General features: G+C 67.2%; 49 protein-coding genes and 1 tRNA gene (1 of these 50 running past the window's edge). 35 read left to right on the plus strand and 15 right to left on the minus strand.

The window, feature by feature from the left end:
- Positions 1–1,718 (minus strand): DUF5979 domain-containing protein (locus tag BKH20_RS01420; protein WP_256692973.1); only part of this gene is annotated, 1,718 nt, incomplete at its 3' end.
- A 559-nt stretch (positions 1,719–2,277) separates the two neighbouring features.
- Here BKH20_RS01420 and acnA point away from each other — a divergent pair.
- The 4 genes from acnA (at position 2,278) to BKH20_RS01440 (ending at position 8,233) form a co-directional block, all read left to right on the plus strand.
- Positions 2,278–4,950, plus strand: coding sequence for an aconitate hydratase AcnA (acnA, locus tag BKH20_RS01425; RefSeq protein WP_075389649.1), 2,673 nt, complete (start codon positions 2,278–2,280; stop codon positions 4,948–4,950).
- Between the two features lie 152 nt (positions 4,951–5,102).
- The gene (locus tag BKH20_RS01430) at positions 5,103–6,014 is read left to right on the plus strand and encodes an alpha/beta fold hydrolase (protein ID WP_081381553.1); all 912 of its coding nucleotides are present in this window, start codon (positions 5,103–5,105) and stop codon (positions 6,012–6,014) included.
- On the plus strand, positions 5,996–6,610 hold the full coding sequence (locus tag BKH20_RS01435; protein ID WP_075389651.1) for a TetR/AcrR family transcriptional regulator: 615 nt from the start codon (positions 5,996–5,998) through the stop codon (positions 6,608–6,610). The genes BKH20_RS01430 and BKH20_RS01435 overlap by 19 nt, the downstream gene beginning before the upstream one ends.
- Before the next feature lie 171 nt (positions 6,611–6,781).
- A complete protein-coding gene (locus BKH20_RS01440; RefSeq protein ID WP_075389652.1) occupies positions 6,782–8,233 on the plus strand; it encodes a dihydrolipoyl dehydrogenase family protein in 1,452 nt (483 codons plus the stop codon).
- 43 nt (positions 8,234–8,276) lie between these two features.
- Here the strand turns inward: BKH20_RS01440 and BKH20_RS01445 are convergent, their stop codons facing one another.
- Together BKH20_RS01445 and BKH20_RS01450 are read right to left on the minus strand one after the other, a co-directional pair.
- Positions 8,277–8,870, minus strand: a complete 594-nt coding sequence (locus tag BKH20_RS01445; RefSeq protein WP_070661862.1) for a YbaK/EbsC family protein — start codon at positions 8,868–8,870, stop codon at positions 8,277–8,279.
- A 6-nt stretch (positions 8,871–8,876) separates the two neighbouring features.
- Positions 8,877–9,530, minus strand: a complete 654-nt coding sequence (locus BKH20_RS01450) for a GNAT family N-acetyltransferase (RefSeq protein ID WP_075389653.1) — start codon at positions 9,528–9,530, stop codon at positions 8,877–8,879.
- 607 nt (positions 9,531–10,137) lie between these two features.
- Here BKH20_RS01450 and BKH20_RS13915 point away from each other — a divergent pair.
- Genes BKH20_RS13915 through BKH20_RS01470 form a run of 5 tightly spaced genes read left to right on the plus strand, consistent with a single transcriptional unit; the run spans position 10,138 to position 14,152 of the window.
- On the plus strand, positions 10,138–11,130 hold the full coding sequence (locus BKH20_RS13915; protein WP_143224925.1) for a hypothetical protein: 993 nt from the start codon (positions 10,138–10,140) through the stop codon (positions 11,128–11,130).
- Positions 11,117–12,112 carry an ABC transporter ATP-binding protein gene (locus tag BKH20_RS01455; RefSeq protein ID WP_075389744.1) on the plus strand — a complete coding sequence of 332 codons (996 nt, stop codon included), beginning with the start codon at positions 11,117–11,119 and terminating at the stop codon, positions 12,110–12,112. Before BKH20_RS13915 ends, BKH20_RS01455 begins: the two co-directional genes overlap by 14 nt.
- A 14-nt stretch (positions 12,113–12,126) precedes the next feature.
- Positions 12,127–12,867, plus strand: a complete 741-nt coding sequence (locus BKH20_RS01460) for an ABC transporter permease (protein ID WP_256692974.1) — start codon at positions 12,127–12,129, stop codon at positions 12,865–12,867.
- Positions 12,867–13,649: an ABC transporter permease gene (locus tag BKH20_RS01465; RefSeq protein ID WP_075389655.1), complete on the plus strand. Its 783-nt coding sequence runs from the start codon at positions 12,867–12,869 to the stop codon at positions 13,647–13,649. Before BKH20_RS01460 ends, BKH20_RS01465 begins: the two co-directional genes overlap by 1 nt.
- Positions 13,650–13,693: 44 nt before the next feature.
- A complete protein-coding gene (locus tag BKH20_RS01470; RefSeq protein WP_075389656.1) occupies positions 13,694–14,152 on the plus strand; it encodes a tRNA (cytidine(34)-2'-O)-methyltransferase in 459 nt (152 codons plus the stop codon).
- Between the two features lie 24 nt (positions 14,153–14,176).
- Here the strand turns inward: BKH20_RS01470 and BKH20_RS01475 are convergent, their stop codons facing one another.
- Positions 14,177–15,040, minus strand: coding sequence for an SDR family oxidoreductase (locus BKH20_RS01475; protein ID WP_070661846.1), 864 nt, complete (start codon positions 15,038–15,040; stop codon positions 14,177–14,179).
- The gene (locus BKH20_RS01480; protein ID WP_070661842.1) at positions 15,037–15,612 is read right to left on the minus strand and encodes a YbhB/YbcL family Raf kinase inhibitor-like protein; all 576 of its coding nucleotides are present in this window, start codon (positions 15,610–15,612) and stop codon (positions 15,037–15,039) included. The genes BKH20_RS01475 and BKH20_RS01480 overlap by 4 nt, the downstream gene beginning before the upstream one ends.
- Positions 15,613–15,845: 233 nt before the next feature.
- Here BKH20_RS01480 and BKH20_RS01485 point away from each other — a divergent pair, with 233 nt between their 5' ends.
- Complete coding sequence (locus BKH20_RS01485; RefSeq protein WP_070661839.1) at positions 15,846–16,742, plus strand: hypothetical protein; 897 nt, start codon at positions 15,846–15,848, stop codon at positions 16,740–16,742.
- The gene (locus tag BKH20_RS01490) at positions 16,739–18,439 is read left to right on the plus strand and encodes a DNA polymerase Y family protein (protein WP_075389657.1); all 1,701 of its coding nucleotides are present in this window, start codon (positions 16,739–16,741) and stop codon (positions 18,437–18,439) included. Before BKH20_RS01485 ends, BKH20_RS01490 begins: the two co-directional genes overlap by 4 nt.
- On the opposite strand, the gene BKH20_RS01495 is transcribed toward BKH20_RS01490, so the two are convergent.
- Entirely contained in the window at positions 18,404–19,147 is a 744-nt protein-coding gene (locus BKH20_RS01495; protein WP_075389658.1) for a phosphatase PAP2 family protein, read from the minus strand. The two genes, BKH20_RS01490 and BKH20_RS01495, sit on opposite strands and share 36 nt — an antisense overlap.
- 147 nt (positions 19,148–19,294) lie before the next feature.
- Between BKH20_RS01495 and BKH20_RS01500 the strand changes: the two genes are divergently transcribed.
- The 5 genes from BKH20_RS01500 to BKH20_RS01520 all read left to right on the plus strand — a co-directional run bounded on the left by BKH20_RS01500 (position 19,295) and on the right by BKH20_RS01520 (position 27,837).
- A complete protein-coding gene (locus tag BKH20_RS01500) occupies positions 19,295–19,942 on the plus strand; it encodes a thymidine kinase (RefSeq protein ID WP_060957983.1) in 648 nt (215 codons plus the stop codon).
- 132 nt (positions 19,943–20,074) lie between these two features.
- Positions 20,075–20,773, plus strand: a complete 699-nt coding sequence (locus BKH20_RS01505; RefSeq protein WP_075389659.1) for a SatD family protein — start codon at positions 20,075–20,077, stop codon at positions 20,771–20,773.
- On the plus strand, positions 20,770–21,576 hold the full coding sequence (locus BKH20_RS01510) for a hypothetical protein (protein WP_075389660.1): 807 nt from the start codon (positions 20,770–20,772) through the stop codon (positions 21,574–21,576). Before BKH20_RS01505 ends, BKH20_RS01510 begins: the two co-directional genes overlap by 4 nt.
- 439 nt (positions 21,577–22,015) lie before the next feature.
- Positions 22,016–24,415 (plus strand): HNH endonuclease, encoded by a 2,400-nt coding sequence (locus BKH20_RS01515; RefSeq protein WP_075389661.1) that lies wholly within the window; start codon positions 22,016–22,018, stop codon positions 24,413–24,415.
- A 23-nt stretch (positions 24,416–24,438) separates the two neighbouring features.
- Positions 24,439–27,837, plus strand: coding sequence for an error-prone DNA polymerase (locus tag BKH20_RS01520; protein ID WP_075389662.1), 3,399 nt, complete (start codon positions 24,439–24,441; stop codon positions 27,835–27,837).
- A gap of 12 nt (positions 27,838–27,849) precedes the next feature.
- Here the strand turns inward: BKH20_RS01520 and BKH20_RS01525 are convergent, their stop codons facing one another.
- The gene (locus tag BKH20_RS01525) at positions 27,850–29,307 is read right to left on the minus strand and encodes an AI-2E family transporter (protein WP_070658996.1); all 1,458 of its coding nucleotides are present in this window, start codon (positions 29,305–29,307) and stop codon (positions 27,850–27,852) included.
- A 69-nt stretch (positions 29,308–29,376) separates the two neighbouring features.
- On the opposite strand from BKH20_RS01525, the gene BKH20_RS01530 reads away from it, so the two are divergent.
- The gene (locus BKH20_RS01530; protein WP_075389663.1) at positions 29,377–30,288 is read left to right on the plus strand and encodes a D-hexose-6-phosphate mutarotase; all 912 of its coding nucleotides are present in this window, start codon (positions 29,377–29,379) and stop codon (positions 30,286–30,288) included.
- 113 nt (positions 30,289–30,401) lie between these two features.
- Positions 30,402–30,492: transfer RNA gene (locus BKH20_RS01535), tRNA-Leu, on the plus strand.
- Positions 30,493–30,557: 65 nt separating this feature from the next.
- Here the strand turns inward: BKH20_RS01535 and BKH20_RS01540 are convergent.
- Positions 30,558–31,121 (minus strand): DUF805 domain-containing protein, encoded by a 564-nt coding sequence (locus BKH20_RS01540; RefSeq protein ID WP_075389664.1) that lies wholly within the window; start codon positions 31,119–31,121, stop codon positions 30,558–30,560.
- Between the two features lie 209 nt (positions 31,122–31,330).
- Here BKH20_RS01540 and BKH20_RS01545 point away from each other — a divergent pair, with 209 nt between their 5' ends.
- Positions 31,331–32,596 carry an MFS transporter gene (locus BKH20_RS01545; protein WP_075389665.1) on the plus strand — a complete coding sequence of 422 codons (1,266 nt, stop codon included), beginning with the start codon at positions 31,331–31,333 and terminating at the stop codon, positions 32,594–32,596.
- On the opposite strand, the gene BKH20_RS01550 is transcribed toward BKH20_RS01545, so the two are convergent.
- Positions 32,578–33,639 (minus strand): hypothetical protein, encoded by a 1,062-nt coding sequence (locus BKH20_RS01550; protein ID WP_256692975.1) that lies wholly within the window; start codon positions 33,637–33,639, stop codon positions 32,578–32,580. The genes BKH20_RS01545 and BKH20_RS01550 overlap by 19 nt on opposite strands.
- Before the next feature lie 407 nt (positions 33,640–34,046).
- On the opposite strand from BKH20_RS01550, the gene BKH20_RS01555 reads away from it, so the two are divergent.
- The 3 genes from BKH20_RS01555 to BKH20_RS01565 are packed head-to-tail and all read left to right on the plus strand — an operon-like array spanning position 34,047 to position 37,292.
- Positions 34,047–35,186: a bifunctional GNAT family N-acetyltransferase/nucleoside triphosphate pyrophosphohydrolase family protein gene (locus BKH20_RS01555; protein WP_075389667.1), complete on the plus strand. Its 1,140-nt coding sequence runs from the start codon at positions 34,047–34,049 to the stop codon at positions 35,184–35,186.
- Between the two features lie 55 nt (positions 35,187–35,241).
- Positions 35,242–36,747 carry an MFS transporter gene (locus BKH20_RS01560; RefSeq protein WP_081381554.1) on the plus strand — a complete coding sequence of 502 codons (1,506 nt, stop codon included), beginning with the start codon at positions 35,242–35,244 and terminating at the stop codon, positions 36,745–36,747.
- The gene (locus tag BKH20_RS01565; protein ID WP_075389669.1) at positions 36,744–37,292 is read left to right on the plus strand and encodes a TetR/AcrR family transcriptional regulator; all 549 of its coding nucleotides are present in this window, start codon (positions 36,744–36,746) and stop codon (positions 37,290–37,292) included. Before BKH20_RS01560 ends, BKH20_RS01565 begins: the two co-directional genes overlap by 4 nt.
- A 9-nt stretch (positions 37,293–37,301) precedes the next feature.
- Here the strand turns inward: BKH20_RS01565 and BKH20_RS01570 are convergent, their stop codons facing one another.
- Entirely contained in the window at positions 37,302–39,044 is a 1,743-nt protein-coding gene (locus BKH20_RS01570) for a pyruvate dehydrogenase (RefSeq protein ID WP_075389670.1), read from the minus strand.
- 124 nt (positions 39,045–39,168) lie between these two features.
- Between BKH20_RS01570 and BKH20_RS01575 the strand changes: the two genes are divergently transcribed.
- From BKH20_RS01575 to BKH20_RS01605, 7 genes are all read left to right on the plus strand, one after another.
- Positions 39,169–41,220, plus strand: coding sequence for a M3 family metallopeptidase (locus tag BKH20_RS01575; protein ID WP_075389745.1), 2,052 nt, complete (start codon positions 39,169–39,171; stop codon positions 41,218–41,220).
- Positions 41,221–41,269: 49 nt separating this feature from the next.
- Positions 41,270–42,370, plus strand: a complete 1,101-nt coding sequence (locus BKH20_RS01580; protein WP_075389671.1) for an NAD(P)/FAD-dependent oxidoreductase — start codon at positions 41,270–41,272, stop codon at positions 42,368–42,370.
- Between the two features lie 82 nt (positions 42,371–42,452).
- Complete coding sequence (locus BKH20_RS01585; RefSeq protein ID WP_010615133.1) at positions 42,453–42,776, plus strand: hypothetical protein; 324 nt, start codon at positions 42,453–42,455, stop codon at positions 42,774–42,776.
- 188 nt (positions 42,777–42,964) lie between these two features.
- Entirely contained in the window at positions 42,965–44,056 is a 1,092-nt protein-coding gene (locus tag BKH20_RS01590) for a siderophore ABC transporter substrate-binding protein (RefSeq protein WP_081381555.1), read from the plus strand.
- Complete coding sequence (locus tag BKH20_RS01595) at positions 44,053–45,075, plus strand: ABC transporter permease (protein ID WP_081381556.1); 1,023 nt, start codon at positions 44,053–44,055, stop codon at positions 45,073–45,075. Before BKH20_RS01590 ends, BKH20_RS01595 begins: the two co-directional genes overlap by 4 nt.
- The gene (locus BKH20_RS01600; protein ID WP_075253781.1) at positions 45,068–46,051 is read left to right on the plus strand and encodes an iron chelate uptake ABC transporter family permease subunit; all 984 of its coding nucleotides are present in this window, start codon (positions 45,068–45,070) and stop codon (positions 46,049–46,051) included. Before BKH20_RS01595 ends, BKH20_RS01600 begins: the two co-directional genes overlap by 8 nt.
- On the plus strand, positions 46,048–46,806 hold the full coding sequence (locus tag BKH20_RS01605) for an iron ABC transporter ATP-binding protein (protein WP_075389672.1): 759 nt from the start codon (positions 46,048–46,050) through the stop codon (positions 46,804–46,806). The genes BKH20_RS01600 and BKH20_RS01605 overlap by 4 nt, the downstream gene beginning before the upstream one ends.
- A 38-nt stretch (positions 46,807–46,844) precedes the next feature.
- On the opposite strand, the gene BKH20_RS01610 is transcribed toward BKH20_RS01605, so the two are convergent.
- The 5 genes from BKH20_RS01610 to BKH20_RS14200 form a co-directional block, all read right to left on the minus strand.
- Complete coding sequence (locus BKH20_RS01610) at positions 46,845–47,825, minus strand: aldo/keto reductase (protein ID WP_075389673.1); 981 nt, start codon at positions 47,823–47,825, stop codon at positions 46,845–46,847.
- Between the two features lie 23 nt (positions 47,826–47,848).
- On the minus strand, positions 47,849–48,070 hold the full coding sequence (locus BKH20_RS01615; protein ID WP_075389674.1) for a sulfurtransferase TusA family protein: 222 nt from the start codon (positions 48,068–48,070) through the stop codon (positions 47,849–47,851).
- An 80-nt stretch (positions 48,071–48,150) separates the two neighbouring features.
- Positions 48,151–49,236 carry a YeeE/YedE family protein gene (locus BKH20_RS01620; protein ID WP_075389675.1) on the minus strand — a complete coding sequence of 362 codons (1,086 nt, stop codon included), beginning with the start codon at positions 49,234–49,236 and terminating at the stop codon, positions 48,151–48,153.
- A gap of 386 nt (positions 49,237–49,622) precedes the next feature.
- Complete coding sequence (locus BKH20_RS01625; protein ID WP_256692976.1) at positions 49,623–50,552, minus strand: RecB family exonuclease; 930 nt, start codon at positions 50,550–50,552, stop codon at positions 49,623–49,625.
- 10 nt (positions 50,553–50,562) lie between these two features.
- Positions 50,563–50,709: a hypothetical protein gene (locus tag BKH20_RS14200; protein WP_178388534.1), complete on the minus strand. Its 147-nt coding sequence runs from the start codon at positions 50,707–50,709 to the stop codon at positions 50,563–50,565.
- Here BKH20_RS14200 and BKH20_RS01630 point away from each other — a divergent pair.
- The 6 genes from BKH20_RS01630 to arc all read left to right on the plus strand — a co-directional run.
- Complete coding sequence (locus BKH20_RS01630) at positions 50,708–51,829, plus strand: CBS domain-containing protein (protein WP_075389749.1); 1,122 nt, start codon at positions 50,708–50,710, stop codon at positions 51,827–51,829. The genes BKH20_RS14200 and BKH20_RS01630 overlap by 2 nt on opposite strands.
- A gap of 47 nt (positions 51,830–51,876) precedes the next feature.
- Complete coding sequence (locus BKH20_RS01635; protein WP_075389676.1) at positions 51,877–52,779, plus strand: class I SAM-dependent methyltransferase; 903 nt, start codon at positions 51,877–51,879, stop codon at positions 52,777–52,779.
- 350 nt (positions 52,780–53,129) lie between these two features.
- On the plus strand, positions 53,130–54,269 hold the full coding sequence (locus BKH20_RS01640) for a Dyp-type peroxidase (protein ID WP_075389677.1): 1,140 nt from the start codon (positions 53,130–53,132) through the stop codon (positions 54,267–54,269).
- On the plus strand, positions 54,266–55,060 hold the full coding sequence (locus BKH20_RS01645) for a family 1 encapsulin nanocompartment shell protein (RefSeq protein ID WP_070659011.1): 795 nt from the start codon (positions 54,266–54,268) through the stop codon (positions 55,058–55,060). The genes BKH20_RS01640 and BKH20_RS01645 overlap by 4 nt, the downstream gene beginning before the upstream one ends.
- A 30-nt stretch (positions 55,061–55,090) precedes the next feature.
- Positions 55,091–56,182, plus strand: coding sequence for a tRNA (adenine-N1)-methyltransferase (locus BKH20_RS01650; RefSeq protein WP_075389678.1), 1,092 nt, complete (start codon positions 55,091–55,093; stop codon positions 56,180–56,182).
- Positions 56,175–56,978 carry the 5' portion of a proteasome ATPase gene (gene arc / locus BKH20_RS01655; protein WP_075389679.1) on the plus strand. The gene runs 891 nt beyond the window's last position, so 804 of the gene's 1,695 nt are visible here — the first part of the coding sequence; the start codon lies at positions 56,175–56,177; its stop codon lies beyond the right edge, outside the window. Before BKH20_RS01650 ends, arc begins: the two co-directional genes overlap by 8 nt.

Raw genomic sequence — 56,978 nt, forward strand, 5'->3', positions numbered from 1 at the left:
GGCGTGGGCTCCTCGGTGGGAGTGGGCGTCGGCGTGGGCTTCGGGACCTCCGTGTAGGTGTTGGTCACCGTGACAAGGGTGGCGCTGGAAGCACCCTCCTTGATCGTGAAGGTTCCGTTGTCGATCTTGGTGTCGACTGTGTAACCCTCGCGCTCAGCGCCGCCGTCAGCCTGCTTTTCCTTCTCGGTGACGTCGCATGTGGTACCCACCGGTACCGACGGGCCATCGACAGGCGTGCCGTCGCCCTTCACGTCAAGGGTCCCCTTGGAGCCGTTCTCACACGCGTAGGTGATCTGGAACGTCTCTTTGGAGAAAGCGCCCTTGTTGCTTCCCTCGACCTTCTTCACGACGGAGAAGGAACCGGTCTTCTGAATGACCTCGTTGTACAGGCCCACAGCCTGCACGGAGGAATCGACCGAGAACGTCGCGGTGTCCGGCGTCTCACTACCGTTGACGGAGAAGGTCTTGCCTCCCCAGCCAAGGGCCTCAGGAAGGGCCGCGGCGGATGTGTCCTCTGTCAGCGTGATCTTGGTGCCCTTGGGGAACTCGCGCAGGGTGTCCCCAGCCTGCTGCTGGCCCGCGGCCACCTCGACGGTGTAGGGGTTCGACGCCGGCTTCTTGGACCAGGTCGGGTAGTCCGCCTCAGTCGTACCGTTGGGGAGCTCGTAGGCGACGTTCACACGGATCTTGATGTCCGCAGGGACGTCGTTCTGGTGAGCGCCGGTGACGTACTTCTTGACCCCGAAGGATCCGAAGCCCTGAGTCAGCTGCACGTCGTAGGAGATCGGGTCCTTGTAGGCCATCTGTGCGGACACCGTGGTGTTCTTACCGCCGTTCAGGGTGGCGCTGTTGGTGTAGACCTTGCCCGGGACGATCTTGCCGCTCTCGGCCAGGGACTGGTAGACGATCTCGTAGTTCGCGTTCTTGGCGAAGTTGCCGTCCGTACGGGACAGGGTGATGGACGCAGTGGTCCCGTCGGCGCCGATGGTCGGCTTCAGGGTGAACTTCCCGTGGTCGGTGTTCATGGCTGTGCCATCGGCCTTGGCGACGTCGAAGTAGCCGTCGGCGCCACCGCCGAACTCCTCGGGGTTGACCCGCACGTACCAGGAGCCGAGATCCGAGTTGAGCTTCTGCCCGCCCCCGGAGACGTCGTTGAAGGTGACGGTGTTGACGCTACCCTCCTCCGCATTCAGGTGCTTGGCGATGGTTGCACCACTGAACTGGATGTGCCAGGTCAGACTGTTGGACTCGCGCTTGAGGGAGTTGGCGTACTTGCCAAGGTCCTTCTCAACCCAGGCGATCGGTAGAATCCGCTCGTTGTTGGGGTGGAAGACCTCGACCTCGGTGCCGTTGGCGTCGAAGGTGGTCTTGTTGTCCTGGGTCACCTTCTGGGCCACGATCATCTGGTTGCCCGATCCCTTGAGCTCGGAGGCTGCGCTGATCGCGGCGTTGAAGGTGCAGGTGAGGGTCTCGGTGGTCGTGACGCAGTCGCCCACCTTGGTGCCGTTCCCGAGAACAAGATCGTCGTGTCGACCGATCTCACGGAACCGGTACTCCGCCGGAAGGCCGATGCTGAAGGACTCGTCCGGCTGCGGATTCGCGTCAGAGGCGTCCCAGGCGAACTTCATGCGAACCGGGTCCTCGAGATGCGCAGGCTTGCCCGGAAATTCCGTTCCATCCTTGTCTGCGAGGATGAGAGGACTGAAGGAGACCTTCACTCCGGTATTCTGGTTCGCGCTCGCATGAGGTGCTAATAGCGCGACAAAGCTACCCAGTGCGACCAGCAGTACGCCGGCGAGCAGAGTCGCCACGTACTTGCGATGCACAGAGAGGTGCTGTAGGTGCATTCGTTATCTCCATCTTCATGGGGTGAAAATCCTGCGTTTTGGGGAATTACAGGAATCCGTGGAGATACTATGGTGCTACCTCTAATAATGAGAGCGTAGTTTGCGTTTTGTAACCTTTATGTTGCTGTATTGGTATATTTGGCGATTGGATGCTCGGGTGTGCGCAGCCTCCTTGGTTCCGTGCGTCCGACGACGGCCTCCGTCCCCCTTGTGTGCGTCAGGCCTTGCCTAATTGCTGTGTCGGTATCCACGTCGGCCTTCGAGTTTGGCCAGCCTTCCCTACGTATTGACAACGGATGACACGCCGTGGACTACGGTCCACACCGGAGCATCCGCGCAGCCCTCCGCCTGGCTGTCGCCACGCGTCCGCGTGACAGGCCTGAGGCGGTGCAGGAGGCCGGAACGGTACGACAACTGGAAGTGAGCCCCGGTGACCAGCCTCAACACCTTCGCCTCGCGCAGCACCCTCGACGTCGACGGCCGCGACTACGAGATTTACCGCCTCGACGCCGTCCCCGGCCTGGAGCGCCTGCCCTATAGCCTCAAGGTGCTGGCCGAGAACCTGCTGCGCACCGAGGACGGCGCCAACATCACCGCCGATCACGTGCGAGCCCTGGCCGCCTGGGACCCCGCCGCCGAGCCCGACACGGAGATCCAGTTCACCCCGGCCCGCGTCGTCATGCAGGACTTCACCGGTGTGCCCTGCATCGTCGACCTGGCCACCATGCGTGAGGCGGTCGCCGACCTCGGTGGCGACCCCGAGGTCATCAACCCCCTCAACCCCGCCGAGATGGTCATCGACCACTCCGTCCAGATCGACTCCTTCGGCCTGCCCGGATCCCTGGAGCGCAACAAGGAGCGCGAGTACGAGCGCAACGCCGAGCGCTACCAGTTCCTGCGCTGGGGGCAGGGGGCGCTGTCCAACTTCCGCGTCGTCCCGCCGGGCACCGGCATCGTCCACCAGGTCAACATCGAGTATCTGGCCCGCATCGTCTTCACCCACGAGGCCGACGGCGTCACCCAGGCCTACCCCGACACCTGCGTGGGCACCGACTCCCACACCACCATGGTCAACGGCCTGGGTGTCCTGGGCTGGGGCGTTGGCGGCATCGAGGCTGAGGCCGCCATGCTGGGCCAGCCCGTCTCCATGCTCATCCCCAAGGTCGTGGGCTTCAAGCTCTCCGGTGCCATCCCCGCCGGCGCCACCGCCACTGACGTGGTCCTGACCATCACCGAGATGCTGCGCGCCCACGGCGTGGTGGGCAAGTTCGTCGAGTTCTACGGCGAGGGCGTCGCCGAGGTGCCGCTGGCCAACCGCGCCACCATCGGCAACATGAGTCCCGAGTTCGGCTCCACCGCCGCGATCTTCCCGATCGACGAGGTCACCCTGGACTACCTGCGCCTGACCGGCCGCTCCGAGGAGCGCGTGCGTCTCGTGGAGGCCTACACCAAGGCCCAGGGCATGTGGCACGATCCGTCCCGCGAGCCCGTCTACTCCGAGTACCTCGAGCTGGACCTGTCCACCGTGGTGCCCTCGATCGCCGGCCCCAAGCGCCCCCAGGACCGCATTGTCCTGTCACGGGCCAAGGAGTCCTTCCAGGAGATCCTGCCCACCTACGCCTCCCAGCCCTCCAAGCCGACGCCGGTGACCCTGGCCAACGGCACCACCACCGAGCTCGACCACGGGCACGTCGCCATCGCCTCGATCACCTCGTGCACCAACACCTCCAACCCCTCGGTGATGATGGCCGCCGGGCTGCTGGCCCGTAACGCCGTCGCCCGGGGCCTGCGCTCCAAGCCCTGGGTGAAGACCTCCACCGCTCCGGGCAGCCAGGTCGTCACCGACTACTACGAGAAGGCCGGGCTGTGGCCCGCCCTCAACGAGCTGGGCTTCAACGTCGTCGGCTACGGCTGCGCCACCTGCATCGGCAACTCCGGACCCCTGCCGGCCGAGGTCTCCCAGGCGGTCAACGACGCCGACCTCGCCGTCGTCTCGGTGCTCTCAGGCAACCGCAACTTCGAGGGGCGCATCAACCCCGACGTCAAGATGAACTACCTGGCCTCCCCGCCCCTGGTCATCGCCTACGCCCTGGCCGGGACCATGGACATCGACTTCGCCACCGAGCCCCTGGGTCAGGACCCCGAGGGTCGCGACGTCTTCCTGTCAGACATCTGGCCCGACCCCACCGAGGTCCAGGCCGTCATCGACGCCACCATCGACCGTGAGATGTACACGCGCGACTACGCCGACGTCTTCGCCGGTGACGAGCGCTGGCAGGGCCTGGACACCCCCGAGGGGGACACCTTCGCCTGGGACGAGGAGTCCACCTACGTGCGCAAGGCCCCCTTCTTCGAGGGACTGTCCATGGAGCTGACCCCGGTCACCGACATCAAGGACGCCCGGGTGCTCGCCCTGCTGGGAGACTCGGTGACCACCGACCACATCTCCCCGGCCGGCGCCATCAAGGCCGACTCCCCGGCCGGGCGCTACCTGGCCGAGCACGGCGTGGCCCGCGCGGACTTCAACTCCTACGGCTCGCGCCGCGGCAACCACGAGGTCATGATCCGCGGCACCTTCGCCAACATCCGACTGCGCAACCGGCTGCTCGACGGCGTCGAGGGCGGCTACACCCGCAACTTCCTCACCGGCGAGCAGGAGTCGATCTTCGACGCCTCCCAGGCCTACCAGGCCGCCGGCATCCCGCTGGTGGTCCTGGGCGGCAAGGAGTACGGCTCGGGCTCCTCACGCGACTGGGCGGCCAAGGGCACGGCACTGCTGGGAGTCAAGGCCGTCATCGCCGAGTCCTTCGAGCGCATCCACCGCTCCAACCTCATCGGCATGGGCGTGGTGCCCCTCCAGTTCCCGGCCGGACAGAGCGCCGAGTCGCTCGGCCTGGACGGCACCGAGACCTTCTCCATCACGGGCCTGACCGCGCTCAACGAGGGCACCACCCCGCGCACCGTCGCGGTCGCGGCGCAGAAGGCCGACGGCTCGGTGACCTCCTTCGACGCCGTCGTGCGCATCGACACCCCCGGCGAGGCCGACTACTTCCGCCACGGCGGCATCCTGCAGTACGTGCTGCGCCAGCTCGCCAGCTCCTGAGACCTCATGCGTTGACAAGGCGGGGCGATCGCAGATCAGCGATCGCCCCGCCTTGCTGTTGATGGGCGCGATGGCGAGAGCCTCCTTGGCCTGAGAGCAGGTCTGGAAGGGGCTGCTTGCCCCCAGAGATTATAGACACTAACTTGATAGCTATGAGTATTAACCAACTTGAGGTGTCGGGCGGAACCATCGCTTACGAGGTGCACGAGCCTGTCGGTACAAGTGCCGGATCGGATGCAACGAGCCGGCCGCTTGTCGTCTGCTCGCCGGCCATGGGGGACGTGCGGGACGTCTACGTGCCGTTGGCGCAGTCCCTGAATGAGGCGGGGTTTCGTGTCGTCACCGCGGATCTGCGCGGTCACGGGGATAGCTCGGCGACCTTCACTGCCTATGGCGACGAGGCCACCGCAGTCGATCTCATTGCCCTGATCGAGGCCATCGACGCCGGTCCCGCCATCCTTGTGGGGGCCTCCATGTCCGGAGCCGCTGCGGTGATCGCCGCTGGGCGTCGCCCTGACCTGGTGTGCGGGCTTGTCCTCGTCTGTCCCTTCCTACGTGGGCCGCAGAGTCGAGTCAGGACACTCGTGCAGCGCGCCGTGCTTGGGGCTGCGCTGATGCGCCCTTGGGGGCCTGCTGTGTGGAACAGCTACTCCGCCAGATTGTGGCCCGGTCTGCCTGATTCCCAGCAGCGGGCCGCGCGTCTGACGGGCCTGCTGCGCCGTCCGGGGCGCTGGCGCGCCTTCTGGGCGACGACTCGTACCGATCACCGCGTTGTTTCCCCGTGGCTGGACAAGGTGGACTGTCCCGCCCTCGTGGTCATGGGGAAGGAGGATCCAGATTGGAAGGAGCCTGCGGCTGAGGCCGCCTGGGTAGCAGGCGCTGTTGGTGGAGGTGGGGGAGAGGTTGTCATCGTTCCCGGTGCGGGGCACGCCCCGATGCTGGAACGCCCCGGCCTCGTTGGGCCACAGGTGGTCGACTTCGCCCGGCGTATGATCGCCGGCAATGCTGAGGCAAGGCCGGCGGGGGGAGAGGTGAGGAGTGCACGATGCCACGAGCAGGACTGAGCGCCGAACGTGTGGTGGAACGGGCCGCGCAGTTCGTTGACGAGCACGGCCTTGAGGAACTGTCCCTGAGCCGGCTGGCTGCCGATCTGGGAGTCGCGCCGCCGAGCCTGTACAAGCATGTCTCCGGTATGAGCGACCTGGTCCGAGGAGTCTCCGTGCGGGCGGTGGATGAGCTCGCCGACCGTCTGGCGGCCTCCGTCATGGGGTTGGCCGGGCCTGATGCCCTGCGAGCCCTTGCCGACGCTTACCGAGGCTTCGCCCACGCGCACCCCGGGCTCTATCCGATGACCCAGGTCCCTGCCGAGGCCTCGGACAGGAGTCTGAGTCCGCTACGGTCATCCGCTGCGCAACGCACGGTTGCCATCGTCACCGCGGCGCTGGCCGGCTACCGCATCCCCGAGGATCGGATCATCGACGCTGTGCGAATGACCCGGGCGTCACTCCACGGCTTCGTGGATATCGAGGTCCACGGTGGCTTCGCCATGGATGCGCCCATTGACGTGAGTTTCGCCACGCTCGTCGACTCCCTGGACTCCGCCCTGGTCGCTCTCGGCGAGCAGGAGGGCGACCAGGTATCAGTGAGGACGAAAGGATAAGTCGCCTCAATGGTCGGTTGGGAGAGGCGACAGCTGCGTGAGGCTCCCCCGGGTGCTGTCGGCGATCCGCCGAGGACGCCTGCCATCGCCCCGGAATAGCGGCCTTGCGCTTCCCGTTGCCCTGGCGTTCAGATCACGCCGAGCGGCAACCGCCGAAGGAGATGCGCACCCATGACCCAGTCCACCGTCAACAGCGACGCCACCAACCAGACAGACGTCCCGGTCGAGGAGGTCGACCTTCTCGTCGTCGGAGGCGGCAAGGCCGGCAAGTCCCTGGCGATGCTGCGCGCCAAGGCCGGCGACAAGGTCGTCATGGTGGAGCGGGACAAGGTGGGCGGCACCTGCATCAACGTCGCCTGCATCCCCACCAAGACCCTCATCTCCGCCGCCCGCGTCCTCCATGAGGTCCAGGGCTCGCAGGCCTACGGCGTCATCCTGCCCGAGCAGGACGGCGGCGCCGACGCCCTGGCCCAGGCCCGCATCGAGCTGGCCGCCTTCCGCGCCCGCAAGGAGACCGTCGTGGGTGGCATGGTGGCCGCCCACGAGAAGATGTTCCCCGCCTCCGGCATGGACTTCGTCAAGGGCACCGCCCGCTTCGTGGGGGAGCGCACCGTCGAGATCGCCCTGAATGACGGCGGCCTGCGGCGCGTCCGCGGCGCCAAGGTCCTCATCAACACCGGCACCACGCCGTCGGTCCCCCCGATCGAGGGCCTGGCCGACGTGCGCTACTGGACCAGTGAGGACCTGCTCACCCTGCCCGAGCTGCCCAGTAGCCTCATCGTCCTGGGCGGCGGGGTCATCGGCGTCGAGATGGCCTCCCTCATGGGGCTCCTCGGTGTCCCGGTCACCATCGTCCACGCCGGGGAGCACATCCTGGACCGCGAGGACGAGGACGTCGCCGCTGAGGTGACCGCAGGCCTGGAGGCCCTGGGAGTCACGGTCCTGACCGGTGCGCGCGCCTCGAAGGTCGCCGCCGCGGCCGACGGGAAGGGCGTCGTCGTCACCACCGCCGACGGGCACGAGGTGAGCGGCTCCCACCTGCTCGTCGCCCTGGGACGCACCCCCGTCACCGCCGGCCTCGGCCTGGAGGCCGTGGGCGTGGAGCTGACCGAGCGCGGCTTCGTGCGCGTCGACGACCACCTGCGCACCACCGCCGAGAACGTCTACGCCGCCGGTGACGTGGCCGGAACGCCCCAGTTCACCCACGCCTCCTGGAACGACTTCCGCGTCCTGCGCGACCTCTTCGCCGGCAAGGAGGCCTCCACCACCGGGCGCCTCATCCCGTGGGCCGTCTTCACCACGCCCGAGCTCGGGCACGTGGGTTTGAGCGAGGCCGAGGCCCGCGAGGCCGGCTACGAGGTGCGCGTCGCCAAGACCCCGGCGGCGGCCGTCCCGCGCGCCAAGACCCTGGGCCGCACCGAGGGATTCTTCAAGGTCATCATCGACGCCCGCACCGACCTCATCCTGGGGGCCGCCATCATCGGCGCCGAGGCCAGCGAGGTCGTCACCAGCATCCAGATGGCGATGCTGGGTGACCTGACGTGGCAGCAGGTGCGCGACGCCGTCATCACCCACCCCACCATGAGCGAGGGACTCAACATCGTCCTGGACTCCCTGGGCTGAGGGCCTGAGGACTGGCCCCGCCTGAACGGTGAGACAGACCCGCTCAGGCGGGGCGTACCCCCAGGTTCTCGACGCGCTCGGCCCCCGGCAGCGCCACCAGCAGCGCCCCGGGCACCAGGAGCTTGGAGTGGCGCACGCCCGAGCCGATGAGCACCGTGGCTCGGTCCGCCACGGCGCCGTCGATGAAGAGGCGCCAGTCCTCGGGCAGGCCGACCGGGGTGATCCCGCCGTACTCCATGCCGCTCATCTCCACGGCCCGCTCCACCGGCAGGAACGAGGCCTTGCGCACGTCAATGCGCTTCTTGACGACGTGGTTGACGTCGGCGAAGTCGGTGGCACGCACGACGCAGGCGGCGATGCGCTCCTGGCCGGTGCGCTTACCGGCCACGAGTACGCAGTTCCCGGTCGCCTCAGGATCCAGGGAGTAGTGCGCGTTGAGGGCGTCGGTGTCGGAGTGGGACGGGTTAATGGGCACCACCTGTGCCTGACGCGCCAGGCCCGCGCCCTCGGGCGAGGCCGCCTCCAGCGCCCGCAGCGCGGCGGCCACGGGCTCAGCGAGCAGGTCGGTACGCTCCAGCGCCGGCTGCCAGCCGATCTCCGCGGCGAAGACCTCAGCCGGGTCACGCAGCTCAGTCATTCCTTCTCATCCTTTCGACGACGTCGAGCGCCTCTCGATGCGTTCCACCAGACGGGTCCTGACCCCGGGCCATTGCTGCGGGGTGATGGAGAACATGGCCGTGTCGCGTGGGCGCCCCTCCTCGCCGGGTGCCAGGGAGGGCTGCCAGGCGTGCAGGACCCCCTCGAAGGTCGCCCCCAGGGCCGCGATCGCGCCGCGAGCCACCTGGTTACGCGCGTCGGTCTTGATGTCCACGCGGTCCACGCCCCACTCCTCAAAAGCCTGCGTGAACAGCAGGAGCTTGGCGGCCGGGTTGATGGCGGTGCCGCGAACAGTGGGGGAGAGCCAGGAGGAGCCGACCTCGACGGCGAAGAGCCTCCCGTCCGGCATCCACCGGGGCGTCAAGTAGGCGGTATGCCCGACGACGCGGCCGGTAGCGAGCTCCACCTGGGCGAACGGTGCGTAGGTGCCCGTGTCCCGACGGGCCAGGCTACGAGCCACGTAGTCCCCGACCGTCCCCGGTGTCGGCACCGTGGCGAAGGGGCTGGTCGCGGCACCCTCGGCGGCCAGCTGCAGTCCCGGCACGTGCTCGGGTGTCAGCGGCTCCAGATGCACGATGCCACCGGCCAGTACGCCACAGGTGAGGACGGGGGAAGGGGCATGCGACTCGGTAGTACTCATGCCTCAAGCATGGCAGCCGGAGCACGGACGTCGTCGGGATGCCTCAGCATGTGGTCTCATTGTCCTCGTGCTGTACGTCATCTTCGAATCTTGACTACACGTCAAGTGTTGAGAATCGTACTTTTGATACGTAAAGTATATCATATGGTGGGATAAATTACTGTGTTACGATACTTTTCACTATAGTCGACGTCGTCACTTGGGTTGCATATGGCGTGATCTTGACCTATCTCCGAGTGGCTTCGTTTGCGTGAGGGGAAGGGGGTGAATTTACGTATGAGGAAGGCTGAAGAAATCGTCAACAAGCTCGAGGATGACAAGGCGCGAGTGTTTGCTGGCATGATGATGGGATGGAATCACTGCGCGCAGTCGCCGCAGTGATGTTGGATGACGCACGCCTTCATGCACATGAATGACCGCCGAAAACGTCGGAGATGCGGGGTAGAGTATGAGAATTTCGAACATTCACGATCATTTAAATGAGTTAAATTCTTGTTTGAGTGGTCGTCCCGTATCTCCGGCGTTCCCTGAGAGGTTACGCGTGCTATGGAGCGTACTCGACAATAAAGCAGTCCAGTTGGAGAGGTCTGTAGGCGCCCCCTATTATGTGACAGATATGGGTGTCAGACTATTTAGTGACCCAAGTGTGTTTTACGGCGCACACCTAAATCATGCAAACATCGAACCGATTTCGAGATCTGCTCTTGAAGAATTTGTGTATCGATCTGATATTGCTGATTTAAAGCATAAAATTGATGCAGTCATTCTATTCTTTGGCGACTATGAGGCTGTATGTTGTGTGCTCAGTAAACGCTCCGCGGAGATACTTCGATCTGATGACTATGAATTGTTGATATACTGTGGGGTGGTTTATGGTGCATGTGGTTACGGAGAAGCGATAACATATTTTGATGCGGCTGAACGCGTCGCACATACTCCAACAAGAGCTTACGCTGCGGCGCACCGTTCGGCTGCGTTTGAGGTAAAGAAACTTTCGACGCCCGATAAGGGGCTACAACGTTTGAGTGTTGCTGGTGAACGGTATGTGTGTTCGAATAATTTTCGACGAAAATTAGATCAGGCGTTGATGTATAATCTTATGGCTCTTGGGTATCTTAAACTGAAGGATCCTCAATCTGTGAAGTTCATGGAAAAAGCGCGCGAGTGCGTGGATTCATCATGCGTAAGTCGCGAGCATTTTGATGCAGACACATGGTCAATGGCGGGAAGATATCGAAGTCAGATAGCAATCAATCAAGCGCAACTACGAGTGGCATCAGGTAGACCTCGCGACGCTTTGGAGATTCTGAAGAAAAATATTGAATTCATTTACAAAGAATCGTACGACTATTTTCCTGAAGCATTGGCTGAATGTTGCTATGTTATGTACCTAAATGGGGAGTATGATGCTGCGCTTGAGGTTGGGCAAGATGCATTTTGGCGATTTCAACAAATTGGGTCTTTAAGTGCCATGAAGTCGGTTCGTGAAATTATAGTCTCATGTTATTTTAAACTAGGGTCAAAATATAAGGCTGAGAGAGTGGCTGAAATTATTGATCGTGATCCTTTGGGAGTGGAAGGGCTCCATGGTATTACTTAATGAGGATTTGCTGCTGCGCGCCTCCCACCTGGTTCGCTCCTTCGGGAGAAAGGATAAAACCTTCGTCGCCGTGGAGGATGTGTCCCTGGACGTCGGGGCGGGGCAGGTCCATGGTCTGCTGGGGCCCAACGGTGCCGGTAAGACGACGACGGTGCGGATGTGCGCCACGCTGCTGGCTCCGACGTCGGGTGAGGTCTGGGTCGATGGCATCGACGCGGTGCGCCATCCGGAGCGGGCCAGGTCCCGGCTGGGCCTGGTCCTGGGTGGTGAGCTGGGGTTCTACCCGCGGGCTACGGCACGCGACAACCTGCTGTTCTTCGCAGACATTCAGGGCCTTGACGCCCGACGGCGACACAGCGCGGTCATGGACGCCCTGGAGCGTGTGGGGCTGGCCGAGGCGGCGTCCCGCAAGACGGGCGAGCTGTCTCGAGGGATGCGGCAGCGTCTGCACCTGGCCCGGGCGCTGCTCGGGTCGCCGGCTCTCCTGCTGCTGGATGAGCCCACCACCGGCTTGGACCCGGACGTGGCGCTGCAGGTACGCGATCTGGTGCGTGAGCTGGCGCAGCGGGGAACGGGAGTGCTATTGACCTCGCACTCGATGCCGGAGGTCGAGGAGCTGGCCGACATCATCTCGGTGATCGGGGCGGGCCGGATCGTCGTGCGCGGCGGCGTGGGGGACGTGTCCGCCTTGGCCGGGGTGAGTGCCACCACGACTTTCACGTTACCGGCCCGCCACGGGGGCGCCGTCGAGGCGCTTCGCAGCGGTCTGGGTTCGCCGGCGACGGTGAAACAGCGCGCCTCCTCGGCCCGGTGGGCCGTGACGGTCTACTGGGCTACCGAGGCTGCCGGCACTACCGACGCCGACGAGCGGGTTCGCCAGGTCCTAGGCAAGGCCGGTGCGGGTGCGCCGTCGGACCTGCTGACGCGGCCGGCGTCCCTGGAGGAGGCCTATCTGGCCCTGGCCGACAGGCTCGCCCGATGAGGCGTCAGCTGAGGATGACGGCTTTTCACGTCCGCCAGTTCGTGTCGGTTCCCTACTTCATCCAGCTCATGGTCATGACCACGACTGCCACCACGCTGGTGCAGTTCTTGGCGGCCTCGGCCTGGGGTGGGATCACCCCGACGCAGGGCTGGGTGCGCGGGGGCGTCGTCGGGATGTGGACGACGACGACCTGCGCGGCGGGGATCATCGGTTTTGAACGGCACAAGGGCACGCTCGTCCATCTGGTCATGGCTCCGGTGGGGGCGCTTAGGTCGTTGGCGGCCGTGGTGTGCGCGGCGGCGTCCTTCGGGCTGGCGGCCTTCCCTGTGGCGTGGTGCACGTGGGCACTGCTGTCGGCGTCGGTGTCCTTCACAGGCCCGGAGTGGGGGATCTGGGTGCGCCTGGCTCTGGGCGCCGTCATGCTGCTGGCTGGGTGCCTGGCCCTCAGCTTGGTCATCGCGGCGCTGTTCGTGCTCACCCCCAACGCGATTCAGTACGAGGGGCTGCTGCTGGTACCGGTATTCGTCGCCTCTGGCATCGTGTTCACCTCGACGACGCCGCCCGTCTGGCTGGCTGTGGCGAGTCGGTTCCTGCCGTTGTCGGTGCCCTTCGAGCTGCTGCTGGGCCGGGCGACGTCGGCAGTGGTGCTGGGCGCTTGGCTGGTGTGCACAGCCGCGTGGCTGGGGCTTGCCGCCTTCCTCGGCCGGCGGGCGCTGCGGCTGGCGACACGGACCGGCACCCTGGAGGTGGTCTGATGCGCGCCCGGGCTCTGGCCTTCGCCCACCGGTTCTCCTCAGGGGTGCGTGTCTCGTGGGCCTCGTCGACGGCCTTCGCGACCCTGGGCACGGCCGTGGTCACGCTGCTGGTGCTGCCGCTGCTGGACGTACTCTTCGATGTCCTCATGGGCTCGGACCTCTCCGCGCCAGACCTGGTGCGCACCGGATACGCAGCGGCCCTGGTGGCACTGGCTGTCTCGGTGGCCTCCGGAGTGGTGGGCACCGTGGCCACGGACCGGATGCTGGGCGTCTTCCAGGAGGTCCATACCCGCAGGCGCCTCGACGTCGCCTACTGGCTGTCCGTCGCCGTCGTGCCGGCGCTCCTGGCCGCCTCGACCGCCATCGTCGCGATCGGCGTCGTCTTCGCGCTCTCACCGCTGCACGACGTTGGAGCGCTGGGGCGTGTCATCACACTGGCAGCACCGACCATCGTGTGCGGGCTGCTCATGGGGATCATGGCCGCCGGTGTCGGAGTCAACCTGCCCGATCCCTATCTGGGTGCCACGATCATCGCCACGTTCCTGCCGCTGCTGACCGGCGTCATCGTACCGCTCGAGCAGTGCCCTACCTGGTTGCAGGCTCTGGCCCACCTGGTTCCGCTCAGCGGCACCGTGACGGTCCTAGACGCACCGGCAGCCGCCGTTCCGGCCCTGCTGGGCCGCGACCTCGCGGTCGCCGCCGTATGGGCCGGGATCGGGCTGGCCGTCACCCGTCGTGCCGTCACCCGACTCCGTCAGGGCCAACGCACCGACATCATCTGAGTCTGAGGAGGAGGTCTCCCTCAGCATGTGGTCTCATTGTCCCCGTGCTGCACGTCATCTTCTTTGAGCCGCGCATCCCGGGCAACACCGGGGCGGCGATCCGCCTGAGCGCCAACACCGGCTCCATGCTCCACCTCGTGGCCCCCCTGTTCGACATGGACGACGCCAAGCTGCGTCGCGCCGGCCTGGACTACCACGACCTGGCCAACACGCGCGTCCACGCCACCTGGCAGGAGTGCCTGGATCAGATCCCCGGGCGTATCTTCGCCTTCACCTCCCACACCGAGCGCCTCTACACTCAGGTCGACTGGAGCGGCGACGACGCCCTCCTCTTCGGCCCCGAGCCCACCGGTCTGCCCCAGGAGATCCTCGACCACCCGCGGGTGAGTGCCCACCTGCGCATCCCCATGGTAGAGGGCAACCGCTCCCTCAACCTGGCCAACTCCGCCGCCATCGGCCTGTACGAGGCCTGGCGGTCCCTGGGCTTCGTCGGCGGAGCCTGAGATCCTGTCCCAGGCCCCGCCGCTTCAGAGCATCCCGGCGGGGCGGATCGCCAGGTCCTCCACGACCGCGTCCATCGGGGTGTTGACGGCCAGGCGCACGGCCGCGGCCACCGACTGCGGCGCCATATGGTCCGCAGCCCGGTATGCGGGGGTGGCCATGATCCCCTCGGTGCGCAGGCGCGCTGCATTGAAGGCGTGCAGACGCTCCTGCATGGGGGTGTCCACCCGACCCGGGTAGATCGAGGTGACCCGCACCTTGCCCGCCTCCTCCTGGCGCAGCGTGTCAGCCAGGGACTTCAGCCCCGCCTTGGAGGCGGAGTAGAGGGCATTGCCCGAACGTGGGTTCACTCCGGCACCGGAGTTGATGAACACCGTCAACCCACGCGCCTCCCGCAGCGCCGGCAGCAGCAGGCTTGTCAGGTACGCCGTCGCCACCAGGTTGAGGTTCAGAACCGCCCGCCAGCGCGTGGGCGTGATCTTGTCAACGGTGCCGGGTGCCTCCATGCCGGCGCTGTGCACCAGCACGTCGAGGCTCTCGATATCGATCCGGCTGACCAGCCTGGCCAGGGCCGTGTCGTCGGTCAGGTCGACCGGGCAGATGAGAACGGCCGTCTGGGACTCCTCCTCCAGTGCGAGCGCCAGCTCCTCCAGGTCATTGACGGAGCGGGCCAGGAGGATGAGGTTGTGGTCCCGGGCCAGGTCCCTGGCCACAGCCAGTCCGATCCCGGAGGTCGCCCCGGTGATCAGGGCGATGGGGCGGCGCTGGTGACGGCCGGAACCGGCGCGCGTGAAACCATGGGCGGGGGTGAAGGGGACGGACTCCCCCTGACGGCGACGCCGGCCCGCCTTGGAGGACGAGGCGTCGACCTGGGCGATCTGTGGGCTCACTGGCCGTCCCTGAGGAAGGCGGCGGCCCCGGGCTCCCCGGGCACGGAGTAGGTGGCGGTGAGCGTGGCCCGAGCGATGCAGTGCGGCACCAGGGTGAAGGCCGCCATGGCGGGACTTGCCTCGTCATCCAGTCCCAGAGTGTCCACGTCCAGGGCGGAGACGGTGAAGACGTAGCGGTGGTCGCCGTCGCCCGCCGGCGGGTAGGGGCCGAACCAGGCATGGTCGCCCGAGTCCCCGGCCAGGTGGAAGGCGGCGCCGTCGAGCTGAAGGTCGCTGGCCCCCGCACCCCGCTCCAGCGAGGTGACCGAGGCGTCCAGATCCACGATGGTCCAGTGCCACCAGCCCGACATGGTCGGAGCATCCGGGTCGAAGCAGGACACGACGAAGGACTGTGTCTGCTCGGGAAAACCCGACCAGCTCAAGGCGGGGGAGATGTTGTCATGGATGCCGGTGAAGATGTCCGGGATCCGCCCCTGCTCGGTCAGGTCCGCAGAGGTCAGCGTGAAGGAGGGAACCGAGGGCAGGAGGCCGGTAGGGGCCGGCGGGCGAGGGCGAGTGAGGTCGGCTGTCATAGGTGTACCTCCAGGCAGGTGATGGATAGGGAAGGTGGCCTTCCATGAGGGCACAGCCCCAACTGTAGACGCCCCTGCACAGACCCGTCCCTGTGGAAATCCTGTGGGGGAGCTCCGTGGGCTCGTCGCGCAGGACCCTGAGACCCTCTTGTTGCCTACGCCCCCGATTGATGTCGCAGCGCAGCGCTATCCTGAAACCCGCCCATCGAACATACGTACAGAGAGGGGGTGTCATGGGAACCTCGACCACGCGCGCGCCAGCGGAGGCCCAGAACCGCCTCAACCGGGCCCGCCTCGCCCTGAGACTGGCCGAGGAACGTACCGGACTGCGCGACTCGGCAGCCCTGACGGTGCAGCGCGCCCTGTCCTCGGCGTCAACCAGCGCCCTGCTGAGCGCATCAGCCGATTCGCCTCCAGCCGCATCCCCCGCATTCCCCACGGCGCTCTCGGCCTGGCAGGACTCCGGCGTCCTCACCCTCCACGGATCCACTACCCTCCTCCTGGCCGCCCTCGCCCTGCGCCAGGGCGCCACCGGCTGGTGCGGCATCATCGGGGGAGACGAGCTGGGCTGGTGCGCAGCCACCGAGATCGGCCTCGACCTCAACCGGGTCCTCACCGTTCCAGCGCCCCTCCTCGACGACACCTCCATCCTGACGGTCACCTCCACCCTGCTCGACGGCGTCGACACCCTCCTCATCGGCGCCACCGTCGCCGAAGGGCTGCGCCCCCAGCACCGCAGACGCCTGCTGTCCCGAGCGCGCGAACGCGGCCACCTCATCCTGACCCCCGCCCGCTGGGAAGACGCCCGCATCCTCCAAGCCGCCCCCTTGGCCCCTGACGCCGGAACCAAGGACACGCCTCCCGCCCAGGACCCGGTGGAGGCCCCCGCAGAGCCCTCCACCGACGGCGTCGTCATCCCCATCGGGCGAGGTACCTCACCCGCCCCAGTGCGAGCCATCGAGATGCCGGCAGGCTACCTGCGACGCCTCACCTGGACCCTGACCGACCCGCAGCGCCCACAGCTCGCCGCTACCGAAGACCTCACGCTCTCACTGTCCGCCGAAGGACTGCGCACAGGCTCCCACAACGCCGTCGACTCGGCCCCCACCCCACAGGAGGCAGCCGGATGAACCCGCCACCACCGACCCCGCCGCCCGGCCCGCCCGCCTCCAGGCTCGTGGCCATCTGGGTCCCCGACTGGCCCGTCGTCGCCCTCACCATGGAGGCCCGCCAGCAGCGCCGACACCCCCGAGCGCGCCAAGGAGCCCCTCATCTGCCGGACCCGGCCACCGAGCCCGTCGCCGTCGTCGGCGCTCGCGGAGTTCTCGCCGCCTCAGCCCCGGCCCGACGCGCCGGCATCACCGCCGGCATGCGACTGCGCACCGCCCGCTCCCTGTGCCCCGAGCTCACCGTCCTGCCTCCCCAGGAGGAGCGCCAGGCCCGAGCCTTCGAAACCGTCATGGAGGCCCTCACCTCCCTCCTGGCGGACCCCATGGTGGCCCGCCCCGGACTGGCCCTGTCCGGCGTCAGAGGACCCGCCGCCTGGATCGGCGGAGAAGAACCCCTCGCCTCAGCCCTCGTGGAGACCGTCACCCAGGAGGCCGACGTCGAGTGCCAGGTCGGCATCGCCGACTCCCTGTCCGGAGCCGTCCTGGCCGCCCGCCAAGGAATCATCGTCGAACCTGGCCGGACCCCGGAGTTCCTCGCCCCCTGGCCCCTGGGGGCACTCCTGACCTGCCTGCCCCTCAGCCGCCTGAGGCGCGACGCGCGCCCCCTGCTGGAGACCTTCGCCCGACTCGGCCTACGCACCTTGGCGGACCTGGCGGCCCTGCCACGAAAAGACGTCACCGTCCGCTTCGGCCCCCTGGGGGGCAGGCTCCACCACCTGGCCGCAGGCACCCACCACGAGGCCCCCGCCATGCCCCGGCCGGCCCAGGACATCACCGTCGCCTCCGAGCTCGACCCTCCCGTCGAGCGCGCGGACACCGCGGCCTTCGCCGCCCGGCACCTCGCCGAGAACCTGGCGGCCCGCCTCCTGTCCGCAGGACTCTCCGCCGGACGCCTCTGCGTTGCCGCCCGCTGCGAGGACGGCACTGACCTGTCCCGGACTTGGATGCTGGAGGCCACCCCCACCCCCACCGAGCTCACCGACCGCGTGCGCTGGCAGCTCGAGGGATGGCTCTCCGGACGCTCCGGGCGCCCACCCTCCTCCGGCCTGACCCACCTGAGCCTGACAGCCCTCGAGCCGAGCCCGGCCGCGACCTCCCAGGCAGGACTGTGGCAAGCGCCGGGCCACCAGGCCCAGGCGCGCGCACGCCGTGCCGCCGAGCGCGTGGAGTCCCTCCTCGGAGCCGGAAGCATCCAGGTTCCCCGAGTTGTTCCCGGGCGCGACCCGCGCTCGCGGGTGCGCCTGATCCCCTGGGGGGAGAGCGAAGGTGTTGGTGAGTCCACGGGTGATGAACCGGCGCCCTGGAGCGGCTCTCTGCCCGAGCCCTCACCCTCCGTCGTCCTGCTCCGGCCGGTCCCCGCGCGCCTCACCGATCTTCAGGGGAGAGAGCTCGGCGTCGACATCCACGGTCAGCTCGACGGCGTCCCCGGCTTCCTCAGCGTCGGTGACGGCTCAGGTGGTGTTGATGAGGGTGCTGTGGGGACTTCCTCCCAGATGGAGTCCGTGCTCCTGTGGGCCGGGCCCTGGCCGGTCGACGAGGGCTGGTGGACCGCGTGCGGGCCTTCGCGTCGCGCCTACCTCCAGGTGGTCACCGACGTCGGGCCGCCCCGCCTGCTGGTGCGATCAGGTAGGTGGTGGCTCGATGCCCTCTACTCCTGAGGAGCTGTCCGATGGCGTGGCCGCAAGGGATGGGGGCTGGCGCTGTCGTCCCTTCAGCCACAGGAGCGCCAGCGTCACCAGGCACAGCCAGGCCAGCCCCAGGGACCAGCCGGCCAGTACATCGGTCATCCAGTGGTAGCCCAGGTAGACGCGGGATGCCCCCACCAGCAGGGTCGCCCCCGCTGCCGCCATGATCGCCAAGGTCCGGTACAGGGTCACCGCAGTGGATGTCAGAACCATTCCTGCCAGCAGGCCGGCGAAGACGGCCGTGTTGAAGGAGTGCCCCGAGGGGAAGGAGGTAGTCGAGGCGGGGGTGCCTAGAAGGGTGTCGGTCGAGGGGCGTGCACGCCTGAAGATCTCTTTGAGCGCCACCGTCAGCAGGCTGGAGCCGATCATCGTGAGGCTCAGGACCAGTGCGCGCACGTGGTGGCCCCTCATGAAGAGGAGGACGGCACAGATCGTGGTCAGGATCGTCAGCCCCACGGTGGAACCCAGGGCGGTGAACACCTGCATGATGACGGTCAAGGCGGGGTGACGCTCATCCACGGCCCAGGTGGTGACGCTCTGGTCATGAGGCGCCAGCCCCGTCCCGGAGCTCGTGGTCAGAGCCAGCCAGGTGAACAGCGACAGCGTGATGACGGCGGTCGCGGCCAACGTGCCGGCCTGCCTGGTGCGCCAGGTGTGAGGCAGGTGGTCGAGTGAGAGCATGAGGGGGAGGTTATCCGGGCTGGTCTGGATGAGGCTATGCGTGCGCCATGGAGTGGCTGAGCGGCGTCGTCACGTCTTGCCCGTGCCCGGGGCGCTCGGCGGGTAGCATCCGGCCCGAGTGATTCGATCCGGCTCAGGAGGACCCGCGTGGCCAAGCTCTACTTCCGCTACGGCGCCATGAACTCCGGTAAGTCCACGGGGCTGCTCCAGACCGCCTACAACTACGAGGAGCGCGATCAGCGCGTCCTGCTCCTCAAGGCGGTGGTCGACACCAAGGGTGAGGACTCAGTGGTCTCCCGGCTCGGGGTGTCGCGCCGCGTCGACCTCCTCGTCGACGCCGATGACGACCTGCGCGCCCTGGTGCACCGGCGGGCCCTGAGCGGTGCGCGGCCCGTCCGCGACGAGGACGGCGTCCCGCGAGAGGCGGCGACCTTGCGTGAGGTTCTTGACTGTGTGCTCATCGACGAGGCTCAGTTCCTCACGGCCCTTCAGGTGGACCAGCTCATGGAGATCGCGCTGATCGACGACGTGCCCGTCCTGGCCTACGGGATCCGCACCGACTTCCGCACAGTCAGCTTTCCCGGGTCGCGCAGGCTGCTGGAGATCGCCCACTCCTTGGAGGAGCTCAAGACCATCTGCCGCTGCGGGCGCAAGGCCATCTTCAATGCCCGCAAGGTGGGGGAGTCCTTCGTCTTCGACGGCGATCAGGTGGCCATCGACTCCGGGGACGTCACGTACGAGTCGCTGTGTGGCCAGTGCTACCTCGCCGCCGGTGGGAGGCTTCCCGGCCGGTGAGTCGTGCTCCGGGACTGAGCTTGTGTCGGCGGGAGTACAAGGCTGACCGAGGGGGACGGTTGGAGCGAGGGGTCAGCCCCTGCTCCGAGATGTTCCTTGTATTTTGGGTATTACAAGCATTATCGTGAAACTGTGAATGTCTCCTACGCACTTATCGCAGACATCATCCGCTCGCGCGAGCTCCCTGATCGCAGGCGTGCTCAGCGCGTCATCCACGAGACTCTGGACCGAGCCGCTGAAGGGCTAGCGCTGACGCAACGCCCGTACGCCACGGTCGGCGATGAGCTGCAGGCGGTCTCGGCGACCCTCTCCGACGCACTCGCCCTCACTTTGCGCACGCACCTCCTCCTGCCTGAAGGCTTGGGCTTGCGCTTCGGTATCGGCGCCGGAACGATCTCCGAGATTGAGGGCGCGGCGGGAAGTAGTGCGGACGGCGCGTCGGTGCGTCTGATCCAGGACGGCTCGGCATGGTGGGCCGCACGCGAGGCCATTGAAAGGGCGCACCATCTCCAGGACGAGGGGAGGTCCTTCATTCACACCTGGCTGCGCATCCATCCGGATGCGGTTAGCGGATCCGGGGGGGAGCGGGGCGAGCATGAGAGGTTCGTCAACTCCATCCTCATCCTGCGTGACCAGGCGATATTCCGCTTTCAGCCCCGTCAGCGCCGCATTATGGCCGGACTCCTCATGGGAGTGACCCAGATTGAGATCGCCCGTCAGGAGAAGGTGAGTCAGCAAGCCGTCTCTGAATTCGCTCGTAGTGCCGGTTCCTCCTTGCTGGAGGTTCAAAAGCTTCTCGACGGGTTGGGTGGGGGAGGTGAAGGAGAGTGACGGCCCTACTCCTTCTTCTGCTTGCCTCCGCCTCCGTGGTTGATGGCTCCGGCCGGGTGGGTGGGAGGTTGTCCCGGATGCCCGTCAGGGTGAGGTTGCTGGTGGGAGTATCTGCAGTCGTTGCTCTTGGTGTCCTGGTCGGGTGGCCCGTTCTTCATCTTGGGGCGGGAGGCATCGTCGTCAGCGTCCTGGTAGCCACTGCGTGGCTGTGCTGCGATCTGGTTTCACGGGCCTGGTGGGAGAAGTCGTTGAGAGTCCGCCAGCGGGAGCGGGTGGGACAGGGAGCCTCCGAGGCCGGTGCGGATCAGCTGGAACCGCTTATCCGTCTTGCCTGCGCGGGGCTGTTGCTCCTCGCCGTGGTGCTCTGCGTCGTCGCGTCGCAGCCGCTTGGGTCTCGGGCTGCCAAGATGAGCGCCGTCGTCGGAGTTGTTGTCCTCCTGACTGTTCCCGCTAATCGAGTCGTCGCCGACATTCTTGCTGTTGCGCGCCACTCCACGCAGGGGAATGGGGAAGTTGTTGCTGCAGGTTGCGAGCCTTCACAGGAGAGCGGGAAGCAGGATGAGGCGGGGATCTCGATGCGCGGCGGTCGCTGGATCGGTCCGCTTGAGCGAATCCTCATTCTCCTGCTCGCCTCCGTTGAGGCGCCCGCTGCTATCGCCGCAATTGTTGCCGCCAAGGGTGTGATCCGATTTCCTGAGATCAGTCAGGACAAAGCGGGGCAGAAGGCTGAGGAGTTCCTCATCGGCTCCTTCGCCTCCTGGATCCTGGCGGTCTTGGGTGCTGTGGTCATTCACCTAGCCTGAGTCACGTCGGGGAGGGGGTGGGGTTGGGTGAGCGGGTTCGGGTAGGTGGGGTCGGGTCGACCTGAGCCGGCCCGCTCGGACCGAGCACCCTAAACCGGATCGCCCGAGCCGAGCGCCTCGAACCCGCATCCCTGAACTGGTCCGCCCGCACCTGCTCACCCGAACCAGCTCTCCCGACCCCATATCCCCGCACCCAACCCTCCCGATCAGTACAACTAGGCCGCCCGGACCCGAGTTCCCGGACCGGCTTACCCAAACCGGTTGGCTGGTTCGGGTGGGCTGGTTTGGGGTGTGGGTGTGAGTCCTGGCTGCGAGGACTGTCCCGTCTTCGCGAACCCTCGGCCAGGCAGGTCGGCGTCCTGGTTTTCGTTGCTGTGTCGGTGATTCTGGGTGGCTGCTTCAGCGTGCGGGGAGCGGAGGATCGGACTATACTGTACATATGTTCGAAGGTGGTGTGCTTCCTCGTGTCCCGGCCGGTGGTCCGGCCGGGGCGCTGGGCGCGCCCGTCGAGGACGTGGCGTCGGAGCCTTCGATCTCGTCGGAGGACGTGGCGGGCCTGCTGGGGTCCTTGACCGCCGGTGCCGAGCTGGCCGGTGTGGTGGAGGGGCTGCTGGCCCGCCTGCTGGTGTCCGCCCAGAACCACAACCACGACGACAGCGACGGTGGCGGCGATGGAAGTGGTGACGGTGAGGACTCCGCCGCTGATGGTGATGCGGTGCCGGCCCTGCTCACCAGCGAGTCCGGCGGTGATGCGAGTGGTGAGGATGCCTTGGTGGCTGGTGCTGAGGGACACAGGGTCGTGTCTCTGGAGGAGGTCGGCGGCACTGGGTTGCTTGGTCTGGGGGCGCGGGGTCTGGGGGAGCTGGCGGCGGCCTGTCACCGGCTGGCGGCCTGGGCTACGTGGGGCGAGTCCCTGGCGGCGGCGTGCCTGACCGGGTGCGCCGAGTTGTCGACCCATCCCGGCCAGTGGGGGCCAGACGGTCAGGTCTCGGAGGTGGTGGGCTATGAGGAGCGCAGGTTCAACGCCACCTGCCTGCTCTCGGCCCGCCTGGGCGTCTCGCGGAGCCGGGCCGAGCAGATCATCGATCACGGCAGCGCCCTGATGAACATGGGTTTCGGTCCCACTGAGGCCATGGAGCGGTGCGGGGTGCTGGATGCAGCCAAGGCGTCGCTGGTGACTCGCCGCCTGGGAGACGTGCCGGCCCCGGTGGCGCTGGCCGTTCAGGAGCGGGTGCTGCCTCAGGCGCCCAGGCGCAGCGTGTCCCAGGTAGGGCGCGACATTGAGCGGGCCCTGATGGAGACAGACCCCACTGGGCATGCCGAGCGCGTCCGGGTCAACCAGGAGCGGCGGTGCGTGTCGCGCCCCCGGCCCGCCGGTGAAGGCATGTCCCAGGTCCGCCTGCTGCTGCCGACCATGGACGCCCTGCTGCTGGACGCCACCTTGGACGCGATCGCCGCATCAGCCCGGGCAGCCGGCGAGCAGCGCACCCCGGCCCAGCTGCGCGCCGACGCGCTGGGCGCGATGACCCTGTCCACACTACGCACCAGCCAACAGACCGCCTTCGCCCAGCCTTCCCCGAAGAAAGCCGAGCATGGTGGCCAGGCCCAGGCTGAGGTTAATGGTTCCGGAGCGGCTGTCCCGGCACGGTTGCTGCCTGACGGGGTGCCTCTGGAAGGGCTCTTGGGGGCCTTGAGCTCCCTGGTGGGGTCCGCCAGCCCGTGGTGGACACCCTCAGGAACCGGCCACCTCCCCCTCCCCAAGAACATCCATGTCGACGTCCAGGTCACCGTCCCCCTAAGCAGCCTGGTTGGTCTGGCTCCACCCGACGACGGCCCCACCGGCAGCGACGATCCAGGAGACGGAGGCCCCGGCAAGAGCGCCGCCGCCACGCCTGATCCTCTCAGCGGTGCAGCATCCCCAGGCGGCAGGAGAAGCCTGCCCACCACCGGCGCCAGGAGTCTGCCCAGTTCCAGTGGGAGGAGTCTGCCTGGTTCTAGCGGGGGAAGTCTGCCTGAACCCGCCCCAGCTGCTCCCGCCACCTTGTTCTCCGCTGCTCACGCTTCCCAGCCCGCCGCGTCGTGCTCCGCTGCTTCCGTCTCCCAGTCCGCTGCCTCGCTCCCCGCCTCGTTGTCCGCCACGCCGGCTGAGGTCGCGGAGGTGCGCATCGGGGCGCGCAGCGCGGCGGTGCCGGCCCTGACTGCCTGGGCCCTGGCCACCGGCGGGACCTGGAGGCGCCTGGTCACCGACCCGGTGGGCGGCACCGTCGTGGACGTGGGCCGCACCAGGTACCGTCCCCCTGCCGGCCTGGCCGACCTGGTACGCGCCCGCGACCGGGCCTGCGTCTTCCCCACCTGCCAGACCCCCGCCGAACGGTGCGACATCGACCACCTCACCGCCTGGAGCCAGGGCGGGACCACCAGCCTGGACAACCTCGTGGTCCTGTGCGAGGCCCACCACCGCCTCAAGCAAACCCCCGGATGGGCACTCACCAAAGACCAGACCACCGGGACCCTGTCCTGGCACACCCCCGACAAGACCGTCTACCAGCGCCACCCAGACGGCACCATCAACCGCCTGCCCCGCAAGACCGGCCCCCACCAGCACCACGTCCCCGGCGCCGTCGTCCCAGCCGACCTGAGCAAGCAGATCGGCCCCGACCTCATCGACCGACTCAACACCGCCCTCAACCACACCCAGCCCAGCAACGGCGGTGCCCGCCTCGTGACCCGCGGCCCCCAACCCGGCCACAAACCCGGAGCCTACGAGACCACCCCCTACCCCCAGGCCGCCCACACCCTCCAACTCGCACCCCTCATCGACCAAGTCCCGCCCTTCTAACGCTCCAGGTGCCACTGATAGTCATGACCAGCCGACATCGCTATGCCGAGCTGCACGCCCACTCCGCATACTCCTTCCTCGACGGAGCCAACGAACCCGATGACCTGGCATCGGCTGCCGTTGAGCTCGGTCTGGAGGCCCTCGCCCTCACCGATCACGATGGTGTTCCCGGCATCGTCAAGCATGCTCAGGCGGGTCGTGCCCACGGCCTGCCTACTGTTCACGGCACCGAGCTCACCCTTGCCGACGGCTCCCACCTGCCCGTCCTGGCCCGCAGCCCCGTCGGCTACCACCGACTGGTCTCGGCCATCTCACAGCACAACCTGGATGCCGGAGAACGCCGAGAACCCGCCCATGACCTGCCCACTCTCGCCTCGGCCCTTCGCGCCGCCCCCACCAGCCATACCGGGGGAGCCTGCGGAACCTGCCTCGTCCTCACTGGCACCTCCAACGGTCCTCTGCGCCGAGCCCTGGGAGACCCCCACCGGCCCGGAACCTGGGACCTGGCGGCGGCAGATGCCTGCCTGGGTCGCCTTACCGAGCTCTTCGCCGCTCCCGACCGTGGCCGCCCAACCAGCACCACCACCGGTGACACACAGGTGGAGGGAGACGCCGCTGTGGGGCTGGCCGTCGAGATCACCCTGGATGGGGGCCCCACCGACGCCGCCCTCACCGAGACCCTGACCCGACTGGCTCACGCTCACCGGCTTCCCCTCGTGGCTACCGGCGCGGTGCGCTGCGCCCGCCCCACCGACGCCCGCCTCGCCGACGTCCTCACCGCCACCCGGCTGGTCACCGACCTGGAAGGAGCACGCGGTCACCTGCCCGCCATCGGCCGCTGGCTACGAGGGGCCCAGGACATGGCGCTGCTCCACCGGCGCAGTCCCGGAGCCGTCGACCTGGCCGCCGAGCTCGCCGCAGACCTCGCCTTCGACCTGTCCCTCATCGCCCCCGACCTCCCCGACGCCGATGTCCCGGAGGGCCACACACCTGCCAGCTGGTTGCGTGAGCTCACCCGCCAAGGCGCCACCCGCCGCTACGGCACCCCGCAGGAGCACCCCCGGGCCTGGGAGGTGCTCAACCACGAGCTCGAGGTCATCGAGTCCCTGGGATTCCCCGGCTACTTCCTCATCGTGCACGCCATCGTCGAGTTCTGCGCACAGTCGGGAATCCTGTGCCAGGGGAGAGGCTCGGCGGCCAACTCCGCAGTCTGCTACGCCCTGGGCATCACAGCCGTCGACGCCGTCAGGCACCAGATGCTCTTCGAGCGCTTCCTGTCCCCAGGGCGAGCCGGCTACCCAGACATCGACCTCGACATCGAGGCCTGCCGCCGCGAAGAGGTCATCCAGCACGTCTACTCCCGATACGGCAGAGAACGTGCCGCCCAGGTCGCCAACGTCATCTCCTACCGCCCCCGATCCGCAGTCCGCGACGCCGCCCGAGCCCTCGGCCACCCCGCCGGCGTGCAGGACGCCTGGGCCAAACAGATGGAGCGGTGGACCTCGGTGCGCCCCGGAGGACTGACCGGGCAGAGCGACGAGGTCCCCGAGCCAGTCCTCGACATCGCGGAGAAGCTGCTGCGACTGCCCCGCCACCTGGGGGTCCACCCCGGAGGCATGGTCCTGTGCGGCCGCCCTGTCACCGAGGTCTGCCCGGTGCGCTGGGCCGCCATGGACAACCGCTCGGTCCTCCAGTGGGACAAGGACGACTGCGCCGAGGCCGGCCTGGTCAAGTTCGACCTCCTGGGCCTGGGGGCGCTCACCGCACTGCGACTGGCCTTCACCACACTGGCACAGCGGGGACAGACCGTTCCCGACTCCGTGACGGAAGGAGAGCTGCGCACCTCCCAGTCCGGCCGTCCCTGGGGGCTGCACACCCTGCCCGAGGAGGACCCGGCCGTCTACCGGCTGCTCACGGCCGCGGACACGGTCGGGGTCTTCCAGGTCGAGTCGCGTGCCCAGATGGCCACCCTGCCCCGACTCCGCCCCCAGACCTTCTACGACATCGTCGTCGAGGTCGCCCTCATCCGCCCCGGCCCCATCCAGGGCGACGCCGTCAGCCCCTACATCCGCCGCCGGCTGAAGCGCGAGGAGGTCACCTACCTGCATGAGTCCCTCAAGCCCGCCCTGACCAAGACTCTGGGAGTGCCGCTCTTCCAGGAGCAGCTCATGCAGATCGCCGTCGACGCTGCGGGGTTCAGCCCCGCCGAGGCCGACACCCTGCGTCAGGCCATGGGAGCCAAACGATCCATCGAGCGCATGGACGCCCTCCGCGACAAGCTCGTGGCCGGAATGAGGTCCCGGGGCATCGACGCACCCACCGCGGAGACGATCTACAGCAAGCTGAGGTCTTTCGCCGAGTTCGGCTTCCCAGAGTCCCACGCCTTCTCCTTCGCCTACCTGGTCTACGCCTCGGCCTGGCTCAAGGCACGCAAGCCTGAGGACTTCTATGCCGGGGTCCTGGCCGCCCAGCCCATGGGCTTCTGGTCCCCGCAGTCCCTGGTTGCCGACGCTCGCCGTCACGGTGTGCGCGTCCTGCCTGCGGACGTCAACCGCTCACTGGCTCAGGCCACCGTCGAGCGGAGGGAGGACCACCGGGATACCGGCGGATCAGACCAGTGGGAGCCGTTGAGGCCCCATCCTGCTGCCCCGTCTGCTCTGGACGTCCACGACGACCTCGCAGTGAGCCTGGGCCTGGCCCCGATCAAGGGGCTGGGGGAGCGGGCCGCGCAGGCCATCGTCACCGAGCGCTGTGCTCACGGCCCCTACCGGGACCTGGCTGATCTTGCGCGACGCGTGAGTCTGAGCCGCTCCCGCCTTGAGTCACTGGCCGTCTCAGGAGCCCTGGACAGTCTAGGTGTGGAGCGCCGTCAGGCCCTGTGGGCCGCCGGAGTCCTCTCCGATGAGCACGGCCGACGTCGTGGCGCCTCCCGACAGGGGCGGGGCGCGTGGTGCCAGCCCACGCTTCCGGGAACTGCTGTCGGCGCCCAGGCCCCAACCTTGCCGACCATGACTGACCGCGAGCGCCAGGCCGCCGACCTGAGCCTGACCGGAGTGTCCACGCAGGGCTCGCCCCTGAGGCTGCTGCGCCCCTCACTGGCCGCCGACGGCGTGCTCAGCGCAGCCGACCTGGCGGATCAGGAGCATGGGAGCCGGGTGCGCGTCGCCGGCATCGTCACCCACCGGCAGCGCCCCCACACTGCTTCCGGCATGATCTTCCTCAACCTGGAGGACGAGACTGGTCTGCTCAACGTCGCCTGCCGAGCCGGTATGTGGCGCCGCTACCGCAGCATCGGCAGACGCGCCGTCGCTCTCATCGTGCGCGGCACCGTTGAGAAGGGTGACGGAGTCATCGCACTCATGGCCGATCGTCTCCAGGTCCTTCCCGGGGTCCCGGGTACCGGCAGCCGGGACTGGTGCTGAGAGCGGCGCCCCTCACTCCTTGCGGGAGGAGTAGGCGGGCAGCTCACCCGTGACCGGGGCGTCCTTGGTGTGCAGCTCGGAGTAGACGGACCAGAGCACACTGATCAGCGGGACCGCGACGATCGCGCCGAGCAGGCCGGCGGCGTAGGTCCCCAGGGCGACGCCGATGATCACCACCACAGGGTGCAGAGAGACCTGACGTCCCATGATGAGGGGCTGGAGGATGTGCCCCTCGATCTGGCCGATCCCGGCCACTCCCACGCCGACAACAATCATGGTGACGAAGCCCCCGGAGGCCAGGGCCACCACCATGGCCACAAGCATCGCCAGAGGTGCACCGATGATCGGGATGAAAGCACCGATGAACACAAGCACCGCCAGGGGGGCCGCCAACGGGATCCCTACCAGCTGGAGGAAGATCCCGGCCATGATGGCGTCGGTGAGCGCCACCAGCACGGTGCCGCGGGCGTAACCGGCGAAGGTGTACCAGCCGGCGCCCGCGGCCCGGTGGGTCGACTCCCGCATCGTGGCAGGCAGCTCGTTGAGGAACCAGCGCCACATCCTGCCCCCGGAGGCCAGGAAGAAGATCGTGACGAACAGTGCCAGGGCCAGGACCGTGAGCACATCAACGACCGCACTGGCGTTGGACAGCAGCTCCGAGGCCAGGGACGGGGCGTTGGACTGCAGATAGTGCTGCCCCTGGCGCAGCCAGAGCTGGAGCTGGTGATAGATCTGCTGCTGCGTCAGGTGCAACGGCCCCTTCTCCAGGAAGTCCATGATGGTGTTGAGGCCATCACCGAACTGGGATGCCAAGGAGCTCCACTGGCTGGTGACCGAGGTGACCACGTACGTGACCAGCCCGGCGATCGCACCGATGGTGGCGAGCAGCGCCAGGAAGGTCGCCGGGTATCGGGGCATGATCCTGGCGAAGAGGTTGACCATCGGCTGGAGGATCGAAGTGAACACCAGTGCCATGAACAGGCCGATGAAGACCGGGATCACCTGCGAGGTGGCATAGAAGACAAGGCCGATGACAATGATGATGCCCAGTCCCAGCCAGGCCCCCATGCCGCCTCGCACCAGCCAGGAGGGCAGGGAGTCCATGACTGAGGAACGGGTCGTGACCGTCTCGGGGAAGGAGACCGAGGGGGCCACGCGCACATGGGTGGTGGATACCGGGGGAGAGACCGGCCTGGTCGCCTCCTCCTCCGGGTCCGACTCCCAGTGCAACTGGTAGTCGCGGTCAGCCTGCCTGCGTCTCTCCGCCCAGTCGATCCCCCGGTCCAGCGCCGTACGGGCGCCCTTGAGCCGACTCAGCAGGCCACTGCTGCTGAGGATCTCTCGGGTGGACCTCTTCTCCGAGTCACGTTCTTGAGCCGTCTGGAGGGAGTCGGGGTTCTGGGAGGACTTGGGGACTTCGGCCGACGCGTCCTGAGTCGGTTCTTGTGACGGAGAGCTGTTTGTTGCCATGGGGTGAACGATCAGTCCTTCGCTGGATAACGGGCTGACGAAACACGTCCAGCCTACTAGCGTGGCCCCATGACCGCCCCGAATGTCGGCAATCCGACGCACCCCGCCGTGATGAACCAGATGCGTCTGCCCCGCTCCGCTGCGTTAGGGCCAGGACGGGGAGGGCAGCAGAGGCTTCTTATTGACGCCCCGGCCGGAGCGGCGGAGATCTACCTTCACGGCGCTACCGTGACCTCCTGGGTCCCGCGCGGCGCCTCAGAGATCATTTTCACCTCACGGCAGGCGGTCTTCGACGGCGCCACCGCCATCCGTGGAGGAATCCCCCTGTGCCTACCGGAGTTCGGCGTCGGCATCAACGGCGACGCCGTACCGAAGCACGGGTGGGCCCGCATCGCCCCCTGGCGGCTGCTAACGGTGACCGCCACCGACGGCGGCGGTGTCCGAGCTCTTCTCAGTGTCAGTCGTGACCGCCTGACAGCGCTCTACGAGGTCGAGGTCGGTGAGACTCTGCGCCTGGGACTTAGCCTGCGCAACGAGGGGACCGAGCCTCGCACGGTGGAGGCGGCCGCCCACACCTATCTCTCGGTCCACGACGTCACCGCCAGCCGCATCAGCGGGCTCGCAGGCGCCCCCTACAGTGACAACCTGGCTCGCAGTCCCCAGGAGGCCCGCCACGTCCAGGAAGGCGATGTGACGATCGGCGGCCCCGTGGACCGCATCTATGACTCCGCCGAGCCGATCACCGTCACTGATCCTGGGCATCAGCGCACCATCGGCATCGACAAGCGCAACGCGCCCTCAACGATCGTGTGGAACCCCTGGTCCACGTACAGCGCCCCGCTGCCGGACATGGCCGACGACGAGTTCCCTGCCATGGTGTGCGTCGAAAGCGGGGCGGTGCGAGAGCACGCACCCACCATCGAGCCCGGGGCGAGCTGGTCCATGCAGGTGACCTTGAGCGTCGAGAGCACCGCAGTGTGATGGGAAGCACTTGAACGTGGCTTGGTGGCCTCGGTGGCCGTCATGCTAAGTTTCTCTGCGTCGCCAGGGCGAGCTCCTGGCCAAGCCGCTGAAAGGCGGAGGAGACAGCACAAGTCCGAGTGGCGGAATAGGTAGACGCGCTAGCTTGAGGTGCTAGTGCCTTATTAAACGGGCGTGGGGGTTCAAGTCCCCCCTCGGACACCACCAATAGATGATCCCCGGAACCAGAAGGTTCCGGGGATCATGCGTTGTCCCTCAGGGAGCTTCGCCTAACTCCACTCAGGGCGGTAGAGGTCGGGGCGGGACTCCAAGCAGAAGAAGACCAGGAGCACTATTGAGCCGCCAGGAACGAAAGCGATGAGCAACCAGAGCCCCGACTTTCCATTGTCGTGCAGGCGCCGTACCGCGATGGCCAGGCTCGGGATGAATATAGCTATCGCATAGGCAAAGTAGAGAAGCATGACGACGATCATCCCGATACCGGTACCAGTCCCGACATCGTCTGAGGAACCACCCAACGCCCCACCAAGGCCAATGACCATGAACAGCAGGACGTAGAGGCCAAGTCCGATGAGACCGTTGAAGAGTACAACCCACCAGTACTCGGAGCGGGACGCATAGCCGCGGAACTGGGCGTAGCGCTGGAAGTAGCGCTTGACGGCCTCACCGAAGCTCGCGCCAGGCAGTGGGGCGATGTCGGGTGTCAGAGGCGGGGGCCCGAACTGTCCGAACTGGTTGGGTGCGCCGTAGGGGGCGGGGCCGCCGGGATAGGGCGTGGGACCGCCGTATGGTGCCTGGCCGCCGTAGGGTGCGGGGCCGGTTCCGTAGGACATGAATCCTCCATGTAAGACGGGGCAGGGAGTGACGGGCGCGGTCATGGCTGAGAGCACCCGGGCTGATGCGCTTTCTGGTGTCAGATCGGCATACGAGTCACAGCCTAAGGGCAGAGGGGAGGGCTCGTCACGTTGGCCCCTTCCAGGTGCGGTGGGAAGTACTCCCTATGTCGGGTCACAGGACACCCTCCTCGGTAGAGTGGGCCGTCATGCATTCCGCCACCCCACTGAGCAGTCCTCCTGATGCGCGGCGCAGTCCCGAGCTGTTACGTGCGCGCGCCGGGGTCTGTCTAGTGTTTCTGGCCAATGGCCTGGGATTCGCCAATTTGGTGCCGCGTTTCCCACAGATCGTGGCGACGCTGGGGCTGAGCAAGAGCGCCTTCGGGCAGGCGGTGGCCGCAGCCAGCGTCGGCGCTCTCGTGGCGGGGCTGGCCGCGTCATGGCTCATCTCCCGCCTGACCTCGGCCAAGGTCGCCAGCCTGGGCATGCTCGTGGTGGCCCTGGCTCTCCTTGGAGCGGGCCTGGCCCGTTCGTGGATCGTCCTGGCGGTCTGCCTGCTGGTCGTGGGCGGGACGGACTCCATTGTCGATGTCGCGCAGAACGCACACGGGCTGCGGGTTCAGCGCCGTTGGGGCACCTCCATCGTGACGAGCTTCCATGCCTCGTGGTCACTGGGGGCGGTCCTGGGAGCCGCCATGGGGCAGGCCATGGCGGGAGCCGGAGTGGGGTTGGGAACTCACATGGTGCTGACGGCGGTGGTGCTGCTCGTCCTCTCGATAGGCCCCCTGCTCGCCGGCTGGTTCCTGCCCGGCCACGACCGCGCTGATCGCGCCCCCGACCAGAACAAGGCGCTCGACGCTGGTGCCGAGGCGGGGCCGGTGGCCTCGGCTCGTCGCACCCGGCCGGTCACGGTACTCGTGCTCCTCGTCGTCGGGCTGCTGTGCGCCGCCTCGATGTTCCCTGAGGACGTCGCCATGAACTGGTCCTCCCTGCTCCTGTCGGAACAGGGCGCCGGCGCCGGTCGCGTCGGGCTGGGGCTGGTTGCCCTTCAAGGAACGATGATCGTGGGGCGTCTGGTGGGCGACCGCATCATCGACGCTGTCGGCCAGCGAGCCGTGATCGCCTCGGGCGGAGCGCTGGTCACCCTCGGAATGAGTGTCGCCCTCCTGGTCTCCTCCGTTCCCAGGACGCTGCTGGGGATGGCGATCTCCGGTGCGGGATGCGCCGTCGCCGTCCCCGTGACCTACTCCGCCGCCGACGACGTTGACGGGCTTCCTCCTGGACTGGGACTGACCATCGTGTCCTGGCTGGCCCGCCTGGCGGGCCTCCTGGCACCACCGGTCGTCGGCCGGCTGGCTGACGTTCACGGACTGTGGGTGGCTCTGGCCTACGGCCTACTGGGTGGCCTCATCATGGTCACCTGCTGGCCGGTCCTGCACCGTAGGCCCGCGAGGACTCAGAGCAGTCCTGCCTGATGGCGCAGCTCGCTGTCCTTCTTCTGAATCCACTGCCTGCCAATCACAACGGTGGCGAGTGCCGCAGCGATGACAACCAGTGCAAGGACCGAGTTCCATATCAGTGCGTGGGTGTGGGCCTCCTGCGAGGAGGAGCCGGTCGAGAACGTAGTCTGATTCAGCATCACAGAGGCGAATATGGCGAGAACAGCCACGACGAACTCAACCAGGAACACGATCGCAGCAAGGTTCCAGTAGCGCTCGCGCCGGCGCGCATCGCACCACGCGGGCAAGGAGGCGGTGTCGACATCCTCCCAGCCGATCTCTCGCGGCTCCTCCCCTCCGGGCATCGTGCTGGGATAAGACACGAGGAGACGGTCGCACCGCTTGGAGGTGTGGGAGACGATCGCGCCGAAGACGCTGACGCCGAAGAGCAGGGGAATGAGTGTGAGCTGCCCGGCCGCGATGAACAGTAGGAAGATCAAAAGCCCTACGAGCAGGAAGACTGAGGCGAAGACGGTCATGCCGGCCAGGGCGCGCCGCCCCTGCCTGACGCGCTTGGCGACGTCGTAGGCATCCGGCCATGGGGGACCCATGCGCCCGTCACGGGTGACGCTACGCGTGAGGGAGACTCCGTTCGGGTGAGTGATGAGATCCCGGCGCTGGCCCGCCTCAATGTCCAGGGGGCGTGATGAGCCGGGCTCCTGCCCCGCCAGCTGGGTCAGGGTCTGACGCAACAGCCCCCACTGCTCCTCGGCCACGAACCTCGGAGTGCGCAGGGCCCATGCGCCGCGAGCGCAGGTGACCGCGATGGCGAGTGTCACGAGGGCGAAGATGCTGGGAAGAACTGTGAAGACCTTCTGGATACCGGCGAAAGGATCGCCCGGGGGTGCGATGGAGGGGCTTCGGTGGAAGGAGATGGCGAGGTACAGGCCGATTCCCGCCAGTCCCAGTGAGGCGGCGGTCTGCAGCAGTCGCAGCAGCATGCCCCCACTGAGCTGAACGGACAGCGCCGCCGTGCCCGGGTCGTAGGCGGCGATGGCGTGGTCTACGGCTTGCCGCACCTGCTGCTCACTTGCGGCACTAGCCGGAATGGACAAACGTTCCTTGACGAGCGCAAGGCCGGTCGGAGACCCTAGGCCAGACTCGAAGCTCGGAATGTCATGGTGCTCCACGTAGCCGCGATGAGCTGAGTCGAAGGTGCTTCTCGTGTGCATGCTCTCCACACGGGCGGGGACCCGCTGCTCGACCGTGATGACATCGCCGCGTCTGCGTACTCGCACCGAGGGCAGCATCCAGCGGGGAACAGCGGGACCATGGCGGCGGCTCTCAGGCGTGGGGGCGGTAGTCACTCAGGCTCTTCTCGTTGGGGGACATCATCCTCGAGCATAGGCCCATGAAATGACCCGGGAGAGGAATTCGGGCGGCTCCTCACGAGTGAGGCGAGGCAGAGGCGTTAGCATCGGCCTCCATGGACTCCTTTGAGATGACCGTTGCTGCTGACGGCGACCTGCCCGCACTGGTCCTGTCGGTCCCGACCGGCGACGACCTCGACCGCATCACCGAGATCTGCCAGGACGCGGACATTCAGGAGTGGACCTTCGTCCCTCGCAACTATCAGCGCAGTGACGCGCAGTTCTTCGTCGAGCAGGTCGTGGCCAAGGGCTGGAGCGAGGGACGCGAGTTCACCTGGGCGATCCGCGAGGCCGATGCCGGTGCCTCTCCGGACCTAGTGGGCATGCTTGGCATCACCCTGAGTGGCCCTGAGAACGCTCGGACCGGCGAGGTCGGCTACTGGCTCGCTGCTGCGGCGCGCGGGCGCGGCACCATGACCCGTGCCGTCGCTGCCCTCATCGATACGGCCTTCGACCTGAACGGCCCCCTGGCCCTGTCCGCGCTGAGGTGGCGCTGCAACATCCACGAGACGAGCCACGGGCTGGTACCCAACTGGGCCTCCTGGAAGGTGGTCTGGTCCCTCGGCTTCCAGCGGGAAGGGCGAGTGCGCCGCTTCCTGCCCAATGACGGCCGGCTCCATGATGGCTGGATCGCCACCCTGCTGCCTGAGGACCCGCGTGAGCCGCGAGCTCCCTGGGACGGCCCCGTTGAGACAGACGACGTCCTTCCCCTGGTGGCTCACGACGGCGTCGGAGAGCGGGAGGGCGACGACCCCGAGGCCCTGGTGCGGCGCTTCCACCACGTCTACGGACTTCCCATCCAGACCGACGGCGCCAGTCTCGAGCGCGAGAGCCTCGACATGCGCATGAGTCTCATCGCCGAGGAGTTCTCCGAGCTCGTCGGCGCCGTCTACGGGCAGGCCGCACGCGCCGAGATCGAGTCGAGCTACCGCCGCGCCGTGGCCGCCGACGACGGCGCTCGCGACACCGTCGAGACCGCCGACGCCCTGGCGGACCTCATCTACGTCATCTATGGCATGGCCCTGGAGACCGGGATCGACCTGGCATCCGTGCTCGCTGAGGTGCAGCGCTCCAACATGTCCAAGCTGGGTGCCGACGGCAAGCCGGTCTACCGCGAGGACGGCAAAGTCCTCAAGGGGCCGGACTACTTCCCTCCGAACGTGGAGGCTGTGCTGCGCAGTCGCCGCCTGCGCTGAGAAGAGACCGCCGACACAACTATAACTATACTGTACGTAAAGTACAGTTCTGGGTGTGACTCGTACTCCTGGACTTCGCGCCTGGGCGGCCCTGGGCGTCCTGACCCTGGCCGTGACCCTGCTGGCCATCGACTCCACGGTGCTGGCCCTGGCCATCCCCTCGCTGAGTGCGGACCTGAGCCCAACGGCCAGCCAGTTGCTGTGGATCGGTGACATCTACTCCTTCACCCTGGCCGGTTTGCTGGCCACCATGGGCAATGTCGCCGACCGCATCGGTCGGCGCCGCCTCCTGCTCATCGGGACGCTCGGCTTCGGAGCGGCCAGTATCATGGCGGCCTTCGCGCCCAGCGCGGGAGCCCTCATCGCCGCTCGAGCCCTTCTGGGCGTCGGAGGCGCCACGATCATGCCCTCCACCCTGTCCCTCATCCGCAACATCTTCCCCGACGCCCGCCACCGCACCACCGCCATCGCCATCTGGTCGGCTGGCAGCTCGGGTGGCACTGCCCTGGGACCCCTGGTCGGTGGAGTCCTGCTCGAACGCTTCTGGTGGGGCAGCGTCTTCCTCATTAACGTTCCCGTCATGGCGGCCGTCATCGTCACGGGCCTGTGGGTCCTACCGGAGTCCAAGAACGACCAGGGAGCTCCGGTGGACCTGGTCTCCGCGGTCCTGTCGGTCCTGGCCATTGTGCCGATCACCTACGCCGTCAAGTCCTTCGCGCACGACGGCCTCACCGTCATTGCAGTGGCAGCACTGGCGGGCGGCCTGGCCGCCGGATGGCTGTTCATCAGGCGTCAGCGCACGCTGGCCACGCCGCTGATCGACGTCGAGCTCTTCAGACGACCCGCATTCACCTGGGCGATTGCGGCCACAGTCCTGGCGATCTTTGCGTTGGCCGGCCTGCTGTACTTCTTCTCCCAGTACCTCCAGCTCGTTCGGGGCTACTCCACGCTCCGAGCGGGCCTGACCGAGCTGCCCACATCGCTGGCCTCCCTCGTCGTCGTCGTGGTCGTCACCGCGGTGGTGCGCCGGCTCGGCAATGGCCGGGCGCTCGGAAGCGGCCTGCTCATGGCCGCGGTGGGACTGATTGTGGTCGCGCTGGGGGAGTCCTACGGTGGAATCGTCGTGATCTGCGCCGGCCTGCTCATCATCGGCGCAGGCATCGGCCTGGCCTTCACGGTCTCCACCGGAGCAGTCCTGGGGGCGGTGCCGGCGGACCGGGCAGGAGCGGCCTCGGCCATCTCCGAAACCGGTCTTGAGCTGGGCGTCGCCCTGGGCATCGCGATGCTCGGTACGATTCAGGATGTCGGCTACCGGCTGCTGCTCGGGCGGGTTCCCTCGGGACTTCCGGGGCGCGTGGCCGAGGCCGCCGAGCAGTCCCTGGCCACCCTGGCGGGTGCCATCGACCCGGGCGACCCCGGGCAGGCCGAGCTGATGGTTCAGGCCCGAGAGGCGTTCACTCACGCCATGCAGGCCACGGCGATCATCGCCGCCGTCATCCTCCTGGGCGCGGGCGTCATGGCCGCACGTCATGTTCCGGCGACGAGTGAGGAGACTTCATGAGAACCTCGAAACGCGACCGCATCATCACTGGGGCGCTCGAGTTGGCCCACCGTGACGGCTTCGATGCCCTCACCTTCGACGCCCTGGCCGAGCACGTCGGACTGACCCGAGGCGGAGTGATCTACCACTTCCGCACCAAGACCGAGCTCTTGGAGGGTATCGCTGCGGCCTTCCAGGAGCGGTGGCGGGCTGCGGCGCTGGAAGCACTGGGCAAGCCGCTGGAGGAGGCGAGCCGGGCCGAGCGCATCGAGGCCCTGACGCGCTCCGTCCTCGACGGCGAGATCCTCCCTGGAGAGGTCAGTTTCATGCTCTCGGCCACGCCGGAGGCGGAGATGCTCAAGGAGACCTGGAACACGCTGCGCCGGGAGTGGCTGGGTGAGATCCGTGAGCTCAGTGCCATGCAACGCGTGGCGCTGCTGGCCGTGGACGGATGGTGGGCCAACCGCGCCTTCGACACTGACAGGCAGGGCCCCGATGAGCCCGCCATCGCCGACCTCATCGTGTCCCTGGCTCGCGGTGAGGCCGGCGATGGCGGACGGCAGTGACAGGCTCCTCTAGAAGCGGGGAATGTTACGCATGTTCGATGTCGCCATGCTCACGGCCTCACCCGCACCTCGATTAAGGACGATCTTGCTCATTGCTGTGGCGAAACCGATCAGCTGCTCACCCGTGATCTCTGGAGGAAGCGACAGAGCGTTGGGGTCGGTGATGACCTCGACCAGTGCTGGGCCATTGAAGTCGAAGGCCTTCTGAAAAGCTTTGCGCAAGTCTCGTGGATCGTCAACGCGTTCGGCATGGAAACCGATCGACTGTGCTACTCCGGCGTAGTTGACGTCGTGGACATCAGTGCCGAAGTCGGGCAGACCATTAACCAGCATCTCGAGCTTCACCATACCCAGGGTCGAGTTGTTGAAGACCACGACCTTGATCGGCAGGTTGTGCATACGGACGGTCACGAGTTCTCCCATGAGCATGGACAGGCCGCCGTCGCCGGACACGGATATCACCTGGCGATGGGGGTGGGAGACCTGTGCGCCGATGGCATGGGGGAGGGCGTTTGCCATGGATCCGTGCAGGAAGGAGCCGATGAGGCGGCGCGTACCCAGCGGGTCGATGTAGCGTGCGGTCCACACGTTGCACATTCCGGTGTCCGCAGTGAAGATCGCGTCCCTGGCGGCGACCTCGTTGAGCACGTGTGCGGCATACTCGGGGTGAATGGGTTTGATCCTGTCCGCCTTGCGCGTATAGGCGCCAATGGGTGCCTTCATGATCTTGGCATGCTTCTTGAGCTGAGCCTTGAGAAAAGCGTCGGAGCGGCGTTTCTTAATATGCGGAATGAGAGCCTCGATGAACGGGATGACGTCTGAGTGAATCGGGTGAGAGACGTCGGTGCGCCGCCCCAGCTTCTCAGCGTGATTGTCCACCTGGACCGTCACGGTGTCCGGTAGGAACTGATCGTAAGGGAAGTCGGTTCCCAGTAGGAGCAGTACGTCGGCATCCTTCATGCCCTCGGCGGCGGCCCCGTATCCCAGGAGGCCCGTCATACCGACGTCGTAGGGATTGTCATACTGGATGAAGTCCTTGCCGCGCAGCGAATGACCGATTGGTGCTTTGAGCAGGTCGGCCAGTGCGATGACTTCGTCATGAGCGCCCTTGACGCCGGCACCGGCGAAGATCGCCACCTTCCGGGATTTGTTGAGTAAGGCGGACACCTCGGCCACGTCAGCAGGGTTGGGCGACAGGGTGGCTGGTCTGGCCTTGGAATACTCAGGGATGGCGGCAGTGGCCTTCTCATCGGAGACATCTCCCGGCAATGAGATCACGCTCACGCCGCTCAGGCTGACAGCGTGGCGGATTGCGGCGTTGACGACACGAGGGGCCTGCTTGGGGGTGGAGATGAGCTCCGAGTAGACCGAGCACTCGTTGAACAGGCGATCCGGGTGGGTCTCCTGGAAGTAGGACTGGCCAATCTGAACGCTGGGGATATGCGAGGCGATCGCCAGCACCGGGGCACCCGAGCGCTGTGCGTCGTACAGGCCGTTAATCAGGTGAAGGTTGCCCGGACCGCAGGAGCCGGCGCACACGGAGAGCTCGCCGGTCAGCTGCGCCTCTGCTGCAGCAGCGAAGGCAGCGGCCTCCTCATGGCGTACATGGACCCAGTCGATCCCACCCTTGGCGGAACCGCCAGTCTTACGGACGGCGTTGACGATCGGATTGAGGGAGTCCCCTACGATGCCGTATATCCTGTGGACACCGGCATCGACAAGCTGGGCCACGAGCTGTTCTGCGACATTCATGCGTCTCTTCCTGGAGATCCTGGATTCGAGTGACCCCATCAGGCTACGCCCAGTGCGACCATAGTCCTAGAATTGATGGCCTGTTGTGAACGAGAAGACCATCAGTGCATGGCACGATGGGCCCATGAGCGAGACCACTGACGGCACTGACCTTCCGGAGTCGAACGTCTTCGCCAAGCCGTGGCCGCTCGACCTCGGCCTGCCCGGCTTCACGGCCGTGGACCACGCCGACATCGAACCGGCCATCCGTGCCGGGATGGCTGCTGAGCGCCGGGAGTGGGAGGCGATCGCCACCAACGAGGACCAGCCCACGATCGCCAACACCGTCGATGCTTTGGAGCGATCCGGTGAGCTGCTGGAGCGGGCGCTGACGGTGCTGGACGCTCTGACCTCCGCCACCGACTGCCCGGACCTCGACGAGCTCGAGGAGGCCCTGGCCCCTGAGCAGGCGGCCCACTCCGACGCCTATCACCTCGACTCCCGTCTTTACCGTCGCTTCAAGGTCCTCGATGAGATGGTGACCCAAGCCCCTGAGGGGCAGGCCGCGCGCGACGCCGACGGCACCGTCATCGACGCCGAGGCCGCCCGCCTCATCCGCCTGACCGTCGAGGAGTTCGAACGCAACGGCGTCGGCCTGGACGAGGCGGACACGCACAGGCTCAAGGAGATCAACGCCCGCGTCAACGCGCTCAAGACGCGCTTCTCCGTCCTGGTCACCGAGGCCATGCACGCCGCCGGGGTCACTAACGTCACGGTGCCGCCGGCCCTGGCCACCACCCGGCCCCACGGCGCCAGGCTCGCTCTGCTGGAGACGTCCGTGAGCCGAGGACTGGGGAAGCAGGACGCCCTCGGTGACACCCGCGGCATCGTTCTGGAGCTCGCCCGGCTGCGCGCCGAACGGGCCGCCCTCCTGGGCTTCCCGCACCACGCCGCCCTCGTGGCCGCGGAGTCGGCCGCTCGCACCACCGAGGCGGTCTCAGAGCTGCTCGGCCGACTCACTCCGCCGGCCATGGCCAACGCCCGCGCAGACGCGCGAGTCTATGCCGCCCGCATGGACCTCGACCCGCAGACCCAGGCCGGTGAGACCTTCGGGCCCGCCGACTGGCCCCTCTACGAGGCCGCTGAGCGCAAGGAGCGCTTCGGCGTCGACGACGAGGTCCTGGCCCCCTACCTGGAGCTGTGGAACGTGGTCACCAAGGGCGTCTTCTACGCCGCCAACCGCCTCTACGGCATCACCTTCCACGAGCGCGAGGACCTGGCAGAGCACATGTACGCCCCGGGCGTGAAGGTCTGGGAGGTGCGCGACGGCGAGGACTCCCAGGCGCCGGTCCTGGGCCTGTTCGTCGGCGACTACTACGCCCGGGCGGGCAAGTCCGGCGGTGCCTGGATGGACAGTCTCGTCACCGGCTCAACACTCACCGGCCGCAAACCAGTCGTCATTAACTGCTGCAATATCGAGCAGCCCACCTCCGGCCCGGCCCTGCTGACCTGGGACGAGGTCATCACCTGCTTCCATGAGTTCGGGCACGCTCTGCACGCCCTGCTCTCCCAGGCCCGTTACCCCTCGGCCTCCGGAACAGCCGTGCCCCGCGACGTCGTCGAGTTCCCCAGCCAACTCAACGAGAAGTGGGCGCTTCACCCCGAGGTGCTGGCCTCCTACGCGCGCCACGTGGACACTGGCGAGCCTCTCCCGCCTGAGCTCGCCGAGCAGCTGCGAGGCCAGGGCGCCTTCGGTCAGGGCTACGCCACCACCGAGTACCTGGGGGCGGCCCTGCTCGACCAGGCCTGGCACACCCTGCCCTCCGGCGAGGTCCCGACGCGCATTGATGAGGTGGAGGACTTCGAGCACCGGGCCCTGGCCCGGGCCGGAGTCGATGACGCGCTCGTGCCTCCCCGCTACCGCACCACCTACTTCTCCCACGTCTTCGCCGGGGGCTATAGCGCCGCCTACTACGCCTATATCTGGAGCGAGGTCATGGACGCCGATGCCGTCGAGTGGTTCACCACCGATGGTGCGATCGACGGCGACCTCGGCCTGAACCGCCAGGCCGGAGAGATCTTCCGCCGCGAGTTCCTCTCCCGCGGCGACTGTCGAGACCCTCTGGTCTCCTACCGCGCCTTCACCGGACGCGACCCCGGCATCCTGCCTCTTCTTCGACGTCGCGGACTGGCCTGATGGACGCAGTTCGCATCTTCACCCTCTCATCACCGGAAGGAACATAAATATGGCTCGCGTCACCATCGTCGGCGGTGGATACGGTGGTATCACTGCTGCCAAAGCCCTCGACGACGTCGCCGAGGTCACCCTCGTGGAGCAGAAGGACACCTTCGTCAGCCACGCCGCGGCGCTGCGCGCGGCGGTCGACCGTGACTGGGCGGAGAAGATCTTCCTGCCCTATGACCGGCTCCTCACCAACGGGCGCGTCGTTCACGGAACGGTGCTGACGGTGCGAGGCACCACCGTTGAGGTCTCCGGTCACGGACCGATCGAGGCCGACTACCTGGTGCTGGCCACCGGGACCGCCTACCCCTTCCCCGCCAAGCACATGGAGTCCTCCTCCGTCATCGCCAAGGCCCGTATTGAGCGCGTTCACGCCAACCTCGAGCAGTCCTCACGAGTGCTCATCGTGGGTGCCGGCGCCGTCGGTATCGAGCTGGCCGGTGAGATCACCTCGGCTTTCCCGAAGGTCAAGGTGACCATGCTGGAGGCCGCCGACAGGATCCTGCCCGCCGGCGACTACAAGCCGGAGATTCGTGAGGCCATCTCCGACCAGCTCGCCCAGCGCGGGGTGGAGATCCTCACCGGTGACTCCCTCAGCTTCCTGCCCCCGGTCGATGTCGGCGTGCTCTCGCCCTTCCGGGTCACCACCCAGGGCGGGCGCCAGCTTGAGGCCGACATGTGGTTCCGCGCTTACGGCTCAGCGGCCGCCACCGGATTCCTCGGTGAGGACTACGACGAGGTGCGCCACTACGACGGCACGATCCGCGTCGACGAGTACCTGCGCGTGGTGGACCACCCCGGTGTCTGGGCCATCGGAGACATCACCGACGTGCGTGAGTCCAAGCGTGCCGACGCCGCCCGTGCCCATGCCCGAGTCGTCGCCAGCAACATCGCCGACATCATCGCGGGCCGTGAGCCCTCCGCGACCTACACGCCCGGAACCGAGCGGATCATCCTGCCCCTGGGGCCCGACGGCGGTGCCTCCCAGATCCTGCATGACGGCGTGCGCGTGGTCGTCGGCCCTGAGGAGACCAGCAAGCTCAAGGGGGAGGACCTCTTCCTGGGCTTCATCCGTCAGGAGCTGGGAGTCGAGTCGGAGGCCTGATCGGGTACGACTGGGCGCGACGCTGCTGGGCAACGCCGTCCGCCTGTGCGCTGCGCAGGGGATAGCCGGTAGTGTGTCCCACATGACGAACGATCCGCGGTCCGCGCTCAACCGACTCATTGCCGCCTTCGAGGCGCACCTGGATGCTGCCGCGACCGGTGACGAGCTCTCCCCGGCCGTGGTCGCGGCCGAGAACGCCCTCCAGGACGCCTTCTTCACCTACGACGACTCGCTGTTCACCGCTTACGGCATCGAGCTGCCCTTCGAGGCCTTCGACTCCGATGGCGACGATGAGGACGACGATGACGATGATGAGGACTACGACGACGGCGAGTACGACGAGGATGACGACGACTACGACGACAGCGATGATGACGATGATGAGGACTACGACGACGAGGACTGACTGAGGTCCCTGACTGGACGGACGACGTTCCTCAGCCCATCTCTCGGCGGTGGGGCCCACGCGAACTGCGTGGGTCCCACCGCTTTAGCATAGGTATGATACGCTTAAATACTGTAGGTAAGCCTTCCCTTAGTAATCGTGTGCTTGCGACCCGTACTCGGTTGTCGCCCACGAAGATAGGAATCCTGATGCCCATGTCTCCGTCCCGCCGTCAGCTGCTCTCCGCGACCGCGGCCACAGCCGGTCTGCTGGCTCTGTCCGCCTGTGGTTCGAAGTCCTCGAGCTCGTCAGGCACCGGGGCCGGCGCCGCCTCTGCCGGATCGAGCGCAGAGGCGGTGACGTACCCGGTCACCGTGAAGCATGCCCAGGGGGAGACCACGATCAAGGCGGCGCCCCAGCGCGTTGTCGTTCTCGACTACGGTGTCCTGGACTCTATGGCTGCACTGGGGCTGGCCGACCTCGTCGTCGGCATCCCCAAGACCGGTGGCAACCTGCCCAAGTCCCTGTCCCAGTTCCAGGACGATAAGTACAAGGATATGGGCGGCCTCAAGGAGCCCAAGCAGGAGGCCATCGCCGAGGTCGGGCCGGACCTGGTGATTGTGGCGAACCGGACCGCCAAGTCCTATGAGGACTTCTCAAGCAAGTTCACCACCATCGACATGACTGTCAAGCCGCAGGGTGCGAGTGCGACGGCGGCCGCGAGCCCCGATCAGGGTGGCCAGGGCGGCAACGGAGACAAGGGCAAGAAGAACGAGCCCTCCGCGTCGATGACGGAGATCCTCACCAGCCACTCCACGATCCTCGGCTCGATCTTCGGCAAGAAGAGCGCGGCGCAGGCCAAGGTCAAGGAGTTCACCGATGCTGCCGCTCAGGTGGCCACGGAGGCCAAGAACGCAGGCAAGGGCCTGTGTCTTCTGACCACTGGCGGCAAAGTGAGTGCCTTCGGCAAGGGCTCCCGTTTTGACGTCATCTTTGACGAGTTCGGTGTCGCCCCTGCTGTTGAGAACATTGAGGCGGCGACCCACGGCGAGGCCGTCTCCTTCGAGTTCATCGGGCAGGCCAACCCGGACGTCCTCTTCGTCCTGGACCGCGACGCCACCATCGGGCAGGAGGGTTCCTCGGCCAAGGAGATTCTCGACAACGAGCTGGTCACCGCCACCAATGCCTGGAAGAACAACAAGGTCTACTACCTTAACGGCCCCGACTGGTACCTCCTGGGCGCCGGTTTCGGAGTCAGTCTGCGCATGGCCAAGGAGATCAAGGGCGATTTGTCCGCATGAGCCCCAGGAACCCCGTTGCGGCCTGGGGGTGCAGGTCGCAACGGTCAGGCCTGTCGCTCCTGGTCGGTGGCCTTCTGCTTCTGCTCGTCCTGGGACTGGTGTCGGTGTGTATAGGAGTGGCGGACTTCGATCCGGTGGATCTGGTTCGCGCCGGTTCGCAGGGCCGCTCCATGCGCCTCTTCATGGTCTCGAGAGTGCCGCGCACCCTGGCAGCCGTCCTCGCCGGTTCGGGCATCGCTGTGGCGGGCGCCGTCATGCAGATGAGTGTGCGCAACCGTTTCGTGTCCCCGACCACGGCAGGCACGACTCAGTTCGCCGTCGTCGGGCTGCTGCTTGTGGCTCTCTTCGCACCGGGCACCAGTGTTCTGGTGAAGATGCTGGTGGCCTCGGCATGCGCGGTAGCGGGCTCGGCCGTCTTCCTGTGGCTCCTGCGACTGCTGCCCCACCGGCGCACGTCCGATGACGTCACGGTCCCCCTGATCGGCCTCATGCTCGGTGGCGTGGTCGGAGCGGGTACCACCTTCGTGGCCTGGCGCTACGACCTGCTGCAGTCACTAGGTTCCTGGACGGCCGGCGACCTGTCCCGGGTGCTGGCCGGCCGCTATGAGCTGCTCTGGCTGGTGGCGCTCGTCGTCCTGCTGCTCTATCTCGCCGCCGACCGCCTCACTGTGGCGAGCCTTGGGGCGGAGACGGCCACCGGGCTCGGGCTGAGCTATCACCGCACCATCAACCTGACGATCATGGCCGCGGCCGTCATGACGGCGGTCAGCGTCGTCGTGGTCGGGAGCCTGCCGTTCCTCGGGCTCGTGGTACCCAACATCGTCTCCCGGCTCATGGGGGACAATCTGCGCCGGAGTCTTCCGGTCATTGCCGTCGGTGGTGCCGTGCTCACGCTGGGGTGCGACGTCGTCGGACGCGTGGTCCGCTACCCCTACGAGGTTCCGCTGTCCGTCATCATGGGGGTCGTCGGCGCCGGCGTCTTCACGGTGCTCATCCTGCGAGGAGTGGAACGTGGTTGACGCGCTGTCCAGACGTCGTCGCCGGGAGAACCTGCGTTCCGTCCTCCGCCTGGTGGTCGTCCTGCTCCTGGTGCTGGTGGCCAGCGGCGTCTTCCTGGTCATCAACGCCTTCGACCCGCTTCTGGTCCTGCCCTACCGGCTGCCCTCCCTCGGGGCGATGCTGTGTGTGGGATGGGCCAGTGGCGTGTCCACCGTCATGTTCCAGACGGTCACCGGCAACCGGATCCTCACGCCCTCCGTTCTCGGTCTGGATGCGCTCTACGCCCTGCTGCAGGTGGTTCTTCTTCTCGTGCTGGGGGCGGCGGGACTCTCCTCGCTGCCGGACCTGGGTGCGTTCGTCCTGACACTTCTGGTGATGATCGGTGTGTCTGTGGCGCTCATGGGTGCCGTGCTCGGTGCCAGGCGCTCGGTGACCACATTGGTGCTGCTGGGCATCGTGCTGGGAACCTTCCTGCGCTCAGGGACCACCTTCATCCAGCGGCTTCTGGATCCCAATGACTTCCTCATCCTTCAGGACCGGCTCTTCGCCTCCTTCGGCTCGATCAACCCCGATCTGCTGGTGCTCTCGCTGGTCCTGACCGCCGCCGTGTCGATTCTGGCGATCCGGGAGCTGCGGGCGCTCGATGTCGTGGCTCTCGGGCCCGATGTCGCCACCGCACTCGGAGTCGATCACCGTCGTATCAGCCGGCGCGTGATGGTCATGGTGGCCGTGCTGGTATCCGTGTCCACGGCCCTGGTCGGGCCGATCATGTTCCTGGGCCTCCTCGTTGCCCACCTGGCCTACTGGGCCGCCGGTACCAACCGCCATGTGGTCACCGTGCCCATGGCGGCACTCGTCGCCATGCTCGTCCTGGTGACCGGACAGACAGTGCTGGCTCATGTCCTGGACGCCGACAACGTCCTGTCCGTCATCATCGAGTTCCTCGGCGGGCTCACCCTCATCGCCCTGATCATCAGCTCCAGGAGACGTTCATGATCGCAGTTCGTAGCCTTGCCAAGTCCTACGGTGAGCGTCAGGTGCTCTCCGACGTCAACCTCGACCTGCCGGCCGGCGGAGTCATCGGGCTGGTTGGTGCCAACGGGGCTGGTAAGTCCACGCTGTTGTCCGTGATCGCCAGACTCCTAGGAGCTGACGCCGGCACGGTGGAAGTCGGTGGTCTGAACGTCGCCACCGCCCCGGGACGCCAGCTCGCCACCGTTCTGTCCGTCCTCAAGCAGGACAACCACCTCGCCGTGCGACTGACTGTGCGTGACCTCGTGGGATTCGGCCGCTATCCGCACAACCGGGGACGTCCCACCGAGCACGATGAGACGATCGTCGATCAGGCCCTGGAGTGGATGGACCTGACGGAGCTGGCCGACCGCTACCTCGACGAGATGTCCGGTGGGCAGCGCCAGCGGGCCTTCGTTGCCATGGTGCTGGCCCAGGAGACTCCCTATATGCTCCTGGACGAGCCCCTCAACAACCTGGACATGGTCCACTCGGTGGCCATGATGCGTCGTCTACGCGCTGCCGCCCACGAGCTCGAGCGCACGGTCGTGGTTGTCATGCATGACATCAATATGGCCGCCGCATGGTCGGACCGGATCGTCGCCATGCGTGAGGGCCGGGTCGTCCTTCAAGGAACCCCCGAGGAGACCATGACCCGAGAGTGTCTGAGCGAGGTCTTCGGCATGGATGTGCCGGTCCATGAGATCGACGGCAGGCGCATCGCCTTCGTCTGGGGCTGATACTCGCCAGCGGCCGCTTCACAGCAGCGCCGGGAGTCTTAGAAGCGCTCGGGGTAGCCGAGCTGGACGGAGGTGACCTCGTCCAGGGCGTGGCGGATCTGAACCGGAAGCTCCAGGTCGTCGGCCGCCAGGACTCCCTGGAGCTGAGCCGGAGTGCGGGCACCCACAATGGTTGAGCTGATCCCGGGGGCGTCGCGGGCCCAGGCGAGCGCGACCTCGGCCGGCTTACGGTCCAGGCCCGAGGCGGCAGTGGCTACAGCCTCAACCACACCCCGGTGCGCCTCGCCCAGGTAGGGGGACACGTAGGAGCGCAGGTGCGGGGAGGCGGCCCGCGAGTCCGGTGGAATCGTCGCCCGGTACTTGCCGGTGAGCACGCCCCGACCCAGGGGGGCGTAGCCGAGGATGCCGAAGCCCAGGGCCTGCGAGGCGGGCCGCAGCTCGCGCTCGATACCTCGGGAGAGCAGCGAGTGCTCCACCTCGACGGCCGCCAGCCCCGGGCCCCGGCCGTACTCGCTGAGCAGATCATGCATGCGCACCGAAGCCCAGGCGGGGTGGTTGGCGATGCCCACGTACCGGGTGCGCCCGGAGGAGACGGCCAGGCTCAGTGCGTGGGCCGTCTCCTCCAGGGAGGTGCTGGAATCGGGCACCTGGACCAGCAGGAGGTCCAGGTGATCGGTGCCCAGGCGGGCCAGGCTGGTGTCGAGCGTGTCCAGCAGCGAGCCGCGGGAGGCGTCAGCCACCGAGGACCGCTCCCCGGTTCGCCAGGTGCGCACTCCGGCCTTGGAGACCAGGACGAGGTCCTGGCGATCCACGTGCTCGCGCAGGAGCGCCCCGATCACCTCCTCGCTGACGCCCTCGCCGTAGGAGGCGGCGGTGTCCACAAGCGTGCCCCCGGCATCGAGGAAGATGTCGAGCTGTTCCTTGGCCTCGAGCTCATCGGTGTCCCGGCCCCAGGTCATCGTGCCCAGGCCCACGGAGGACACACGCAGGCCGGTCCGGCCGAGTCTCCTGTGCTCCATAGGCCTAACCGTAGCGGCTCGACCTACTTGCGTACGGTGATGGTCCAGGTCGCGTCGCCGGTGCGCTCGAACTCGGTGACGGTGTAGCCGTTGTCGGCGGCCCAGGCGGGCAGCGTCTGAGTCCCTTGAGTGCAGTCGAAGCCGATGACGAGCTCGTCGCCGACGCTGAGCTCCTCCATGGCCTCTTCGGCCTCGATGACGGGGAAGGGGCAGACCTGACCGGTGGTCTCCAGAACAGTGCGCATGAGTGACTCCTTGAAGCGATGTGATGAGGGTTCGGGGGCGGTTGGGGCAGCGAGATGGTTGCGGGGGTTCTGGCGAGGCCTCAGACGGTGGCGGGCACGCGTGAGGCCGCCCGCTCGGCGCGACGACGCTGCCGGGGACGGATGAGGAGGAACCAGGCGGCCACCCCGACCCCCAGCACCTGGAAGACCAGTGCGATCCAGCCCTGCCATGACAGGAGCGAGGTCTGCACCAGAGCGTTGCCGATGGAGCAGCCACCGGCCCAGGCGGCGCCGATCCCCATGAGGACACCGCCGGCGATGGAGCGCTGGATGACCTGGGCGCTGGGCACGCGGACGCGGAACTCGCCAGAGGCCTTGGCAGCGAGGTAGGAGCCGAGCAGGATGCCCAGGACCAGGAGCACGCCCCAGTCAAGTCGCTTGACGTCCCCGGTGACGATGAGGTTCACCAGGTTCGACGACGGCGTCGTGATCCCTAGCCCGTCTGGGCGCCCCGAGGCCCAGGATGTGGGCCAGGCGATGACGGCGACGACGCCCACGAGGAATCCGGTGGCCAGAGGGTTCCACTGCTTCTCCAGCAGCAGGTGAGCCAGGCCCGTGCGCTGGGCAGGCAGCTGGATCTGAGCGGGACGGCTGCGCTCCAGAACGATGAAGCGGTGCACAACGAGCCCGGTGATGGCGGCCAGGATGACGACGCCGCCCCAGCTCGGCAGACCGATGGTGGCCGGGATGGTGGTCAGGTTGGTGACCCACAGTCCTTTGACCCAGCTCGTCACCCCCGACAGGAGTCCCGTCTTCGACGCGGCCGCCGTGGTGGCATAGGCCACGAGCGCGAACCAGGAACCGACCAGGCCCTCGCCGGCGCGGTAGTAGGTCCCGGTGGCGCAGCCGCCGGCCAGGACGATCCCGACTCCGAACAGGAAAGAACCGACAACGGTGGCAACCACCGACAGCTTGGGGATCTCAGGGGTGATGGAGCCTGTTGAGGTCAGGACGGCGACTCCGACCGCCTGAACGGCGATGGCCAGCAGGAAGGCTGTGAACCAGCGCCAGGAGCGGGAGACCCACAGGTCCCGGAAGGCACCGGTGATGCAGAAACGGCCCCGTTGGAGGATGAAACCGAGGACGGCTCCAACGATGAGCCCAGTGAGGATGGTGGGTGACGGCATGGTGCGGTCCTTGTCCGGCTGCTGCTGTCAGGTGCAAGCAGCCTGCGTGGGGACCGGTGACGCAGCACAGGTGGAAAGACAGAGACAGGCCACGTCATCCGGTGGGGGAGTGAGGTGGAGGCCTGGCTGGACGTGGCTGATGGGACGCCGTCTCAGGGGCGCCGGGAGCCGGGGAGAACGATCTGTCTGAGACCACCTCAGAACGCCCGAACCAGGCAGCGCATACACATGCCGGCTCCGCGCGAGGCGGTGCGGGCTGCGTTGGCCTGGACGACGTTCATGTGCTTCTCCATGAGGATCTGGGAAGTGCGTGGCGACGGTTGTCAGCCGTCACGGACTGTAATCGACGGCCTCTGGCCGTGGCAATTCCTGAACAATGGCCGAGATCAGGCAGCCGTGCGGCGGGCGCTCAGGAGGCGGGCGATCCCGTCATCGGGCACCTGCGGCGTGGTGCCGCCGAAGAGCGGGCACTGGGCCTGGAAGGCGCACCAGTCGCACAGCCGGGAGCGGTGGGGGCGGAAGGAGCCGCTGCGAGCGCAGTCCTCGACCTCGTCCCACAGGCGCGCCAGGCGCGTCTCGGTGCGTTCCAGCTCGGCCAGGCGAGGGTCATGAGTCAGGACCCGCCCGTCCTTGAGGTAGACCAGCTGGAGACGGGCCGGCGCCCGCCCGCGCAGGCGCCACAGCACCAGCGCGTAGAAGCGCATCTGAAACAGCGCCTCCTCCATGAAACGTGTGCCGGGGCTGCGCCCGGTCTTGTAGTCGACCACTCGCATGGCGCCGTCGGGCGCCACGTCCAGACGGTCCACGAAGCCCCGCAGGAGCAGGCCGCCACCGGTCTCGGTCTGGACGAACAGCTCGCGCTCGGCCGGCTCCAGGCGCTGGGGGTTCTCCAGGGTGAAGTAGGTGCGAATGAGTCCGCGGGCCTCCTCCAACCAGGTCTCCACGTGGTCGGCGTCCTCGAACAGGTCCATGACCTCCGGGTTCTTGTCCCGGTGGGAGGCCCACTGGCCGGGCAGGAGCTCGAGGGCCGCCTGTGGGAGGCGTTCCGAGGGCGGAAGATCGTAAAGCCGCTCCAGCACGCCGTGGACCACGGTGCCCTTGTGCGTCGCCAGCGAACCGGGCTCGGGGAGGCGGTCGACCGTGCGCAGACGGAACATGAGCGGGCACTGCATGAAGTCCTTGGCCCGGGAGGGGGACAGGGCCGCGCGGCGTCCGCCGCCCGAGCCTCCCCCCGGACGACCACTGGCACCCGGACCGGTGGGCCTGACGCCGGTCTGGGGCGATGAGCTGGATGCGGTGAGCGGCTCGTGGGACATGGGCATGACGCTACCGTGAGGAGGTGAGGCGGCGTCGGAGCTGGACGGAGGGAGCGGCCTTCCTCCACAGGCTGCGTCCGTGGGGAGAGACATCCGCGGCTGTGGCCGCCGAGTGGATGCGGTGCCCCGCTGCCGACGGCGTTAGGCTCGTGCCCATGCCTGCCTCCACATCCACCGGCGAGTGGGTCATCGCCCGCGTCGGCGGCGCCCCTGTCGTCATCTCGCCGACCTCTCTCCTGCTCGGCCTGCTCATCGCCGGCAGCTGGTACCCGCTGGTCTCCTCAGCCCTGGGCGCCTTCGGGACCACGACGGTGCTGCTGGTGGTGGTCTCCACGGTCCTGGGCGTTGCGGCCTCGGTTCTGCTGCACGAGCTGGCCCACGGACTGTCCGGAACTCTCATGGGCAGGCGCCCCACCCGTTACGAGCTCTACCTGTGGGGCGGGCGCACCTCCTTCGGGCCGGCACGCGAGTGGACCGCGTGGAAGGACCTGGTCACCTCCCTGTCAGGACCGGCCACCAACCTGCTCCTGTGGCTGATCGGAACCGTGGTGCAGGACTTCGTGAGTCTGTCGGTTCCCGTCGCCTTCACCATATGGGCCGTGACCCTGGTCAACCTGGCCCTGGCCGTCTTCAACGCCCTGCCGGGTCTTCCCCTCGACGGCGGCTACGCCCTGGCCGCGCTCGTGGTCCAGGTGACCGGTAATCGTCGGCTCGGTCTCAAAGTGGCCGGCTGGGGCGGGCTGGCGGTGGTCGGCGGTGTCGTGTGGTGGTGGATCCTGCGCCCCCTCGTGCTTGACGGCCGCCAGCCCGACGCCTTCAGCCTCATCCTGGTTGTCATGGTGGGCTGGTCGATCGTGGCCTCCAGCTGGCAGGTCCTCGAGCTCGGGGGAGGAGCCCGGGCCGCCTCGAAGCTGGACCTGCGCGAGCTGTCCAGACCCCTGCGCGTCGTCGGCCCCGACACACCTGTGTCCCAGGTGCGTGAAGCGCTGGCCCAGGGAGCCGTACTCGTCCTCGTCACTGACGGGCCCGAGCTGGTGGGCACGATCGATGAGGCATCCCTCAAGGAGCTCGGGCTGTCGGACGCAGCGAGCCCGGCCCCCGTGAACGGGGTGAGCGCCAGGCAGGTCTGCACGGTGCTGCCGGCCGCGGCGGTGACCACCGACCTGACCGGCCAGGCGGCCGCCGATGCCATGAAACGAGCCCGGGAGGTCTCACGCTGGCTGGTGCTCGTGGAAGCGGGGAGCCTGGCCGGCGCGGTCCCCACCGGCGCGCGCTGAGCAGTCGCGGGGGCCACAGCGATCAACTGCCCGGCTAGGCTAACGTCATGATAGAGCCGAATCATCTGGACCCCAGTGCCGCGCACCGCTCCCACTTCGCCGACAACCGCGCCAACTGGGACGACCGCGCTACCCTTCACGAGGCCTCTGGCTACGGCATCGCCGAGCTCCTCGCCTCGCCCACAGCGCTCACGAAAGACGTCACCGATGACCTGGGACGTCTGGGGGATATAAGCGGCCTCGACGTCATCCATCTCCAGTGCCACCTGGGGCTCGATACCATCAGCTTGGCCCGGCTGGGAGCGCGACGCGTCGTCGGCCTCGACATGTCCCCGCGCTCGTTGAAGCGGGCCCGGGAGCTGGCACGTCGGGCCGAGGCCCGCATCGAGCTGGTCGAGGCCAACGTCTATGCGGCCCGTGAGGTTGTGACCGGTGACTTCGACCTGGTCTACACCACGCTGGGCGTCCTGTGCTGGTTGCCTGACATCGACGCCTGGGCGCGTGTTGTGGCCTGCCTGCTGCGCCCCGGCGGACGCCTTATTCTGCGTGACGACCACCCCGCCTTCATGGCTGTGGGAGACGACACCTCCCACGGGCTCACCCTCCATGAGCCCTACTTTCAGAGGCACGAGCCCATGACCTGGGAGAATGAAGGCTCCTACGTGGAGACGCCCGAAGGCGCAGCGCCGATCGCCCACACCCGCAGCCACCAGTGGAACCACGCGGTGGGGGAGATCCTTACCGCGCTGCTGGGGGCGGGCCTCGTCCTGGAGGAGGTGAGCGAGACCCGTGTGAGTGCCTGGCGCCGCTGGCCCGACCTCATGGGGCCCTGCGAGGAGGGCTACCGCTTCACCGACCCGGCGATGCGCGACATGCTGCCTCTCCAGCTGGTCGTTGTCGCCCGCCGGCCGGCCATGACCAGCTCGTCGAGCTCATCGAAGATGCCTTGACGCTCCAGGACTCCCGCGCCGTTGACGGCTGCCTGCCGGTGCATTTCTCTTTCAGGTGCCTGAGTCACGAGCGCGGCGCGGCTCAAAACCCGTCCATCGGAGACGGCCTCGTCGAGAAAAGAGACCAAGTCGCCGGGAAGCCTGACGGTGATCTGCGCAGACACACGATCATGGTGACGAAGGAGGCGTATCCCATATCGGGATGTTGCGAGGGGGCAGCGGTTGGCAGGAGAAAACGCTGGATATCTGTCAGGCACTCATCGGTTCCGGACGGGCTGTGGATGATAACCTTCGCATCGGATCAAGTGCCTCCGGGCATCCGTATCAGCGTCATCTTTGAAGGTGAAACCATGAGCGACGTCAACTCTCAGGACCTCTCTCAAGAGATTCTGGCTTCGCCGGCCAAGGCATCGATCTTCCTCACGGTGACCGTACGGAGTGGGGGCGAGTCCCCGGTCATCGCTCTGCTGACCGATGTGTCCGGGCTGACCCGGGCCGTTGGTTTCCGCTACCCCGAGACGATGCTCAGCTGCGTCGTCGGTATTGGGGCAGGCATGTGGGACCGTCTCTTCGACGTGCCTCGGCCTGAGTATCTGCACGACTTCGAGGCACTTCAGGGAGGAAAGCACAGTGCCCCCTCGACGCTGGGAGACCTGTTCTTCCACCTGCGTGCCTCAACTCTCGACATGTGCTTCGAGCTGGCGCGCCAGATCATGCGCCGACTGGGCTCTGCGGTCAGTACCTACGATGAGGTTCACGCCTTCCGCTACCTCGATAATCGAGACCCTCTGGGCTTCGTCGACGGTACTGAGAGCCCGCGGGGCCAGGCGGCCGTTGCCGCCGCGCTCATCAACGAGGGTGCTTGGGCGGGCGGCAGCTACATCATTGAGCAGAAGTACGTCCACAACCTCACCGCCTGGGACTCATTGAGCGTCGAGGAGCAGGAACACGTCATCGGCCGCACCAAGCTCGATGACACCCAGCTCCCTGACGACGAGCAGCCCACCAACAGCCACGTCACCATGAACACCATTGAGGACGCCGACGGCAACGAGCTCCAGATCGTGCGTGACAATCTCGCCTTCGGTGAGGCCTCCGGGGAGCAGGGCACGTTCTTCATGAGCTACGCCGCAGACCCACGCGTCACCGAGCTCATGCTCCGGCGCATGTTCCTGGGAGAGCCCGAGGGCAACTACGACCGCATCCTCGACTTCTCCACGCCTCTGACAGGATGTCTCTTCTTCGCTCCGCCGGCCGCCTTCCTCGACGACGCCGACCAGTACGCGAAGCCTTCTGTCCGACCTGAGGCCGGACCGCAGGACCCGACCCAGCCTGCCACTGAGCTGAGCGCCGCCAAGGACCTAGGGCTCAACGCATCGTCTGAGGCGCCGCGTGACCAGACACCAGATGACCACAGCAACGGTGCGGGTTCCACTGCCGCACCGTCCGACGGATCCCTTGGGATCGGAAACCTGAAAGGCCGAGTATGAACAATCTGCATCGACAGCTCGCCCCCATCTCCGAGGCCGCCTGGAGTGAGATCGACCAAGAGGCGCGACGCACCTTCATCCGCTGGATCGCTGGACGACGCGTCGTCGACGTGGTCGGACCCGACGGAGAGGACCTTGCGGCAGTACGCACCGGTCACCAGGTACGCGTGGACACCCCCTTCGAAGGTGTCCAGGCCCACCAGCGTCAGGTCCGCCAGATCGTCGAGCTGAGGGTTCCCTTCCGGGTCAGTCGCGAGGCCGTCGACGCCGTCGACCGGGGAGCCCAGGACTCCGACTGGCAACCCGTGAAGGACGCTGTTGCTCAGATCGCCAGAGCCGAGGACGGCATTGTCTTCGACGGGCTGGCGAGCGCGGGCATTGAGGGGCTGGTTCCCTCAAGCTCCAACCCTGCCGTATCGCTCCCACAGCCGAAGGACCTTCCTGACGCCGTTGCTGCTGCCCTCAAGGAGCTCCGCCTCGCCGGAGTCGAAGGCCCCTACGCCCTCCTGCTCTCCGCCGAGCTGTGGACCGCCGTCGCGGAGACCACTGACGACGGTTACCCCATCCGCAAGCACATCGATCGTCTCCTGGATGGTGAGGTCCTGTGGGCTCCCGCCATTCAGGACGCTGTCCTGCTGAGCACGCGGGGCGGCGACTACGAGCTGCACCTCGGTCAGGACCTCTCCATCGGATATCTCTCACACGATGCCGAGTCGATTGAGCTCTATCTCCAAGAGACGCTCACTTTCCTCCCTTACACCTCTGAGGCGAGTGTCGTGCTGACGCACTGAGGTCGCCCACTGGGTCCTACACTCGCCCTGATGAGCGAGCAGACTGAGCACACGGTGAACTCACCCACGGAGTCCTCCCAGCGCCCCGCTCCCCAGGAGATCCTGGGGCAGGCCGGTCGCCGTGGCCCCTTCCGCTACGGCGAACGCATCCAGGTCACCGACACCAAGGGCCGCAAGAACACCTTTCTGCTCGACCCCCACGGCTACTTCCAGTCCGTGCGCGGCTCCTTCCACCACCGAGACGTCGTCGGCATGGACGAGGGCAGCGTCATCGAGACCGACACCGGCCACGAGCTGCTCCTGCTGCGCCCGCTCCTGGCCGACTACGTCCTGTCCATGCCCCGCGGCGCGCAGGTGGTCTACCCCAAGGACTCCGGTCAGGTCATCGCCCTGGGCGACATCTTCCCCGGCGCCCGCGTCCTGGAGGCCGGCGTCGGCTCGGGGGCCCTCACCATGAACCTGCTCTCCGCCATCGGGGAGGGCGGCCACCTGCTGTCCATCGAGCGTCGTGAGGACTTCGCCCGGATCGCCGCCTCCAACGTCGACGCCTGGTTCGGCCGCCACCATCCCGCCTGGGAGCTGCGCACCGGGGACTTCGCCGACGTCGTCGCCGCCCGGGTGGAACCCGGCAGCATCGACCGGGTGGTCCTGGACATGCTCGCCCCCTGGGAGAACGTCGAGGCCGCTTCCCAAGCCCTGGCCCCGGGCGGACTCTTCCTGGCCTACGTGGCCACCGTCACCCAGCTCTCCCGCACCGTGGAGGCCCTGCGCCACAGCGGCCTGTTCACCGAGCCCGAGTCCTGGGAGTCCATGGTGCGCACCTGGAACGTCGACGGACTCGCCGTGCGCCCCGACCACCGCATGGTGGCGCACACCGGCTTCCTGCTGACCGCCCGTCGCATGGCCGCAGGCTCCCGGCCCCTGACCCGCAAGCGCCCGCCCGCCCGCGGCGCCTACGACGAGGGCGGCTACTGGCTGCCCGACGACGTCAAGGAGCGCACCAGCACCGACAAGAAGGTCCGCCGCGTTCTGCGTGACTGCCAGGCCAAGCAGCCCTCCGACGCCACACCCGTTCTCAGCGGGAGCGCGGACGACGACCAGGACGGCACTGACCATGTCTGAGACGACTGCCGCCGACGCCGGTACACCCCAGCCACTGGGGATGCCTGCTGCGGACTTCACCAGCCACCAGCTGCGTGAGGCCCGCGCCCAGGCCGTCAGCCTGGCGGCCAAGAACGAGCGCCTGGTGGCCGCTCTGGGCACCGCCCGCGAGCGCATCACCGAGCTCGGACAACAGCTCGACGCTGTCACTCACCCCCCGGTCACGCTGGGACTGCTCACCGGCCGTCCCCGCACAAGGGGCACCGTAGGTGACACTGACGACGCCGCCCGGCCCCGCGAGGTCGCCGTGAGCCTGTCCGGCCGCCAGATGCTCCTGCACGTCCACCCCGGCGTCGATGACACCGAGCTGCAGGTCGGGCGGCTCGTGGCCGTCAACGACCAGATGCTCGTCGTCGCCACCCTCCCCGAGCCGTGCACCGGTGAGGCCGTCACCCTGGAGGAGAGGCTCGATGACGCCCGGGTCCTGGTGACCACCGGCGCAGGAGGCACCCGGATCCTCACCCTGTCCTCGGCTCTTCGTCGCATCTCCGAGGCCGGCGAGGGGCTCAAACCCGGCGACACCCTGGCCGCCGACCTGCGCGCCGACGTCGCCACGACTCTCATCGAGCGCACCAGTGTCGAGCAGCTGGTCGTCGCCGAAACGCCCGACGTCTCCTGGTCGGACATCGGGGGTCTGGGCCCGCAGATCGAGCAGATCCGCGATGCTCTCGAGCTGCCCTTCACCCACCCCGAGCTGTTCCACGCCTACGGCCTGCGCGCCCCCAAGGGGCTGTTGCTCTACGGCCCGCCCGGCTGC

The sequence above is a fragment of the Actinomyces oris genome, from assembly GCF_001937445.1.
In the GTDB taxonomy this organism is placed as follows: domain Bacteria; phylum Actinomycetota; class Actinomycetes; order Actinomycetales; family Actinomycetaceae; genus Actinomyces; species Actinomyces acetigenes.

What these genes read in the sequence shown, in the direction of transcription:
- BKH20_RS01610 (WP_075389673.1), bottom strand. Translation starts at nt 47,825, where the DNA reads ATGGAGCACAGGAGACTCGGCCGGACCGGCCTGCGTGTGTCCTCCGTG.
- BKH20_RS01525 (WP_070658996.1), bottom strand. Translation starts at nt 29,307, where the DNA reads ATGGCAACAAACAGCTCTCCGTCACAAGAACCGACTCAGGACGCGTCG.
- BKH20_RS01640 (WP_075389677.1), top strand. Translation starts at nt 53,130, where the DNA reads ATGAGCGACGTCAACTCTCAGGACCTCTCTCAAGAGATTCTGGCTTCG.
- BKH20_RS01450 (WP_075389653.1), bottom strand. Translation starts at nt 9,530, where the DNA reads ATGAGTACTACCGAGTCGCATGCCCCTTCCCCCGTCCTCACCTGTGGC.
- BKH20_RS01440 (WP_075389652.1), top strand. Translation starts at nt 6,782, where the DNA reads ATGACCCAGTCCACCGTCAACAGCGACGCCACCAACCAGACAGACGTC.
- BKH20_RS01430 (WP_081381553.1), top strand. Translation starts at nt 5,103, where the DNA reads ATGAGTATTAACCAACTTGAGGTGTCGGGCGGAACCATCGCTTACGAG.
- BKH20_RS01605 (WP_075389672.1), top strand. Translation starts at nt 46,048, where the DNA reads ATGATCGCAGTTCGTAGCCTTGCCAAGTCCTACGGTGAGCGTCAGGTG.
- BKH20_RS01540 (WP_075389664.1), bottom strand. Translation starts at nt 31,121, where the DNA reads ATGTCCTACGGAACCGGCCCCGCACCCTACGGCGGCCAGGCACCATAC.
- BKH20_RS01520 (WP_075389662.1), top strand. Translation starts at nt 24,439, where the DNA reads ATGACCAGCCGACATCGCTATGCCGAGCTGCACGCCCACTCCGCATAC.
- BKH20_RS01635 (WP_075389676.1), top strand. Translation starts at nt 51,877, where the DNA reads ATGATAGAGCCGAATCATCTGGACCCCAGTGCCGCGCACCGCTCCCAC.
- BKH20_RS01580 (WP_075389671.1), top strand. Translation starts at nt 41,270, where the DNA reads ATGGCTCGCGTCACCATCGTCGGCGGTGGATACGGTGGTATCACTGCT.
- BKH20_RS01445 (WP_070661862.1), bottom strand. Translation starts at nt 8,870, where the DNA reads ATGACTGAGCTGCGTGACCCGGCTGAGGTCTTCGCCGCGGAGATCGGC.
- BKH20_RS14200 (WP_178388534.1), bottom strand. Translation starts at nt 50,709, where the DNA reads ATGGGCACGAGCCTAACGCCGTCGGCAGCGGGGCACCGCATCCACTCG.
- BKH20_RS01615 (WP_075389674.1), bottom strand. Translation starts at nt 48,070, where the DNA reads ATGCGCACTGTTCTGGAGACCACCGGTCAGGTCTGCCCCTTCCCCGTC.
- BKH20_RS01570 (WP_075389670.1), bottom strand. Translation starts at nt 39,044, where the DNA reads ATGAATGTCGCAGAACAGCTCGTGGCCCAGCTTGTCGATGCCGGTGTC.
- BKH20_RS01575 (WP_075389745.1), top strand. Translation starts at nt 39,169, where the DNA reads ATGAGCGAGACCACTGACGGCACTGACCTTCCGGAGTCGAACGTCTTC.
- BKH20_RS01530 (WP_075389663.1), top strand. Translation starts at nt 29,377, where the DNA reads ATGACCGCCCCGAATGTCGGCAATCCGACGCACCCCGCCGTGATGAAC.
- BKH20_RS01555 (WP_075389667.1), top strand. Translation starts at nt 34,047, where the DNA reads ATGGACTCCTTTGAGATGACCGTTGCTGCTGACGGCGACCTGCCCGCA.
- BKH20_RS01625 (WP_256692976.1), bottom strand. Translation starts at nt 50,552, where the DNA reads ATGTCCCACGAGCCGCTCACCGCATCCAGCTCATCGCCCCAGACCGGC.
- BKH20_RS01595 (WP_081381556.1), top strand. Translation starts at nt 44,053, where the DNA reads ATGAGCCCCAGGAACCCCGTTGCGGCCTGGGGGTGCAGGTCGCAACGG.
- BKH20_RS01590 (WP_081381555.1), top strand. Translation starts at nt 42,965, where the DNA reads ATGCCCATGTCTCCGTCCCGCCGTCAGCTGCTCTCCGCGACCGCGGCC.
- BKH20_RS01620 (WP_075389675.1), bottom strand. Translation starts at nt 49,236, where the DNA reads ATGCCGTCACCCACCATCCTCACTGGGCTCATCGTTGGAGCCGTCCTC.
- BKH20_RS01480 (WP_070661842.1), bottom strand. Translation starts at nt 15,612, where the DNA reads ATGACAGCCGACCTCACTCGCCCTCGCCCGCCGGCCCCTACCGGCCTC.
- BKH20_RS01435 (WP_075389651.1), top strand. Translation starts at nt 5,996, where the DNA reads ATGCCACGAGCAGGACTGAGCGCCGAACGTGTGGTGGAACGGGCCGCG.
- BKH20_RS01495 (WP_075389658.1), bottom strand. Translation starts at nt 19,147, where the DNA reads ATGCTCTCACTCGACCACCTGCCTCACACCTGGCGCACCAGGCAGGCC.
- BKH20_RS01460 (WP_256692974.1), top strand. Translation starts at nt 12,127, where the DNA reads ATGACGGCTTTTCACGTCCGCCAGTTCGTGTCGGTTCCCTACTTCATC.
- BKH20_RS01490 (WP_075389657.1), top strand. Translation starts at nt 16,739, where the DNA reads ATGAACCCGCCACCACCGACCCCGCCGCCCGGCCCGCCCGCCTCCAGG.
- BKH20_RS01585 (WP_010615133.1), top strand. Translation starts at nt 42,453, where the DNA reads ATGACGAACGATCCGCGGTCCGCGCTCAACCGACTCATTGCCGCCTTC.
- BKH20_RS01630 (WP_075389749.1), top strand. Translation starts at nt 50,708, where the DNA reads ATGCCTGCCTCCACATCCACCGGCGAGTGGGTCATCGCCCGCGTCGGC.
- BKH20_RS01645 (WP_070659011.1), top strand. Translation starts at nt 54,266, where the DNA reads ATGAACAATCTGCATCGACAGCTCGCCCCCATCTCCGAGGCCGCCTGG.
- BKH20_RS01515 (WP_075389661.1), top strand. Translation starts at nt 22,016, where the DNA reads ATGTTCGAAGGTGGTGTGCTTCCTCGTGTCCCGGCCGGTGGTCCGGCC.
- BKH20_RS01650 (WP_075389678.1), top strand. Translation starts at nt 55,091, where the DNA reads ATGAGCGAGCAGACTGAGCACACGGTGAACTCACCCACGGAGTCCTCC.
- BKH20_RS01455 (WP_075389744.1), top strand. Translation starts at nt 11,117, where the DNA reads ATGGTATTACTTAATGAGGATTTGCTGCTGCGCGCCTCCCACCTGGTT.
- BKH20_RS01565 (WP_075389669.1), top strand. Translation starts at nt 36,744, where the DNA reads ATGAGAACCTCGAAACGCGACCGCATCATCACTGGGGCGCTCGAGTTG.
- BKH20_RS01545 (WP_075389665.1), top strand. Translation starts at nt 31,331, where the DNA reads ATGCATTCCGCCACCCCACTGAGCAGTCCTCCTGATGCGCGGCGCAGT.
- BKH20_RS01465 (WP_075389655.1), top strand. Translation starts at nt 12,867, where the DNA reads ATGCGCGCCCGGGCTCTGGCCTTCGCCCACCGGTTCTCCTCAGGGGTG.
- BKH20_RS01485 (WP_070661839.1), top strand. Translation starts at nt 15,846, where the DNA reads ATGGGAACCTCGACCACGCGCGCGCCAGCGGAGGCCCAGAACCGCCTC.